Origin of the sequence: Siminovitchia sp. FSL W7-1587, assembly GCF_037963795.1 — a bacterium.
Lineage (GTDB): Bacteria > Bacillota > Bacilli > Bacillales > Bacillaceae_C > Siminovitchia > Siminovitchia thermophila.
In genome coordinates, this window is sequence record NZ_CP150169.1 from 2,933,890 (window position 1) to 2,991,560 (window position 57,671).

At 41.7% G+C, this 57,671-nt stretch carries 48 protein-coding genes and 2 pseudogenes (2 of these 50 only partly in view); 29 read left to right on the forward strand and 21 right to left on the reverse strand.

Features of this window, described 5'->3' with window-relative positions:
- From glpK to NST31_RS13755, 3 genes are all read right to left on the reverse strand, one after another.
- On the reverse strand, positions 1-392 hold the 5' end (the start) of the coding sequence (gene glpK, locus NST31_RS13745; protein ID WP_339161327.1) for a glycerol kinase GlpK. It extends 1,102 nt beyond the left edge of the window; 392 of the gene's 1,494 nt are visible here — the first part of the coding sequence; its start codon is at positions 390-392; its stop codon lies off the left edge, out of view.
- Positions 393-394: 2 nt separating this feature from the next.
- Positions 395-1,501 (reverse strand): ethanolamine utilization protein EutH, encoded by a 1,107-nt coding sequence (locus tag NST31_RS13750; protein WP_077113683.1) that lies wholly within the window; start codon positions 1,499-1,501, stop codon positions 395-397.
- 211 nt (positions 1,502-1,712) lie between these two features.
- Entirely contained in the window at positions 1,713-2,480 is a 768-nt protein-coding gene (locus NST31_RS13755) for a DeoR/GlpR family DNA-binding transcription regulator (RefSeq protein WP_077113684.1), read from the reverse strand.
- Positions 2,481-2,889: 409 nt separating this feature from the next.
- Between NST31_RS13755 and NST31_RS13760 the strand changes: the two genes are divergently transcribed.
- The 4 genes from NST31_RS13760 to NST31_RS13775 all read left to right on the forward strand — a co-directional run bounded on the left by NST31_RS13760 (position 2,890) and on the right by NST31_RS13775 (position 6,829).
- Entirely contained in the window at positions 2,890-3,735 is an 846-nt protein-coding gene (locus NST31_RS13760) for a MurR/RpiR family transcriptional regulator (RefSeq protein ID WP_339161330.1), read from the forward strand.
- Positions 3,736-3,759: 24 nt separating this feature from the next.
- Positions 3,760-4,575 (forward strand): GNAT family N-acetyltransferase, encoded by an 816-nt coding sequence (locus tag NST31_RS13765; RefSeq protein WP_077113686.1) that lies wholly within the window; start codon positions 3,760-3,762, stop codon positions 4,573-4,575.
- Positions 4,565-5,671: an o-succinylbenzoate synthase gene (gene menC / locus NST31_RS13770; RefSeq protein WP_339161332.1), complete on the forward strand. Its 1,107-nt coding sequence runs from the start codon at positions 4,565-4,567 to the stop codon at positions 5,669-5,671. Before NST31_RS13765 ends, menC begins: the two co-directional genes overlap by 11 nt.
- A 78-nt stretch (positions 5,672-5,749) precedes the next feature.
- The gene (locus NST31_RS13775) at positions 5,750-6,829 is read left to right on the forward strand and encodes a hypothetical protein (RefSeq protein ID WP_339161334.1); all 1,080 of its coding nucleotides are present in this window, start codon (positions 5,750-5,752) and stop codon (positions 6,827-6,829) included.
- A 273-nt stretch (positions 6,830-7,102) separates the two neighbouring features.
- Here the strand turns inward: NST31_RS13775 and NST31_RS13780 are convergent, their stop codons facing one another.
- The 4 genes from NST31_RS13780 to hpaB all read right to left on the reverse strand — a co-directional run bounded on the left by NST31_RS13780 (position 7,103) and on the right by hpaB (position 12,990).
- Complete coding sequence (locus tag NST31_RS13780; RefSeq protein WP_339161336.1) at positions 7,103-8,524, reverse strand: LysM peptidoglycan-binding domain-containing protein; 1,422 nt, start codon at positions 8,522-8,524, stop codon at positions 7,103-7,105.
- A gap of 583 nt (positions 8,525-9,107) precedes the next feature.
- On the reverse strand, positions 9,108-9,521 hold the full coding sequence (locus tag NST31_RS13785) for an OsmC family protein (RefSeq protein WP_077113690.1): 414 nt from the start codon (positions 9,519-9,521) through the stop codon (positions 9,108-9,110).
- Between the two features lie 27 nt (positions 9,522-9,548).
- A complete protein-coding gene (locus NST31_RS13790; RefSeq protein WP_339161339.1) occupies positions 9,549-11,087 on the reverse strand; it encodes an AbgT family transporter in 1,539 nt (512 codons plus the stop codon).
- A gap of 451 nt (positions 11,088-11,538) precedes the next feature.
- Positions 11,539-12,990, reverse strand: a complete 1,452-nt coding sequence (hpaB, locus tag NST31_RS13795; RefSeq protein ID WP_339161341.1) for a 4-hydroxyphenylacetate 3-monooxygenase, oxygenase component — start codon at positions 12,988-12,990, stop codon at positions 11,539-11,541.
- Between the two features lie 248 nt (positions 12,991-13,238).
- On the opposite strand from hpaB, the gene NST31_RS13800 reads away from it, so the two are divergent.
- Entirely contained in the window at positions 13,239-13,790 is a 552-nt protein-coding gene (locus NST31_RS13800) for a DUF1572 family protein (RefSeq protein WP_339161344.1), read from the forward strand.
- Positions 13,791-14,179: 389 nt separating this feature from the next.
- On the opposite strand, the gene proS is transcribed toward NST31_RS13800, so the two are convergent.
- The 3 genes and pseudogenes from proS to ilvA form a co-directional block, all read right to left on the reverse strand.
- Positions 14,180-15,619 (reverse strand): proline--tRNA ligase, encoded by a 1,440-nt coding sequence (gene proS / locus NST31_RS13805; protein ID WP_339161346.1) that lies wholly within the window; start codon positions 15,617-15,619, stop codon positions 14,180-14,182.
- Positions 15,620-15,733: 114 nt separating this feature from the next.
- Positions 15,734-15,920 (reverse strand): annotated as a pseudogene (locus NST31_RS13810) (transposase family protein); the annotation flags it as partial.
- A gap of 214 nt (positions 15,921-16,134) precedes the next feature.
- Positions 16,135-17,403 (reverse strand): threonine ammonia-lyase IlvA, encoded by a 1,269-nt coding sequence (ilvA, locus tag NST31_RS13815; protein WP_077113695.1) that lies wholly within the window; start codon positions 17,401-17,403, stop codon positions 16,135-16,137.
- 837 nt (positions 17,404-18,240) lie between these two features.
- Here ilvA and NST31_RS13820 point away from each other — a divergent pair.
- Genes NST31_RS13820 through NST31_RS13840 form a run of 5 tightly spaced genes read left to right on the forward strand, consistent with a single transcriptional unit; the run spans position 18,241 to position 23,169 of the window.
- A complete protein-coding gene (locus tag NST31_RS13820) occupies positions 18,241-19,134 on the forward strand; it encodes a hypothetical protein (protein WP_339161348.1) in 894 nt (297 codons plus the stop codon).
- Between the two features lie 18 nt (positions 19,135-19,152).
- Positions 19,153-19,785, forward strand: a complete 633-nt coding sequence (locus NST31_RS13825) for a DUF4129 domain-containing protein (RefSeq protein ID WP_077113698.1) — start codon at positions 19,153-19,155, stop codon at positions 19,783-19,785.
- A gap of 21 nt (positions 19,786-19,806) precedes the next feature.
- On the forward strand, positions 19,807-20,931 hold the full coding sequence (locus NST31_RS13830) for a DUF4350 domain-containing protein (RefSeq protein WP_339161350.1): 1,125 nt from the start codon (positions 19,807-19,809) through the stop codon (positions 20,929-20,931).
- Complete coding sequence (locus tag NST31_RS13835; protein WP_339161354.1) at positions 20,928-21,857, forward strand: MoxR family ATPase; 930 nt, start codon at positions 20,928-20,930, stop codon at positions 21,855-21,857. The genes NST31_RS13830 and NST31_RS13835 overlap by 4 nt, the downstream gene beginning before the upstream one ends.
- Positions 21,808-23,169 (forward strand): DUF58 domain-containing protein, encoded by a 1,362-nt coding sequence (locus NST31_RS13840; protein ID WP_339161357.1) that lies wholly within the window; start codon positions 21,808-21,810, stop codon positions 23,167-23,169. Before NST31_RS13835 ends, NST31_RS13840 begins: the two co-directional genes overlap by 50 nt.
- 193 nt (positions 23,170-23,362) lie before the next feature.
- On the opposite strand, the gene NST31_RS13845 is transcribed toward NST31_RS13840, so the two are convergent.
- Positions 23,363-24,355 carry a stage II sporulation protein M gene (locus NST31_RS13845; RefSeq protein ID WP_339161361.1) on the reverse strand — a complete coding sequence of 331 codons (993 nt, stop codon included), beginning with the start codon at positions 24,353-24,355 and terminating at the stop codon, positions 23,363-23,365.
- A 74-nt stretch (positions 24,356-24,429) separates the two neighbouring features.
- Here NST31_RS13845 and NST31_RS13850 point away from each other — a divergent pair, with 74 nt between their 5' ends.
- Entirely contained in the window at positions 24,430-25,242 is an 813-nt protein-coding gene (locus tag NST31_RS13850) for an RDD family protein (RefSeq protein WP_339161364.1), read from the forward strand.
- Between the two features lie 417 nt (positions 25,243-25,659).
- On the opposite strand, the gene NST31_RS13855 is transcribed toward NST31_RS13850, so the two are convergent.
- The 3 genes from NST31_RS13855 to NST31_RS13865 form a co-directional block, all read right to left on the reverse strand.
- On the reverse strand, positions 25,660-26,259 hold the full coding sequence (locus NST31_RS13855; RefSeq protein WP_339161367.1) for a GNAT family protein: 600 nt from the start codon (positions 26,257-26,259) through the stop codon (positions 25,660-25,662).
- Between the two features lie 515 nt (positions 26,260-26,774).
- Positions 26,775-27,752, reverse strand: a complete 978-nt coding sequence (locus NST31_RS13860; protein WP_339161370.1) for an HD domain-containing protein — start codon at positions 27,750-27,752, stop codon at positions 26,775-26,777.
- Positions 27,753-28,645: 893 nt separating this feature from the next.
- A complete protein-coding gene (locus NST31_RS13865; protein ID WP_077113706.1) occupies positions 28,646-30,085 on the reverse strand; it encodes an 8-oxoguanine deaminase in 1,440 nt (479 codons plus the stop codon).
- A 962-nt stretch (positions 30,086-31,047) separates the two neighbouring features.
- Between NST31_RS13865 and NST31_RS13870 the strand changes: the two genes are divergently transcribed.
- Together NST31_RS13870 and NST31_RS13875 are read left to right on the forward strand one after the other, a co-directional pair.
- Entirely contained in the window at positions 31,048-32,391 is a 1,344-nt protein-coding gene (locus tag NST31_RS13870; protein ID WP_077113707.1) for a nucleobase:cation symporter-2 family protein, read from the forward strand.
- A gap of 259 nt (positions 32,392-32,650) precedes the next feature.
- Entirely contained in the window at positions 32,651-33,466 is an 816-nt protein-coding gene (locus NST31_RS13875) for a ZIP family metal transporter (RefSeq protein ID WP_077113708.1), read from the forward strand.
- Between the two features lie 100 nt (positions 33,467-33,566).
- Here NST31_RS13875 and uraH read toward each other — a convergent pair whose 3' ends face one another.
- The 3 genes from uraH to uraD form a co-directional block, all read right to left on the reverse strand.
- Positions 33,567-33,920, reverse strand: coding sequence for a hydroxyisourate hydrolase (uraH, locus tag NST31_RS13880; protein ID WP_339161376.1), 354 nt, complete (start codon positions 33,918-33,920; stop codon positions 33,567-33,569).
- A complete protein-coding gene (pucL, locus tag NST31_RS13885; RefSeq protein ID WP_077113710.1) occupies positions 33,917-34,891 on the reverse strand; it encodes a factor-independent urate hydroxylase in 975 nt (324 codons plus the stop codon). The genes uraH and pucL overlap by 4 nt, the downstream gene beginning before the upstream one ends.
- A 104-nt stretch (positions 34,892-34,995) precedes the next feature.
- On the reverse strand, positions 34,996-35,496 hold the full coding sequence (uraD, locus tag NST31_RS13890; protein WP_339161381.1) for a 2-oxo-4-hydroxy-4-carboxy-5-ureidoimidazoline decarboxylase: 501 nt from the start codon (positions 35,494-35,496) through the stop codon (positions 34,996-34,998).
- Between the two features lie 943 nt (positions 35,497-36,439).
- Between uraD and NST31_RS13895 the strand changes: the two genes are divergently transcribed.
- The 8 genes and pseudogenes from NST31_RS13895 (at position 36,440) to NST31_RS13930 (ending at position 45,090) form a co-directional block, all read left to right on the forward strand.
- Positions 36,440-37,750 (forward strand): TRAP transporter large permease subunit, encoded by a 1,311-nt coding sequence (locus NST31_RS13895; protein ID WP_077113715.1) that lies wholly within the window; start codon positions 36,440-36,442, stop codon positions 37,748-37,750.
- A 14-nt stretch (positions 37,751-37,764) separates the two neighbouring features.
- On the forward strand, positions 37,765-38,556 hold the full coding sequence (locus NST31_RS13900) for a serine hydrolase (protein WP_339161383.1): 792 nt from the start codon (positions 37,765-37,767) through the stop codon (positions 38,554-38,556).
- A 14-nt stretch (positions 38,557-38,570) separates the two neighbouring features.
- Positions 38,571-39,869 (forward strand): hypothetical protein, encoded by a 1,299-nt coding sequence (locus NST31_RS13905; protein ID WP_339161386.1) that lies wholly within the window; start codon positions 38,571-38,573, stop codon positions 39,867-39,869.
- On the forward strand, positions 39,866-40,978 hold the full coding sequence (locus NST31_RS13910) for a dipeptide epimerase (protein ID WP_339161387.1): 1,113 nt from the start codon (positions 39,866-39,868) through the stop codon (positions 40,976-40,978). The genes NST31_RS13905 and NST31_RS13910 overlap by 4 nt, the downstream gene beginning before the upstream one ends.
- Positions 40,979-41,024: 46 nt before the next feature.
- On the forward strand, positions 41,025-42,257 hold the full coding sequence (locus NST31_RS13915) for a Zn-dependent hydrolase (RefSeq protein ID WP_077113719.1): 1,233 nt from the start codon (positions 41,025-41,027) through the stop codon (positions 42,255-42,257).
- Positions 42,258-42,350: 93 nt separating this feature from the next.
- A pseudogene (locus NST31_RS13920) lies at positions 42,351-42,624 on the forward strand (pyridine nucleotide-disulfide oxidoreductase); the annotation flags it as partial.
- Positions 42,625-42,872: 248 nt separating this feature from the next.
- Complete coding sequence (locus NST31_RS13925; RefSeq protein WP_339161391.1) at positions 42,873-43,202, forward strand: hypothetical protein; 330 nt, start codon at positions 42,873-42,875, stop codon at positions 43,200-43,202.
- Between the two features lie 613 nt (positions 43,203-43,815).
- Entirely contained in the window at positions 43,816-45,090 is a 1,275-nt protein-coding gene (locus NST31_RS13930) for an MFS transporter (protein WP_339161393.1), read from the forward strand.
- Positions 45,091-45,515: 425 nt separating this feature from the next.
- On the opposite strand, the gene NST31_RS13935 is transcribed toward NST31_RS13930, so the two are convergent.
- Positions 45,516-45,962, reverse strand: a complete 447-nt coding sequence (locus tag NST31_RS13935) for an ASCH domain-containing protein (RefSeq protein ID WP_205178827.1) — start codon at positions 45,960-45,962, stop codon at positions 45,516-45,518.
- Between the two features lie 463 nt (positions 45,963-46,425).
- Here NST31_RS13935 and NST31_RS13940 point away from each other — a divergent pair, with 463 nt between their 5' ends.
- Genes NST31_RS13940 through NST31_RS13950 form a run of 3 tightly spaced genes read left to right on the forward strand, consistent with a single transcriptional unit; the run spans position 46,426 to position 48,840 of the window.
- Positions 46,426-47,448 carry an amidohydrolase family protein gene (locus tag NST31_RS13940; protein ID WP_077113732.1) on the forward strand — a complete coding sequence of 341 codons (1,023 nt, stop codon included), beginning with the start codon at positions 46,426-46,428 and terminating at the stop codon, positions 47,446-47,448.
- 50 nt (positions 47,449-47,498) lie between these two features.
- A complete protein-coding gene (locus tag NST31_RS13945; RefSeq protein ID WP_339161397.1) occupies positions 47,499-48,212 on the forward strand; it encodes an iron-sulfur cluster assembly protein in 714 nt (237 codons plus the stop codon).
- A 55-nt stretch (positions 48,213-48,267) separates the two neighbouring features.
- Positions 48,268-48,840, forward strand: a complete 573-nt coding sequence (locus NST31_RS13950) for a DJ-1/PfpI family protein (RefSeq protein WP_077113734.1) — start codon at positions 48,268-48,270, stop codon at positions 48,838-48,840.
- Positions 48,841-49,041: 201 nt separating this feature from the next.
- Here the strand turns inward: NST31_RS13950 and NST31_RS13955 are convergent, their stop codons facing one another.
- The gene (locus NST31_RS13955) at positions 49,042-50,169 is read right to left on the reverse strand and encodes a sugar diacid recognition domain-containing protein (RefSeq protein ID WP_077113735.1); all 1,128 of its coding nucleotides are present in this window, start codon (positions 50,167-50,169) and stop codon (positions 49,042-49,044) included.
- 131 nt (positions 50,170-50,300) lie between these two features.
- Between NST31_RS13955 and glcD the strand changes: the two genes are divergently transcribed.
- The 3 genes from glcD to NST31_RS13970 all read left to right on the forward strand — a co-directional run bounded on the left by glcD (position 50,301) and on the right by NST31_RS13970 (position 54,073).
- Positions 50,301-51,713, forward strand: coding sequence for a glycolate oxidase subunit GlcD (glcD, locus tag NST31_RS13960; RefSeq protein ID WP_077113736.1), 1,413 nt, complete (start codon positions 50,301-50,303; stop codon positions 51,711-51,713).
- Positions 51,710-53,029 (forward strand): (Fe-S)-binding protein, encoded by a 1,320-nt coding sequence (locus tag NST31_RS13965; protein ID WP_339161399.1) that lies wholly within the window; start codon positions 51,710-51,712, stop codon positions 53,027-53,029. The genes glcD and NST31_RS13965 overlap by 4 nt, the downstream gene beginning before the upstream one ends.
- An 840-nt stretch (positions 53,030-53,869) precedes the next feature.
- Positions 53,870-54,073, forward strand: coding sequence for a cold-shock protein (locus tag NST31_RS13970; protein ID WP_077113739.1), 204 nt, complete (start codon positions 53,870-53,872; stop codon positions 54,071-54,073).
- A 100-nt stretch (positions 54,074-54,173) separates the two neighbouring features.
- On the opposite strand, the gene NST31_RS13975 is transcribed toward NST31_RS13970, so the two are convergent.
- Both NST31_RS13975 and NST31_RS13980 read right to left on the reverse strand, forming a co-directional pair.
- Entirely contained in the window at positions 54,174-55,088 is a 915-nt protein-coding gene (locus tag NST31_RS13975) for an EamA family transporter (RefSeq protein ID WP_339161403.1), read from the reverse strand.
- Between the two features lie 188 nt (positions 55,089-55,276).
- Positions 55,277-55,585: a helix-turn-helix transcriptional regulator gene (locus NST31_RS13980; RefSeq protein WP_205178833.1), complete on the reverse strand. Its 309-nt coding sequence runs from the start codon at positions 55,583-55,585 to the stop codon at positions 55,277-55,279.
- A gap of 343 nt (positions 55,586-55,928) precedes the next feature.
- Here NST31_RS13980 and NST31_RS13985 point away from each other — a divergent pair, with 343 nt between their 5' ends.
- Positions 55,929-56,129: a helix-turn-helix transcriptional regulator gene (locus tag NST31_RS13985; RefSeq protein WP_083717709.1), complete on the forward strand. Its 201-nt coding sequence runs from the start codon at positions 55,929-55,931 to the stop codon at positions 56,127-56,129.
- A 655-nt stretch (positions 56,130-56,784) separates the two neighbouring features.
- Positions 56,785-57,671, forward strand: the 5' portion of a protein-coding gene (locus NST31_RS13990) for an ABC transporter substrate-binding protein (protein WP_339161406.1). 685 nt of this gene lie beyond the right edge of the window; only the first 887 of its 1,572 coding nucleotides appear in the window; its start codon is at positions 56,785-56,787; its stop codon lies beyond the right edge, outside the window.

Here is a 57,671-nt window from a genome sequence, read left to right on the forward strand (position 1 = left end):
TCAACTAAGACACCGGTTTTTTCTTTTATGACTTTTCCCCATTCTTCATTTAATTTGTCTGCTTCTTGAGCCGTTCTTCTATCTTGCCAGACAATGGCATTGTAAACGGGTATGCCGGTATGCCGATCCCAAACAACGACTGTTTCACCTTGGTTATCTAATCCTATTGCTGTGATTTCATTAATCCTTAGATTTCCTTTTTCGAGAGCAGTCCCGATGGATTCTTTTGTTTTCTCCCATATTTCTAACGCATCATGCTCAACCCATCCCGGCTGAGGATAGTATTGCGTATGCTCTACATATCCTTGGGAGTGAATTTCCCAATCATCATTTAAAATTAACGTTGTTGTACCTGTAGTTCCTTGATCAAGTCCAATGAAATACTTTTTCATATTTAAGCACCTCTTTTACCAGATTCATGCTGTTTGTTTTGATTTTCTCTTGTAAACCAGTAAGCTAGTGCAATGGCCAAAATACCCGCGGCTATTTTACTTAATACAACAGCAGTAATCATATCGGGCCGTACTCCGCCGGTAAAACCCAAGTGATCTCCTAATGCCGCGGTTGCCGGCACCAGCCAAGCGGTATTGATGACTTTTCCTCTTACATCCATATCTTTCATCATCTTATAAACAGGGATACTATTGGCCATTGTAATGACAATGCCCGCCGCTCCAACAGCATTCATGCCTAATTTTTGGCCCGCTTTTCCCAAAGGCTTCTCCAAACCTTTCACTACCAAATGTAATATGGGAAAAGTTCCTAATAGGATAATCCCGATAAATCCTACAATTTCAATTCCATCCGATATGGGAGCCATTCCGGGTATAATTACTACGCCGGTTAATGATTCAAACGCGGCAGCCCCTAAACCGATCGTAATTATGATGACAATCAATTTCCCAAAAATAAGCGCACCTTTGATGAATACTTCCGGGATAATCGCTAAGCCTACTATTAAAATAAGAGATAAAATCATGACCGGAATTAAGTTGATAAAAATCATCTTGACATCAAAGCCGGCTATTAATCCACCGATTAATCCACCAAATGGGATCGTTACCATTCCAGCCAATAAGCCTTTAGCAAAAAATGGCCGATCTTCTTGCTCGATCAGTCCCAACCCGACTGGGATCGAAAAGACTAATGTGCATCCAAGCATTGAAGCTACAACCAAACCAGATAATAATCCCGCTTCTTCATTCACAGCCAATTCCATGGCCAATGGGTAGCCGCCCATATCATTTGCCAGAATAGAAGCGAACATTGCCGGATCGGCACCCATTACATCAAAGATTGGAATAATGACCGGTCCCAATACACGCGCAATGACAGGAGTTAAGGTGATAATCCCAACCATTCCAAGGGCTAATGGGCCCATTGAATGAAAACCTTCTTCAAATTTCTCGCCAAGTCCAAATTTATTTCCAATAATCCTGTCAAGTGCACCGAGGAGTAGGCCTATCGCCATAATCCAAATAATCAATTCATCAAAACTCATGTGTATTCCTCCTAACATTCAAAGTAAAACAACATAAGAATAGTGCAGAAAAGGTGGATTTTCATTATGTTTTTGTGTTTTAATAGCGGTTTTATAGTAACTTTATGTGCACTTTCATGTATTATACTCCTTTATGCAAACGATTTCTATGAAAAAGAAGGGAATAATAAAAAAAAATCTACTCTTCTTATCAATAAGAGTAGATTTTTAATCAGTTTTTATATCCTATTACTTTAATGCCTTCCTCTATATATTCTTGTGCGATCTTCTTGTTTAATTTGTCGTTTGTCACAATGGTGTCTACGTCTCGAATAGAGCATACTTTTACTAGCGCTTTTATGCCAAATTTACTATGGTCGGCCACGGCAATGATTTGCTTCCCATTTTCAATCATTATTTTTCTAACCCGTGTTTCTTCCAGATGATAATCTGTAATGCCGGTATCTTTTGTAATGCCACCAACACCAATGATTGTTTTATCCACATTGAACTCTTTCATAAATTGTTCGGAAATAAATCCGGACAGAGCCAGTTCATTCGGCCGTAATATTCCACCGGGTAAAATGACTCGAAATGTTGGAACATTTACCAGTTCTTGTGCGATGGTCAGGCAGTTTGTAATAATGGTAAGGTTTTTTTTGTTCTTTAAGTGGCGGGCAACTTCCAAGGTTGTCGTGCCGAGGTCGATCATTAATGTCTCTCCGTCAGAAATGAGCTCCGCGGTTTTTTTGCCGATCATTATTTTTTCTTTGGCATTTTTGGTAGATCGGGTATTATAAGAAGGTTCCGCGCCAGACTTGCTTTGTAACACCGCTCCGCCGTATACCCGTTTTAACTTGCCTTCCTGCTCAAGAAATTCTAAATCTCTACGAACAGTTTCAATGGATACATTGAATTTTTCACAAAGTTCGGGCACTTTGACGATTTTATTCAACTCTAACATTTCCATAATAATACTATATCGTTCTTGTGCTAACAATTGGATTTCCCCTTTTTAGAACCTCGCTTTTTTGTCTGTTAGAAAAAGAATCATGTATGTGTGAATCAAGATGATGTTTGAAATTATGGTAACCCTTTTTTCAAGTATCGTCAATTTCGCAATAGATTTTAAGATGAAATGATAAAACATGCAAATCTGCGACACCTTTGTGGGGATACGAGATAAAAAGTCTTTAGGAGATTAGGATAACTGAAAAAATACTTCATCAAAAGGAACCATCGGCAAACGGCGGACAGCCACTTTTCCATGGGGAATCCAGTTTCCTGAAATTTTCTGAAAAGTGATTGTGCATATCGAGCAAATGTGATAAGTTTAAATGTAATCATGAAGTACATACTGCATAATTAATTATCGGGAAAGGATTGCCTTCTTTGTAAGGGTGAATGAAATGACATTAACGGAAATGATTCAATCTCACTATGGCCAACTGTCTAAAGGCCAGCAAAAAGTCGCCAAGTATTTTCTGGAACAACCAAGGGAATTTGTCGTTCATTCTGCCAAGGAGATCGGGGAGATAATCGGGCTGAGTGAGACGACCGTGATCCGGTTTTGTTACGCCATCGGTTTGTCAGGGTATTCAGAGCTGCAAAAAACAGTACGCGACCAAATTATTTATGAAAAAAGCAGTTTGTCCCACTACTATTCTTCCAAACGAGAGTTGGCGGATGGGCCCCGTTTTTTTGAGCAGATGATGGAAAAAGACCGCCAACTTATACAGGAAACGATCGGCCGTATAAATGAGGAAGATTTTAACAAGGCTGTTGACCGGCTAGTGCAAGCCGAGAAGGTGTATATATGCGGGCTGAGATCGTCATTTTCACCAGCCAATTGGTTTGCGTTTTCACTCGGCATCGTCAGGGAAAACGTTTATCTCATTCGGAGGGATACAGACGATATCTTGTCCGCCGTTAGTGGAATGAATGCTGATTCCGTTTTCATTGCCGTTTCTTTTCATCGTTACATGAAGGAAACGTTTCATATTGCGGAAATGGCCAAAAGAAAGGGGGCGGCCATCATCGGAGTCACCGATTCTCCGCTTGCCCCGCTTCGGAACGTTGCCGATATTTTGTTGCCGCTTCATTCGACGGAAATGTCCACACTCGATATGACACCCGCCTTAATTTCTTTCATTAATGCCATTGTGGCGGGTGTAACCATCAAGGATAAAAAAGGCTTTGAAAAACGGAAAGAAGAATATGACCAAATACACAGTGACGAGTTATTTTTCAATTAATCTTGGTAAAAAAGAGGGAATCAAATGATCGAAATACGTACACTTCACACTATTCAGGAGTTACAGCTCATACAAAAGCTTGAAAAAAAGGTCTGGGGCATGGAGCCGATCCCAATCCATCAAACGATTACCGCCGTGAGAAATGGCGGACTGATGCTTGGGGCATTCGTTGATGGGGAGCTTGTCGGTTTCAGTTACAGTTTTCCCGGTTATGCCAATGGAAATAGCTTTCTATGCTCACATCTTCTTGGAGTTCACCCCGATTACCAGCATAGGGGAATTGGAAAAGCGTTGAAAGAAGAACAAAAGAAAGCCGCATTAAACAAGGGATATTCACTGTTGACATGGACATATGACCCGTTGGAAAGTAAAAACGCGTATTTAAATTTATCCAAATTGGGCGCCATTTGTTCCACTTATATTGAAAATTGTTATGGTGACATGAACGATTCATTGAACTCCGGCTTGCCGTCAGACCGTTTTAAATTGGAATGGTGGGTTGACCGGCAATTCCGTTTGCCAGACGATGGAAAAGAATGGAGAATTCCTTGGGAATATGCACAAAATGAAATGCCCAAACTGCCGAATATTGAACCTCATTTATCTGAAATAGAGGATTATGATCTCGTTTTTGTCCCGATCCCTGCCGCTTTCCAGCAAATGAAACAGCAAGACAACATGCTCGTCATCAATTGGCGCATGAAAACGAGGACTATTTTTCAAACATTGTTTTCCAAAGGGTATGTGGCCATAGCGCTTGAGAAAGAGCAGGAAGGACCTGTCCATTATTATAAATTGGTTAAAAGAAAATTATTGGAGGCGGAAAAACATGCGAATTAAGGAAGTTACATTGCGTCATATGCAAATGAGGCTGAAGTTTCCATTTACAACAAGCTTTGGGACACTCCAGAACAGAGACTTTATTTTACTTGAAGCAAAAGATGAGAACGGCCGCAGCGGCTGGGGTGAATCAGTTGCTTTTCATTCTCCTTGGTACAGTGAAGAAACAATGAAAACAAACTGGCATATACTGGAGGACTTTTTAATTCCGACTTTATTAGATCAGGAGATCAAACATCCCGACGAAGTTTCAGAACTTTTTTCCAATATCCGCAAAAATAACATGGCCAAATCAACGCTTGAAGGCGCAGTATGGGATTTATACTGTCAAGAACAAGGGATTTCTCTTGCGGCTGCGCTTGGCGGACAAAAATCAAAAATCGAAGTCGGTATCAGCATCGGCATCCAGGATACTGTTTCGGATCTTTTGCGCTTGATCGAAGGGCATGTTGAAGAAGGTTATAAAAGAATGAAAGTGAAAATCAAGCCCGGTTGGGACGTTGATGTCATGAGGGAAGTGAGGAAAGAGTTTCCGGACGTTCCATTAATGGCTGATGCCAATTCAGCCTATACTTTAAAAGATATTGATACGTTAAAAGCGTTGGATAAATTTGAATTAATGATGATTGAACAACCTTTGGCTTCCGATGACATTATCGATCATGCCCGGCTACAAAAAGAAATCGCAACTCCTGTTTGCCTTGATGAAAGTATTCATTCTTATGAAGATGCGAGAAAAGCGATTGAGTTGGGGAGCTGCCGGATCATTAATATTAAAATTGGCCGTGTGGGAGGGCTGAGCGAATCCAAACGCATTCACGATTTGTGCCAAAGCCATGAAATTCCTGTATGGTGTGGCGGCATGCTGGAATCGGGAATCGGACGAGCTCACAATGTGGCATTGACGACATTGTCAAACTTTACATTGCCTGGTGATACAGCCGCTTCTTCCCGTTATTGGGAAACAGACATTATCAAACCGGAAGTGACTGTTAAAGACGGTTATATTTCCGTTCCTGAAAAACCAGGAATTGGGTACGAACCGGATTTGGAAGCGATCGACCGTTTTACAATGGAGAAAAAAACGTTTTCGTAAGGTTCTGAAGGAGAAAAAATGTCTTTTTTCTCCTTATTTATCAAATTGACAAAAGATTCAAAAAAAGGAGAGTAATGGATGAAAAAGAGTATTCATATAGGGGGAGCATTTATCGGGCTCATTGTAGGCGCGGGCTTTGCTTCCGGCCAAGAGATATTGCAGTTTTTTACAAGTTTTGGCTGGCCGGGAATAATCGGGTCGGCAGTAGCCACTTTCTTGTTTGCCTTTTTGGGCATGAATCTTACACAGCTTGGATGCCGGCTGCAAACGAAATCTCATAAGCGGGTCATTTACCACATTTGCGGCAAGTATATTGGTCTTGCTGTTGATATTATCATGACATTCTTCTTGTTTGGAGTTACGGTAGTGATGTTTGCTGGAGCGGGTTCCATTTTCGAGCAGCAATTCGGGGTACCAGGCATTATTGGCAATATAATCCTTTCGTTCATAACTATTATGGTTGTTTGTCTTAATATTGAAAAGGTAATTTCTGCAATGGGTTTGGTTACGCCGTTTTTAATTTTGGCGGTCATCGTTATTGCTATCTATTCCTTGTTAACAATGGACGGAACCTTCGCTCAAATGCAGGAAGTTGCCCATTCTCAAAAACCGGCTGCAACTCATTGGTTGTTAGGGGCTTTTTTATATGTGTCCTATAATATTGCCGCTGGTGCGGCGATGCTTGCCGTGATGGGGGGAGCTGCGACAGATGAGAAGACTGCCGGGATTGGCGGAATGATTGGCGGGATCGGTTTGGGAGCATTAATTTTTTTCATTAATATTGGGATGTTTGCCAAACTTGATACCGTCTCTGGCGCGGATATGCCGATGCTTTATTTGGCTAACGAAATATCCCCGATTTTTGGCGGCATAATGTCGATAGTCTTGTTAGGGATGATTTTTAATACTGCGGTCGGGATGCTTTATTCATTCACGGCACGGATCAGTCCAATCGATACACCAAGATTCAAAACCTTGGTAGTCGCTTGCGGAATCGCCGCATTCGCTGCCAGCTTTGTAGGATTTACGACGCTTGTCGGCACAGTTTACCCCGTCATGGGTTATCTTGGATTTACACTTATTGCGGCAATCATCATCGCGTGGTTTAGATGGAATAAACGTCCCAAAAATCGAGATGTGAATATACTTTCATCCTAATGGAACGTTTTACGAACATTGAAGGGGCTGTGTAAAAAGTCCAACTTAAAGTAAATCCAGTAAATAATGTAAAGCCCAAGAATGTTGATTTTACAGCATTCTTGGGCTTTTTTAAACAATTTCAAGCTGAAATAGTGCTTTTCGGACAGCCCTAGCTAAAGATCATATTGCCGAAACCGCTCTTTTGGTATCACCAGATTTAACTGGCGGTAAGCTAGATAAAGGGGGATCATTTTACAGTAAAAGCCCAACTATTAGTGGACCCAATCTCACTTAATGGAAGTTTCGCTTTATGATTGTAAAATTGGCATCCAACACCGGCCAATTCTGCGGGAAAGCCTGCCCAAGCACCCAATAGGCAATTCCGCGGAGGCCATATTCTTTTACCGTATCGTACTTTGCCTGTACACTGCGGGCATCTTCAAACCACACTTCATGCTGTTGGCCTGTTTCGTCTGTATAACGGAAAAAGGGAGATTGATAGGTTTCGTGATAATGGATAGAGGCACCGTACTTGACCGCAAGGTCGACCGCCTCTTCCGGGGAAACTGTTTTAGCAAATGTTCCTTCTTCCCAAGGTATTTTCCAATCACGTCCATACAGCGGTACGCCCATAAGAATTTTGTGGCGGGGAATCGCCGTAACCGCATAATCAAGAACTTTTCTTACTTCATTAATGGGTGCGATGGCCCATGGCCTTCCGCCAGCCCATCCCCATTCGTAAGTCATAACCACTACAAAGTCGACGATTTCTCCGTGCGCAACATAATCATGTGCCTCATATAGCAGTCCTGGCTGATCCTCCCTGATTTTCGGCGCGACCGCGGTTGAGACCAAGTATCCTTCCGGCCGTAATCGTTCAACCACATTCCTGAGGAAGTGATTGTATCGTTCGCGATCTTCCGGATAGACATATTCAAAGTTAATATTGATCCCCATATATCCTTTTTCTTGAAGCAACGTTTGAATTTGGGTGATCACTTTATTTTGAATGTCCTCGTTTCGGAGGACAAGGGCCGCCCGATCGGAACTAAACGTATTTCCGTCAATGTTCGTAAGGACAAGCAGCGGAGCAACATTTCCGTTCTGAGCCGCTCTTATAATGCGGTCGTCCTTTAAAGGAGAAATCCGGCCATCTTCCAGCACAGTATGACTGAACGGGCTGATATAAGTTAAATAGGGTGAAAGCGTCGAAACAAGGTTTACACCTTTTTGCCCCATATTAGTAATGTAGGCATTTACTTCGATCGCTCTCTTCGGCTTTTCTGGAATACTTAGCCATTGTCCCAGTTGGATCATGTCGGGGGTTTGAATGTGGTTGGCCTGAACAATGGCAGAAACTGTTGTTCCATAGTGTTTTGCAATGGCTGACAAGGTTTCCCCCGGTTGAACAATATGATACCAAACAGGAATGGTTATTATTTGGCCAATATACAAATTCGTTGGTTCAGTCAGATTGTTGGCATTCATGATTTCTTGTAAGGGCACACAAAAACATTTAGCGATTGACCAAAGTGTATCACCGTGTTGAACGACATATTGATGATAGGGTGTCGGAATCACCAATGCTTCACCTGGCACCAACCTGTTTGGATCTTTCAAGCCGTTCACGGCAACAATTTGGTTGATCGTTGCCCCATATTTTCGGGAGATGTTCCAAAGCGTGTCTCCGCTTTTTACAACATGGATTTTCATCTATGGTCACCTCAAATAGGCGAATCAATCTCTTTTACCATATTCAAAGCAAAGATTTTGTGACACTAAAAAAAGGGGTAATATGATTTTTTTTTTAGAAAAAGTGAGGCCGGGCCACAACTAAATCAACTGAATAAAAAACGAACAATAAAGTGAAACTTCATTCAAGGAATGCTTTTCTCCTTGAATGTTAGTTGAACCAATCGGGCATTTAGGTGCCGTTTTTTCCCACTGGCCTTTTTGTATTCACTCAAGATATTGAAGTGGGAGTCTTATGGCACCTTATGTGCGGGATAAAGTGAAACTTCATTCAGTAGGGCTCCAACTGAATGTTAGTTGAACCAATCGGGCATTTAGGTGCCGTTATCTCCCACTTGGCCCTTTTGTATTCACTCAAGATATTGAAGTGGGAGTCTTACGGCACCTTACATGCGGGATAAAGTGAAACTTCATTATTTGCTTATGTCCCAGCCTCCGGTATTCAAAGAGCCGCAAGGGGTTTGCGAATCCATGAACTCAAAACAATGCAACATAAAAAAGGAGCTATAGTAATGTCTATAGGCTCCTCTATGGATAAGGAAAATCATTGTTCCACACCGTTTAATATTAGTTTGTAAAAAATATTCGCTTTTAAAGATGCTGATACAGTACAATATTTTTCTTCGCCTAACCGGATGGCCCGCCACACTTTCTTTGGGGTAATCTCACCATTAATGTTAAATGTCACTTCAATATCCGTAAACTCTTTGGGGGTTTCTTCCGCGCGTAACCCATGTGTGACAATTTCGATATGATTGATCTTATCTAAATAAGGTTTTAAAATCATTGTGACATCAATGCCGATACAGCCGGCGAGTGAGCCCAAGAGCATTTCTGTCGGAGTGGCGCCTTTTTCCCTTCCGCCGTACGCCTTTGTGGCATCCATCCGGATCTCATATCCAGAGTCACCCACTGCGGTAAATGCCCGGCCGCCTGTCCATTTTGTAATTACCCGCATATCAACGATCCTTTCTACTTTAAGTGGTTAGTAAGTTAAACTTGTACCAGGGCCTACTGGGATGCCAATGAAATACCATATGGCAAAGAAAATGGTCCAGCAAATAAGAATAACGATTGAATGTGGCAGCATGAGTGAAACGACTGTACCAATTCCGTTATTTTTCCCGTAGCGCTGTGCGAAAGCCACGACGAGTGGGAAAAAGGGCATTAATGGAGAAATGATATTCGTCGAAGAATCACCAATTCGATAGGCTACCTGAGTGACTTCCGGAGCAATTCCCATTTGCATAAACATCGGAACAAACACGGGAGCCATAATGGCCCATTTCGCGGAATCCGCCGCAATGAACAAGTTGATGAATGCACAAATCAAAATGAATGCAATCAGTAACGGAACGCCGTCTACATGAATGGATTGTAAAAAGGCCGACCCTTTCACGGCCATTAAAGTTCCCAAGTTCGTGTAGTTGAATAACGCAATAAATTGCGCGGCGAAAAAGATCAATACAATAAAACCGGCCATCGTTTCCAACGAGGCGGACATTAAGCTGGCAACGTCTTTGTCGTTCTTAATTGTCTTTATTATCATACCATACACGATACCCGGCACTAAAAAAATCACCATCATCAGGAAGATAATACTGTTCATAAACGGAGACTGGATCAAACTTCCTCCTTCTCCGCGCAAAACCCCATTTTCGGGGACAGTTAATAAAGCAATGACAGCCACAGTCAGTAACACGGAAATATTTGCCCACAACAATCCTTTTTTTTCTTTGTCTGAAAGCGTCTGAACAGATTCATTTTGTTTATCGGGGACAAAGGTTCCCAACCGGGGCTCGACTATTTTTTCCGTTACAAGCGTGCCGATCAATACGATCAAAAAAGTGGAAGCAAACATAAAAAACCAGTTATCTGTCGGGTTAACCGTATAACCTGCATCCAGTATACGAGATGCCTCTGTCGTCATTCCGCTCAGGATGGGATCGTTTGTACCGAGGAAAAGGTTGGCGGAATACCCACCGGCAACACCTGCGAATGCTGCTGATAAACCTGCCAATGGATGGCGCTTAAAGCCAAGAAAAATAATGGCCCCAAGCGGCACGAGCACGACATATCCGACAGATGCAGCCACGTTAGAAAGGACTCCAATCAAAACAACGATGGGAGTAACGAGCTTTTTCGGCGCTTTTGTGACAGTGTTTGTCATCAATGCGCCAATATAACCTGTTTTTTCCGCGACACCTACTCCAAGCATGGCGACTAATACCGGACCAAGAGCCACGAATGAAGTAAAGTTGTTCACAACATTGGAAAACATATATGCTATGCCTTCAGGAACGAGGAGGCTGACTATTTTTACGGTCAAAACCTCCGTTTCCATTGTTTCCTTATTCACACCTTCATAGGTGACACTTGTCTCCATTAAATAAAAAATATGAGATAACATCATGACAGCTATTGTGAGTAACATAAAAATGGTAATGGGATGGGGAAGTTTGTTGCCTTTTTCTTCAATAAAGTTTAAAAGCTTCATTGATTTCTGGTTTTGTCTTGTATCCATTGTATGTTTTCCCTTCTATAGGTTGCAGATAATATCATAGTATACCTATAAGATTTATTAAAATCCAGTATAAGATACCAAGATTTCGCACGTAAATTTTTCATATTCACAAGTAAGCGCATACTACCTTTAGCACGTCTCGCTCTGGAATATTTGATACTTGTTCCAATAATTGAATAGAAATGAACGCTTGTTTATTTCTAAAGATAAAGGAAGAACCCTAACGGGGTTCGAGAATTTCCATATATAAGCGCCGGGAAATTTCGGGTTGGTTTAGCCCAAACTTCAGATGACGGTTGATCACTTCAACTGTTTCGGATTTCAATAAATTTCGGCGCATCCAAAGGCTGTGTATGCGGAAGGTGCTATTGGTTTTAGTGAAAACTACAGAATAATAGGTTATGAACATTAATTTTATGTAATTTATTTACTTTTTCCCAGTCTCAACTATTCAATCTACATGCTCCAAATGTAAAAAATCACTGATGAGCTTCAAACTTTTTTCTTTGGGATAGTCTTGGTACAAGTTGCTGGCCATTTTGACGGGGTCGCCAAAAAAATATCTTTCATACTGAGTTTGTCTTGTACCGAACGAACTCATTGTCAGATCCCAGGCCAAACGGAATATTTTTACCCGGTCGACAGCGGATTTATCTGTTCCTTGAAGGCACTTATGCAAGTAAGTGCTTATGGGGGAAGCAAAGTCATTTTCAGGTGGTAATGTAACCAACCCGCTGGCTCCAATTAATTGGACGATTTCCGCAAATCGGGGGTACAGCTTTGGAAAAATGGTGCCGGCTACTTTTAGTGGTACGAGGCTAGGGCGCATACAACCCCAATCATCCAATTCAGCATCATTTTCCGATTTTGCCAATAGTGATTTCATTGTTTCATATCCGCTAATGATCTCGGAAATTTTTTCCTGTACATGTTGATATTCGCCAACGTTGATCGTTTCGGCCAACATTTGGGCCACCCCAAGGAGAAATTCTGTTTTTTCTATTTGTCTAATGATTACTTGATGGTAGGCTAAAGGGTGGAAGGAGCTTTGCAGCTTGAAGTCGGTAGCTGCCTCCAAATTGTCGTAAAAAAATACGTTTTCCCACGGCACTAATACGTTGTCAAATACAACGATAGAATCCATTTCTTCGTACCTAGAGCTGAGGGGATAGTTAAACGTTGACTTGCCTCCCACAAACGATTCTCTGCAGATAAATTTCAAGCCTTCCGTATTCGAAGGGATAGAAAAAGCAAAGGCCTCATTTGGATCAAAGAAGATTCTGGGAGCCGTATAAACCAGTACCTCATCTGTAAACCCTCCTAGGGTGGCAAGCATACGGGCGCCCTTGATCACAATTCCTTTTTCATTTCTTTCAATTACTTTGGCGGAAAGAGCTTCCTCCGTGAATCCCAAGTTTATTTGCGAGCGGTTTATCTGTGGAGTTATAAAAGCATGAGCAAATGATAAGTCTTCTTTCATGGCTCTTTTGTATAAAGAGATAATATGTTCGGGAAAGCAGTTTTTCATTCCTTTTAAAAAGGCAGCTGAGGAGGCAAAACTCATAATCACCGTATTCATATAATCGGGGCTTCTGCCAAACATCCCATGGGTATGTCGTGCCCAGTGCTCAATCATTTTTCTTCTTCTTATTAAATCGTCTTTTGTTTTTGGATGCAGATAAGAAAGCCCGACAGGCTCATCTTGATCCGGAAAAAGGAACGTCATTTGCTCTTTTAAATCGTCTTTATTTTGTAAATCATAAAGGGATGCGATCGTTCGGACAACTCCTTGAAAGGAGGGATGGTCGGAAATATGTCCTTCCACTTTTTTACCATCGAGCCAAATCTCGGCCCCCATCCTGTTTAATCTGTCGATATACCCTGTTCCATCAATGATTCCCATTTCACCACTCCTCATTCATAGGAAGTTGTGCAATGGTTTCAGTTTATTAGAGATGGAGATTGTTCTATTCCCTTTTTCTTTCAAGAACTTTGTTACAATGTCGGGAACAGTTTAGTACAATGTAAGTAGCTCGGGAGTATTCTGAATATTTTTGGCGGCTGATTGAAAGGCTGTCCACAGCGGTCTCCTAGCGTTAGTGGTGAACGAAGTTGAAGCCGGTATGGACAGCAATTGCAGGAGGGAACAGAATGAATCTCGGATGGGAGTATTTAAGAATTGTAAAAAAGAGGTTTCAACATATAAAACAACTCGGGGATAAGACTATGGAACAATTATCAGAAGAGGACATTCATTGGAGGTTGAATCAAGAATCAAACAACATCGCCATGATTGTAAAACATCTTAGCGGCAACATGATGTCCAGATGGACCAACTTTTTGGAGTCGGATGGGGAGAAGCCATATCGGAAGCGCGAGGAAGAATTCATTGATGACATCCCGACAAAAATGGAACTGGAAAAGGTGTGGGAAAAAGGGTGGGATGCCCTGTTTCATGCCTTAGACCAATTAAAGGAAGAAGAGTTGTTAAAGCAAGTTTTGATTCGCGGTGAAAGCCATACGGCGATGGAAGCGATTGAAAGGCAATTGGCCCATTACGCTTATCATATTGGCCAGATCGTTTATATCGGGAAGCAAATCAAGAATGAAGATTGGAGCAGTTTGAGTATCCCCAGAGGAAAGTCAGAAGAATACTTACAGCAAATGTTTCAAAACATCAACAAAAATAGTCTTGAGGGTTGAGGGAGGGCGCGGAGTTAGAAGCTATTAAAATATTTCACTATGCAAATGCATTATTTTTTGCTAGCGCCCCTGATTGGCATTTACACAATCGCTTCTACTCATTTCATCGCAATTATTATTAAGCAGAGCAACATGAAATACGGCTACGAAGAAGAGTTGATGTGACTTATCGCAGTGCTTTGAACTCACTCAGAAACGAGGAGAGGAAGGGGAGAGTTGGCGGTAAGCGGTAGCGCCAGTTTATTGCGTGGAATATTTTTATGGGCAAATTGTGTGGAAACCCCAACATTTAGTATAGAGCCAAAATTTGATCTAAATTTAAAAATAAATAAGCTTGTAGAGAAAAAACATCATCTTTCTCTACAAGCTGAGAGAGGGTGTTCCCTCCTTTAGTATGCTTTTGCCCAGTATACCAATTCCTCTGCTTCTTTTCCGCAGCATACGCATGTGTCCGCTATTTTTTCCTGTTCAAATGGAATACATCGTGATGTAGCTAATGTGTCTTCTTTAATCTTTTCTTCACAGGCGATATCACCGCACCACATAGCTTTAATAAATCCAGCTTGTTCTTCTAAAATCGTTGCAAACTCATCCATGTTTTTAGCAACATTGGTTTTTTCTTGTAAATGTTTTTCTGCACGATTATATAAATTCATTTGCACTTCTTCAAGCAAAGCAGGTAAGCGCGTTGGTAATTCAGTTAATGTAACAAATTCCTTTTCACCTGTATCACGACGGACAAGCACCACTTGTTCTTTTTCAATGTCTTTTGGTCCCATTTCAATGCGGACTGGGATACCCTTCATTTCATACTCGTTAAATTTCCAGCCAGGCATTTTATCACTCGCATCGATGTCTACTCTTACAAGATCCTTTAATTGGTCACGTAAATGATACGCTTTATCCAACACACCTTCCTTATGTTGCGCAATCGGCACAATCATCGCCTGAGTTGGTGCAATGCGTGGCGGGATTACTAGACCACGGTTATCCCCATGAACCATAATTAAAGCCCCCATAATCCGAGTGGATAACCCCCAAGAGGTTTGATGGACATATTGACTGTCACCATTTTCATCTAAATACGTAATATCAAATGCTTCCGCAAACCCTGTACCAAAATGGTGTGAGGTTCCAGATTGCAAAGCTTTTCCATCATGCATAAGGCTTTCGATTGTCAATGTATATTTAGCACCAGCGAACTTTTCCTTATCCGTCTTTCTTCCTTTAAGGACTGGTATAGCTAAGTACTTCTCCACCACGTCCGCATAGATACTTAGCATCCGCTCTGTCTCTTGGGAAGCTTCTTCATCAGTTGCATGTGCAGTATGCCCTTCCTGCCAATGGAATTCGGAGGAACGTAAGAATGGTCGTGTTGTTTTTTCCCAACGAACAACATTTCCCCACTGATTATAAAGCTTTGGCAAGTCACGGTAAGAATGAATATTTTTAGAGTAATAATCGCAGAACAACACTTCTGAAGTAGGGCGAACGGCAAGACGTTCTACCAACTCTTCGTCCCCACCATGTGTCACCCAAGCTACTTCAGGAGCAAACCCTTCCACATGGTCTTTCTCCTTTTGCAACAGACTCTCTGGAATAAATAACGGAAACGCAACATTCGTGTGACCTGTTTCTTTAAATTTCTTATCTAACACATCGCGTATATTTTCCCATATTGCAAACCCGTACGGCCTAATGATCATCGTTCCGCGAACCTGACCATAATCAACCAACTCTGCTTGCTTAACGACATCGGTATACCACTGTGAAAAATCATCTTCCATTGCAGTAATTTTTTCTACAAACTGCTTGCTTTTCTTACCCAAAACGAAACACCTCATTTAACTATTTTATTTACATACTAATAACAACTCTACCTGCAGTGGAGACCAACTTCGGTCAACCGTATTGAAAATGTGTGTTACCGGAAAAAAATTCGCAAATCGTTTCCCGCACGAACAGACATAGCGACGCTTTTTGTAGAAGAGGTAAGTCAACCGTTCAAACCACTTTAAATGTTTGATCTTTTGAATGCGATAATCATGAACTTTCTTAGTCCTCTCACCACAGCTGGGACACTTGTGTACCTTGACAGCCACTTCTATGAAGCGCAATACGATCTTCCATTTCCTCCACTTTAGTGATCCATACATCTTAAAGACCAGGCATTTTATGACAAATTCACTTGCACGCAACTCCAATCTTTTCTTGTTTCTAGTCAATTCAAGTATAAAAGAATGGGTTGTTTGCGTGGAATATTTTTATGGGCAAATTGTGTGGAAACCCGAACATTTAGTATAGAGCCACACAAAAAAAAGCGCCGCCCGGGCGCTTTTTTTCATCATACTAACAAGTGAAACAATGTGCTGTCTTTATTTACTTCAGTATAAGAAATGCCTCTTTTGTTCATCCGTTCAATCAGGCCCGCGTAATCTTCGCGGCGTTTCAGTTCTATACCGACCAAGCCCGGTCCTCTTTCTTTATTGTTTTTCTTGGTGTATTCAAAAGTGATGATGTCATCATCGGGTCCAAGGACTTCATCCAGAAACTCACGCAAGGCTCCGGCGCGTTGCGGAAAGTTCACGATAAAATAATGCAGCAACCCTTCATACATCAATGACTTCTCCTTAATCTCCTGCATTCTGCCGATGTCATTGTTCCCGCCGCTGATGACACAAACAACCGTTTTTCCTTTAATCTTGTCCTTGTAAAAGTCAAGTGCCGAAATGGGCAGGGCTCCGGCGGGTTCGGCGATAATCGCGTGTTGATTGTATAAATCCAAAATGGTTGTGCACACTTTTCCTTCCGGTATGGAAACAATATCGTCGACATATTTTTGGCAAAGCTCAAAGGTGTGATTGCCGACACATTGTACAGCCGCCCCATCTACAAATTTATCAATGGCCGGAAGCGCGGTAACGGCTTTATTTTCAATCGATGTTTTCATGCTTTGCGCGCCTTCCGGTTCAATCCCGATCATTTGCGTATGCGGAGAAACGTTTTTGATATAAGTGCTTAAACCCGCCATAAACCCGCCGCCGCCGATGCTTCCAAAAACAAAATCCACCGGTTCATGAATGTCATTCATAATTTCAACCGCAACAGTTCCCTGACCGGCAATAATCTGGTGGTCATCAAACGGGTGGATAAAAATCAAGTCTTGTTCTTCCGCAAATTCATGAGCGCTCTTGGAGCTGTCATCAAAAGTGTCGCCCGTTAAAACGACCTCGATGTATTCGCGACCAAACATTTTCACTTGGTCGATCTTCTGCTTTGGGGTTGTTTGCGGCATAAAAATGGTGCCTTTTATTCCCAAGTGGGCACATGCATATGCGACACCCTGGGCATGATTGCCGGCACTTGCACAAACAACGCCTTTTTCACGAGCTTGTTTTTCGATCGTTTTCATTTTATAAAAAGCACCGCGCAGCTTAAATGAACGCACATGCTGCAAATCTTCCCTTTTTATATATACATTGCAGTCATATTTCTCGGATAATCTTTCGTTTTTTTGCAAAGGCGTATGGGCCACTACGTCTTTTAGAAATTGATAAGCAATGAGGATATCTTCCAGATTCACGGTCTTTGTCTTTTCCTTAGTTGTGTTCATGGCGTCATTTCTACCTCCGCTTTCGTATAAACATTTCTATATTATAACATGATACTTATAAAAATAACACATATAATATTCGCAATATTTCGGGAAAGCGGTTACATTTTATCTTTTCTTAAAATATAGGCATTCTGCCGTGACGCAACCGATTATTTAGAGCGTCCCGGGTTTGCAGAGGAGTGAAACCAGCCTCTTTCCCCATTAGATGTTCGCACACCGGGGAAGATTCCTTTTGTGAGGGAACTTCCTTGATTGGTAATGGTTCTCGGACTAGTTGGACAATTGGCATGTACGCACGGGCAACAGTATCCCCCTTTCGGACAGCATCCAAGACAGCTTGAGCCAGGGCTTGCCGGTAAAAAAGTAATTACGATGGGTGAGATAAATTGAATGCCGGCAACGATACTTGCTCCTGAATGGACTGCCGCATTAACATTGGCCTGCATGTTTTTTCATCTGAAGTACATGCTACCTTGTACCCCTTTAAATCATTTTTTTCCACCGTAACATCATGTTGTGGGATGCTGATGTAAGGTACAATTTGTATATCGGCATTTGCGATTCCATATGGTATAATTCTTGCTGAATGTAGGTTGTTATTATGGGATTATTTTCCAGTTCGCTTTATAGATATCCCCAATGTGAGGACGGTTGCATCCGACATAACAGATATGTTCCCTTCATCTTCTCCGGTCACGATATTTGGATTTGCTTTTCGGAAGCCGAGCTGTGAGCGAATCATTTTTTCGCTTTGATTTCTGGTAAAATTAGGGTGCCTATACATATCACATAATGATAAAATAAGCTGATAAGTACATTTTAGGAGGTAGAAAATTGGAATCAAAAATAGATACTCCGAAAGGGTTCGGGCAAATACTGGATTTGACTTTTAGTATCAGTAGGAAGAAGTTTTCGGAATTTATATTGATTATGCTCATATTTCTGGGACCCATTTTTGTGTTGCAAGCGGTGTTGGAACTGGCTTCAGGGGTCGGCTTTTTTCGGGAGGTTCAAGCGGAAGGTGCTTGGTATGACCGCACCTTGGATAGCTTCGATGAAATTTCAACTATGAGGGATGTGGCAATCGGTTTTTCGGCTTTGCTTTCTTTAATATTTGGACCGATAGCTGGAGCGGCCATTATACTTGCTGTAAACCATATGAGAAAAGGAGAAGAATACACCGTAGGATCGGTTATTAAAAGTGCATTTTCACGCTTTTGGCCTATTTTTGGAAGCAATATTTTGTTTTACATGATTGCGGGCGGCCTTTATTTTATTCCGTTGATTAGCATAATATTTTTAGGGGTTTTGGGCGCGGCTATATTTCCTGTTGCCGGCATTATTGTGGCTGTTTTTCTTTTTCTGGTAACCCTCTTTGGGCTCGGCCTGTTTTTGACTCGCTTGAGCTTTTATTTCGGTTCAGTTGTCTTAAAAGAAGAAACACCTGGTATTTCTAGAAGCTGGAAGCTGACGAAAGGCCGCCTTTGGCCAACATTTGGGATTTATGTTGTATTTACTTTGATTTTTACGTGCATCACCATGGCATTGGAATTTTCTTTTGGCCTTATGTTGGGTAATAGTGTTTTATTGGCAATGATCGTCAATGTTGGCACGCTGTTTACCTCGCTCATATTTGCCGTTGGTTATGCTGTCATGTATTTTGACTTGAAAGCACGTCACGATGCAGACGACTTAAAGGAAATGATTGGAGATTATCAGACTACTTAACAAGTCAGGTGATGATTTATGTTAGAAGCGGACGAGGCGGGCAAAAAGCTGAAAGAGATTTTGGGCAAAGATGAATACCAAGCGTATCAAAGTGATCCTTTATCGGAGTGGTGGGGAAAAATCAAGGAGCAGTTTGCAAATTGGCTCGAAGGATTATTCCCTTCTTGGGAAGCTCCTCAGTCCGCTTCAGGCCCGCTTTTTATTGCGGTTGTGGTAATGTTTGTCATCGTTCTTGGTATAACGGCATTTTTTGTTGCACGGACTGTATCGAGATCGCGTAGATTTCGTGATGACCAACCATTTCAATCCAAGAAATATTTGGAGTGGACATGTTTAAAGCATTTGTCTGAAGCCAAAAAGCTGGAAAACATTGGAGAGCTTTCTCCTGCAGTACGTCATCTTTTTTTGGCGCTCCTTCTTTATTCTGATGAACAAGGGTGGCTGAAAGCAAAAATATGGAAGACAAATTGGGAGTACTACGAAGAGATCAAACACACCAATATTTCTTGGGCCGAACGATTTTATGAATTGGCAAAGGTGTTTGACGAAATTGCTTATGGGGAGAAACAAATATCACCTGAAGAATTTAGCCGCTTCCGAAACAAAGTTATGGCATGGCTGGAACAGGTTGAAGAGAAAATGGGCAGTTAGGCTGGAAAGGGGGATGGGGCTTTGGAAAAAAGGAGCTCAAACAACAAATTGTGGTTTTGGGGCGTTATCGCCCTTTTGTTGTTGCTTGTATCCACCTACCTTTTGGACATGAAGGAGCCGAAAAAGTATCGGGATTATGATTCCGAATCGCCTTCTCCCACGGGTTTAAAAGCTTGGTATACATATTTGAAAGATGAAAAAAACGTTGTGCAAAGATGGCGTCATTCACCGGAACACTTGAACGTGGATTCTCCGAATCAAACACTGATCATGGTCCAGCCCGCATTCATACCGGACGGGGCAGAAATGGATGCTTACAAACAATTTATGGAAGCGGGAAATTCCATCATATTATGGTCAATGAACCCGCAAGGAATGTTTGGCTTGTCCACAGAACCTATAGATGGTGACGGTAATGGCAAGGTATCGGATCAAAACAAGAAAGAGCATGGCGCGATGATTTCATATAGGCAGCGGCTCATTGCCGCCCCTGATGATCAGGTGCTTTTAAACGATGAATTCGGCCCAATCGCTTTAAAGCGGCAGGTTGGCGACGGCCAATTGATTGTCTCTCTTTTCCCAAATTGGTTAGAGAATGGCCAGCTGATGGAGGAGGATCATGTATCATTAGTAATCTCCCTGCTTAATGAAGCTGGCGGGGACAAAGTCCTTTTTGACGAATATATCCATCGTGAAAAAGGCTCTGGGGAAGCATTGATTTTATATCCGCAATGGTTTTTATTAATGATGTTTCAATTGGGGATAATGGCGATACTTTGGCTGTGGTACAGAGGCAAACGTTTCGGCCCGGTATTGATTCCGAGGGAAGAGTCTGTTCGTTTCAGTGATGAAAGTATTCGAGCGATCGCGGCTTGGTATATAAGGGGGCAACGGTATCGGGATTCCCTTGCCATACAAGCTGATTTTTTAAAACAGATCTTTAAAGAACGGCGGGGTGTGCCCTTTCAGAATGGCTGGACAGATTTAACACCTTACTTTCTACAACGGGGATGGAAGAAAGAAGAAGCAACTGTTTTTTTGGAAGGGTTGGCTGACGTTTTACAGAAGGAAAGTGTTAGCAAACAAGAATACTTGCTATGGTCCAAGAAAATAGATCGTGTGAGAAAAGAGGTAGAGCGTGGATGAGACAAAAGATACAATCTTTGCTGGAGCAATATGAGGGTGCTATTTTAGGACAACGGTCAAATCTGCGGCTGTTATTGTCGGCTATTTTGGCTGGCGGCCACGTATTGGTCGAGGGGGTTCCCGGAACGGGAAAAACAGCGATGGCAAAGACACTTGCAAAATTGTTGGACGGGAAGTTTGAGCGGATCCAATTCACCCCTGACTTGCTTCCCAGTGATATTACGGGAAGCATGATTTTAAATATGCAGGAAGGAAAATTTGAAACGTTAAAAGGTCCAATCTTTACAAATATTTTACTGGCTGATGAAATTAACCGGACGCCTGCCAAAACACAAGCCGCTCTCTTGGAGGCGATGGAGGAAAAACAGGTGACGATTCAGGGAACAACGTACCCGTTGCCGGATGTGTTTTTTGTCGTGGCCACCCAAAACCCAATTGAATTTGAGGGGACTTACTCACTGCCGGAAGCACAACAAGACCGCTTCTTATTCAAGCTCAATATCAATTTTCCGGAATTTAATGAGGAAATGGAAGTATTAAGGAATGTGTTGGAAAACAAACTGGATGCGAGTTTAATATCTCCTGTCATGGATTTGGCTGACTTTTCGGCCATTCAATCAGAGATTGAAATGGTTACAGTAGGAGATGGCATTTTGGAATATATCATGCACATCGTAAGAAGAACGCGCGAAACTAATGCCATTCGTTTCGGAGCGAGTACGAGGGCGGGCATTTCGATCGGAAAAGCCGCGAGGGCATGGGCATATCTTGCAGGCCGGGATTATGTGACTCCGGATGATATTAAAATGGTGGCAAAGCCCGCATTAAGGCACCGGATCCAATTATCCCCGCACGTTGAACTGGAGGGAGCAGCCGTTGACCAAATTATCGAAGAACTGGTGGGGGCGGTTCCTGTTCCGCGATAGAGGGATTTTGCCGACGAAACGCCTGCTCATTTTATTTGGCGTGTTGTCTATGGGCCTGTTCATGATCGGATTTTTTTCCGAAATTTCTTGGAGAGCAGTCATCATCATCAACATACTGCTTTTCTTGGCAAGTCTTCTTGATTTGCTTTTGTCCCCAAAGAAGGGTGAACTGACTTTTGAAAGGGAGCTTCCGGAGCAAATGGAAAGAGGGCTTCCCAACGAAATACAAGTAAAAGTAAGGAATCGGTCGCAACACTTCGTCTCATACAAATTTATGGACGATCTTCCGCAAACGTTTGAATGTCCTTTTCCTGTTTTTGGCCATATGCAAAAGGAATCTTCAGCATCCATTTCATATGAAACGACCGCTTGGCAGCGGGGAAGATATGAAATTATAAAGCTTTATGTCAGATACAAAAGTGTGTTGGGTCTTTGGGAAAAGCAAACAACCTTTGATTTGCCGAAAACAGTCAAAGTCATTCCAGATTTAACGGAGACAAAACGATATTTGGAGAGCGCTCAACGATATTTACTTTATGAGGGAACGAAAATCCGGAAATTACAAAAAGGAACGGGAGAGTTTTCTCAAATTCGCCGCTATGTTCCCGGTGATGATCCGCGTATGATTAATTGGCGGCAAACGGCTAAGTTGCGTGAAGTGATGACAAATGAATATGCGCCGGAACATGGGAAATATATTATGATATTGATTGATTGCGGGAGAATGATGGGGGCAGAGCTCGCAAAAGGGAGCCGCTTGGAAAGAGTATTGGATGCGGTTGTGGCTGTAACAGCAGCAGCTCTGCAAAAAGGCGACTATGTTTCCGTTCTTGCTTTTTCCAAAGAGATTAAAAAATACGTTCCGCCCGCCAAAGGGATGGAACACCTGCAAACGATTCTGGAAGCCATTTATGATTTGGAAGCAGATCCAGTTGAGCCGAATTATGCCGCTGTTTTTGCCTTTTTGGAAACCGTCCAGAAAAAACGGAGTCTCCTTCTGTTGTTTAGTGATGTAAGGACCTTTCTTCATGAGGAAATGGCACTGAGTTATTTGCAATCGCTCAGAAGAAGGCACCAGTTTTTGATCATGGGGATGGAAGACTTGCCACTCTTGGAAAGGGCCGATGACGAGCCGGTTACGGTACAGGCTGCTATGATAAAAAGCATCGCCCAACAGCAGATCCTTTTTAAAAAGCGCGAAAAAGCAAAATGGGAAAGGCAGGGTCTGCAGTTGATCGAAGCACCCGAAGAAAGCTTGGCGGCAAGTGCAATTTCCGGCTATATCGAGATTATGAATCGCAATGTTTTGTAATTTTTCCGGGGCTGTCCGAAAAGAATATTGCGGCTTGATAACTTAAAAACAAAACCCAAGATTGCTGTAAAAATCAACATTCTTGGGTTTTACATTTTAATGCATATATTCCTAATTTGCCTTTTAAGACAGCCCCAGCTTATATGTGGTCTACTCCCTCTTTTTCTCTTCCCTCAGACAAATATGATCTATATTATCCAGAGTAAGAATGATGAGTCTTGGATGAAGACCGGTGCTTTTCAATCCGCATCTTGCCGATCACAATGTAGAAAATAAGACCTATGACGGTGGCGAAAGCTGTAAAATACTTGGCTTCCAAAGAAATGGCGGCAGGAGTAATAAAACCTTCGATCAATCCGGCAATGACAAATAGTGGAACGGTGCCTAAAAGCAGTTGAACGGACCGTTTTGCTTGTATTTTTAAATGAATCCTTCTTGGAAGTGACCCGGGTACAAAAAGTTTGTATCCCATTAATAATCCCGCGCCTCCGGCAATAAAGATGGCCGTCAGTTCAATCATTCCGTGGGGAACGATATACGCCCAGAATTCATATGTTTTATTTGAATGCCAAAACAAGGCGAAAAGCGCTCCGATCAATATGCCGTTATAAATAAGTACATAGACGGTTAACAGACCGAATGTAATCCCGCCGGCAAAAGCCAATATGGCAACCTGTATATTATTCGTCATGATGCTGGCCGACATCATCGAGGAGAGCACTTTTCCATCGTGACTGCCCAGCTGGTCCGGGTCGACGTTTTGAGCGATATCAGCAGGGATGATGGAATAAAGATTTAAGGGGTCATTCACGACAGAAAAGAAACTCCCGAGTCCGCCTAATGTAAAAAGAACGCAAGCCGCCAGTACAAATTTCCATTGCTCCAATAGGAGCCCGATAAATGTTGTACTGAAAAAATGGCGCATTTGTTTTACACTTGATATTTGATCTTTATATAATAAGTTGTGGGCTTTTGAAACAAGACCGTTCAAATAAAGAGTCACATCTTCTTGTGGAAAATATGTTTGGGCATATGACAGATGATTGGCTGCTTTTTGATAATGTTTGTAAAATTGGTTGATGCCAGCCCCATTAATATCAGGCTTTCTTTTACTTAATTCTGCCATCAATCGTTCAAGTTGTTTCCAATCATCTCGATGATTTTTGACAAATTGCTTTGCGTTCATATGTAGTCTCCATTTTCTTCTGTTATTCTATTATCATAGTCATTTTTTCTTTTGGAATCAAATATTGAAAGCGAGTGTATCTATTGGAACAAGAACAAGTTGGCATTAAAACGCCAGAATATGTCTCTCTGCAATTTAAGCTGGCCGGCCTGGGGAGCAGGGCCACCGCATTTTTAATTGATTCAGCCATATTGATGGTGGCCAATCTGCTGATGTACGTTATCGCATTTGTTATTCTTACTGGAGAAATGGTTCTTTTTGATACCTCCTCTATCAGCTTATTTTTGTTTGGGATCATCATTATCATGATGTTTGTCATCTATTGGGGATATTTCATCGCGTTTGAGTTTTTTTCCGGAGGAAGGACGATCGGAAAAAAACTCATCGGCATCCGTGTCATTCAGGATAACGGCCATAGTCTGACATTGCTTTCAAGCTTTATTCGCAACTTGCTCCGCATCATCGATGCCTTACCCGGCAGCTATTTGGTCGGCATTTTTATGATCTTTTTTCATCCCCAGCATAAAAGGGTCGGTGATCTTGTCGCCGGAACGATTGTTGTTCACGAGCGAAAGGCCCAAAGCAAAAAAAGCCTTTCCCCGGTTGAGAAGGAAATAAGCAGACGAGGCCTTGCGAAACATGATCTCGATCTTGGTGAGTGGGCACTCGATTCTTTGGGTGCAAAAGATTGGAAATTGATAAAAACATACGGAAACCGGCTTTCTGGACTAACGGCACATGAAAGAACTTCACTTACGAAACAAACAGCAGATATTCTCTTTGGAAAACTCGGTATGGATATGAGCGAAAAGGAGCAGGTTGAGTTGGAAAACGCGCTTCTCGTTCTTTATTTGCATATGAAAGATGAGTGGGAGTATGAATTATAATGAGTTCTCTATCTCCCTTTTATCACTCAACAAGAGAGGCAACGCCCAAAAGGAAGTTGCCTTTTTTGGTGCGCCCGGGCTTGGGCATCTTTCGCAGTCCGATTTTACACCAAATCTTTCGCAGTCCGATTTTACACCAAGTCTTTCGGAATTCGAAAAGCCTCAAGTGACACTTTACTGTATTCTCCATTAGCGAAGGTTTGCTGGAAATTGGTACGAAAAAATCGCTCTTTAGGAAGATCAGAGGTCTATGACATGAACTTAAAATCTCAGTATTGGCGCGCAAGAAGTAGAAGTTGAGGAAGATTAGAAGCTTATGACATGAACCCCAACTTAGAGAAAGTTTGGTATTTCATCGGCATATATGTGAAAATACAATCACTGTTGGAACAAGGATAAAATCAAAGGATCATCGGCTTACATTTGTTTGTTGGAAGTGGTTAACATATCTTCTAATCTCTCCTTCGCTGATTTCCACTCACTCTCAATTACGCTGTAATATACTGAGTTACGATAGGTTCCATCTTTACGTATCATATGATTTCTTAAAATGCCTTCCTTCAGTCCACCTATTTTTTCAATCGCTTTTTGTGATCTGACATTTTGCTCGTCCGTTTTAAATTGAACTCGTATTAGTTTTAAAGTTTCAAAGCAATACGTTAATAACAAGTATTTACATTCTGTATTAATATGTGTTCCCCATACAGATGGAGAATACCATGTCCAGCCGATTTCCAAGCTTTTGTTGGGGTGGGAAATATCAAGAAATCGTGTAGAACCAACAATTTGATTGTTTTCACGAAGGAATACAACGAATGGACATTCTTTTCCCGTTTCTTTTTTGTTTAACGCTTCTTCAACCAAAGACTCCATATCATTTAATGAATAAATGTTTCTTGGTAAATGATCCCAAATCATTTTATCCTTGCCGACATCATATAAACCTTGTATATGCTGTCTATCCATTGGAACAATCCGCACTTTCTCGCCCGCAAGTTCATTAAACATATTGTTCATTCCCCATTTCCTCTTTATAACGTACACACACGATGAATTGATTTTCTTTGTTGTGATAAACATTGTAATACTCATTTATTCAAAACGCATCGCTGGCAATGTAAAATTTTTAAGTGGACAACCATGAATGAGCGCAAGCTTGTTTTAAAGATTGATTGCGAGAGCAATAAGAAGTGTGGTGTCAAGAGGAAGTGAATAAAAAATGTGAATAAAAAATGAAAAATTTTTGTTTACAAAGATGTCCTTCAGGATATATACTAATTACACAAATTCCATGGAGGTGCAAGTATATGAACAAAACAACTAAGCAAGGAATTATTTTCGCAGCAGTGCACACCATCTTTTTTCTAAATTTGGCTTTTGATTTTTATTACTTGTTTTAAACCCGCCTCTTTTAAAGCGCTTTCATATACAGTTTTTCTCATCATTAAAAAGGGCTCTCCAAATACTGGAGGGTTCGCTTTTTGCTGCTTACCCTCAATCATTACCCTATATTCAAGCTGAAGATGTTTTACTTACGTGGAAATGATTTTTACATACATTCCTTCTTCCGCTTTTCTCTTCGCCTTTTCGTTCATTTTTTTAATTTTCTTTGATAATGCAGAAGCGCGTATGAGTTGACCGTCACAAAGTACCGATGGGTCAATAAGCCTTATTTTATTTTTACGGTGTAAATCATATGTAAGTTTATCTTCTTTGACATTTACATGACGCTTTATGTTGTTAACAAGATTGTTAACTTCCTTGTCTTGGGTCATTCGTAATAAATCAATGACCTCTTCATCCGTTAAAAGCAGCGTATCGAGATCAATAATCTTTTTTTCCAAAGCTATTTTTATCGTCTTGGCCAGCATATCATAGCCATAAACATTCAGAGGATTCATAAAGAAATCAATGACTTCTTTATAGTAAGTTTGTACAAACCATTCAGCCGCTGTTATACTTTTCAGGTATATTTTCCCGTCGCGCAATCGTAAATGATTTAAGAACATGTTTATTTCTTCGGATGTAATCTCTCCGTATTGGTACATATCTCTCAGTGTATAATCAATTCTGTCCGCACATAATTCGGGAGCGGGCTGCTCAAGTATTGTCCATTTAGAGTGATCCAAAAGGATGCTCTGATAATCAAAACCGTATTGATTAAGAATACGGGGGATTTCAGAATCGGCTATGACTCGATCATAAATTGTTTCGTGGTAATCTTCCGCTTTATTTTCAAACACAAAATCAATTACGTGTGAAAATGCCGTATGCGAAACGTCGTGCAGCAAGCCTGCTACTTGTTCTTCTAAAGAGCCGCCAAGCTTTTGAATCAGAAGCATGACACCTATGGAATGATCATATCTTGTTACATTCCACTTTTCATTCACAAAATAACTGGCTCCTCCTTGGTAAACTCCTTTTAATCTTTGAACGGGACTGCTGAGAATAAGCTCTTTAAGAAGTCCATCTACCGTATATTTTCCATAAATAGGATCTGAGATATTCATTTTCCCGATTCTCCTTGTTAAATAGAATGCGCTGGCTTTTCGCCACCGCGATCCCTCACGAAGTTAGAAATCTCCATCAATACATGGGGTTTTGTTTGGCTCCGTATTTAATCTGATAACGCGGCAAAACAGGAACGTGCGTTCTATTTATATTATGGAATATAGGTTGTCTTTTGTCAAATGCCAATATAGGAATCTGTAAGTGCATACCAATCTCTGAATATAAATGAAAGCAGAACTCTCCATATGCGTGCTTGGACAAGTGATCTATGCTGATATGGAGCCGATGAGAACGGGAGAGGTTAAAATGGAAAAAATCTTTGATCATGTCATGGGGGGAGGCAAAGTTAGGGGGAAATGCGTGTTTGGCCGGCGTTCAAAACAAAGTGAGCCATACACGAACGGCAACATGGCATTGATGCCATAAGCTTTCAGAGAGAAACTCATTTTTGTGGTAAAAGGGGGAAACAGAGTTGGAAAGGAACTTGCGGAAATAGGGAGAAGTCCTTTACATAAATCAAGCATCTATTGGTTGGTTTCATACAGATTCTACACAGCGAAGCTTGCCGAGCAATGCTTATTCATCTCAGTTCATCATGCCCAGCCACGCTGATACAGCCTGGTCATCGAAGGAAAGGGAGAAAACCAGCCAGTCTCTTTGGTGAATCGAGCCAAGTTCTTTTTGACTACATTCCTGCTTGAGTTTTTCTTGGGACGGGGCTGGGACATAAGTTGAAAATTGATTCATATTCGTAAAAATCGTAAGAATAAAACCGCGTGAAATCAAGTTTTTTTTAAACTTGTTTCCATGCGGTTTGTTACATTTTTACAGGGTTTTGTGCGGGCCCCGTTCTCTTTTCATTTATTTCAGACAACCCCTGTCATGGCATTATTTAACGTAAATAATGCCAAGCGTTGGTAACAGCCTCTCTTGCCCTTATCTTTTTATAATCTATTTTTGTATGTTTGGCGGCAGTTTCCAGCATTCTAGCGGCGGCGGCTTGTGCTTGGGTGGAAAGCAAAGCTTCATTTACATTCACTAGCCGGCCATCTTGCACGACTACTTTCCCGCCAACAATAGTCGTATCAACCTGTGATGTCCCCGTGATGATCGGGAGTGAGGCATCATCAAATAGTGCCCCGGCAAATTCAAGTCTACCGGCGTCCACCATAAACATATCGGCTGCCTTTCCCACCTCTAAAGAACCGATACCGTCTTCCCAGCCAAGAACTTTAGAGGAACCTCTTGTAGCCACATGTAAACAATCTTCGGCACTTAGTGCTGTTGCGCCATGCTGAAGCTTATGGAGCAAATTCATGATCTTTAATTCCAGCAGCATGCTTGATGAATCGTTTGAAGCAGAACCATCTACCCCTACCCCTACTTTTACACCCGATTGAAGCATTTTCAAAATCGGAAAGGTTCCTGAAGATAGTTTCATGTTGCTGCTTGGGCAATGAGCGACGCCACAGCCACAAGTTCCTATCTTTTTAATTTCATGATCATTAAACCAAATTCCATGAGCGTACCACACATCATCACCTACCCAACCTGTTTCCTCCATAAATTCCAAAGGACGCAAGCCGAGCTTTTCTTTACAGAAATCTTCCTCATCTTTTGTTTCGGCTAAATGTGTATGCATCCGGACACCGTAGCTTCTTGCCAGATCGGCCGATTCTTTGAGGAGATCCCGGCTTACAGAAAATGGCGAGCAAGGGGCGACCCCCACTTTTACCATTGCAAAACGATGATGGTCATGATACGTTTCAATGACCCTTCTCGTATCCTTGAGAATGATATCCTCATCTTGGACGACTTCATCAGGCGGAAGCCCTCCCCTCGATCTTCCTAAGCTCATGGAACCCCGTGTAGGGTAAAAGCGAATACCCAAATCATGTGCAGCCCTAATTTCTTCATCAATCAGTTCCCCGGAAATCCCATTGGGAAACACATAAAAATGGTCTGAAGAAGTAGTACAGCCACTTTTTAATAATTCTCCCAATCCAACCATCGCACTCAGGTAGACATCTTCTGGCCTTATATGCCGCCAAATATCGTAAAGTGTCATTAACCAATCAAAAAGCTCACAGTCTTGTGCCCACGGAATGTTTCTAGTAAAGGTTTGATATAAATGATGGTGCGTATTGATTAAGCCAGGGTAGATGATTTTCCCTTCGGCATTGATCACGGTGTCCGCTGTTTCATAAGGAATGTTGGTCCCGATTGCCTTTATTTCTTGATCCTCGACAAAAATACTTCCCCCGGGATACCGCTGGCGTTGTTGATCCATAGAAATAATATTTCTTGCATTTTTTATTAATAAACTCGGCATATAAAAAAACCTCCATTAAAAAAATCTTGCTTGGTACAGTTTGGACTATGGTCATTTCACAGCACCGGAACATGATATCTTTTCCTCATCCGCCCCCTTTTTACAAAAAAAACCACACAGCTGCAAAGTGGCAGCTGTGTGGCGAAAATAGAGAAACCTCTAGAAAAATCCACACTTTCATTTTAGGATTCATTGTAAGTTTACTGTAAATTGAAAAATAATATTTGTCAACACTAATGTGTAAACAGCGGCTGATTCATTCCTCCTTTCTTGCTTTGCGATAAACTCTGTGTAAGTATGGGCCGACAAGGTAAAATAGCGTACCGGAAAGAGAGCCGGTCAGATTCCTTAGATTTTAAGCTAAACCTCCATACTAGAGAACTGAAAAAGCTGTCTGATCCCGCATGTTTTTTGGCGATAGCTGAAAACAACAAACAAGAGGATTAAGCATAGGGTGGGAGACGGTTGTAACCTATGTACATTCATTCTGCCTATATCTTGTTGCTTTTGACTAATGACCCGCCCTTTTTGTGAAGATACAATGTAAAAGTAAATAAAAGCACGTTTTGCGAATCTAAAGTGGATTTGTAAGCGTTTTACTTAAGGGGAAATATAATGGGGTGATACATTTATCAGTAAGTGAAGTAAACTTATACATCAGATTTTCGCATGTATGGAAGATCCTTGTCAATGAAACTCTTACGAGAAGAGAATCTGTTTCTTGCTTTGCCCAAGTTCCAGGGAAAGGACAGGGGGAGAATATTGTTGGCTGTGTGGTATTGTAAATTTGATTTACAATGTCTATCCCGATTTTTTCATAACAAATCTGTCACAACTTTTTCTCCACATTAAATTTTCTAAAAATTTAATGTATTACTAAAATTAGGCATCTATTTGTTTGACAGCTTTCGCTCTTGTGATGACAGAAGCCGCTCGACAATGAACATTGAGGAGGAAATCGAATGGGAAATACAAGCTTAATGAAGACAACTACCTTGGGATTTCAACACGTTTGCGTCATGTATGGCGGCGCTGTGGCAGTACCGATCATTGTGGCACATGCTATCGGATTAACGCAACAACAGCTCGTTTATCTTATATCATTTGACTTATTGGCATGTGGAGTCGCCACGTTGATTCAGGTAATCGGCGGGAAGCATATCGGAATCAAATTGCCTGTATTGATGGCTGTCTCTTTTATTGTAGTGGAACCAGCCATTGCAATTGGAAAGATCTATAGTATAACGGGTGTTTTTGGCGCCGTTATCGTCTCTGGCTTAATCATTACACTTTCCGCGCCCTTGATCGGAAAATTGGTTAAGTTTTTCCCGCCTATCGTTTCAGGTTCCGTGATCCTGATTATAGGAATTTCTTTGATGCCGGTTGCGATGAACAATGCGGCAGGAGGAGCAAATTCCCCTACTTTTGGGGAACCGAAGAATTTGATATTGGCGGTGTTTACTTTAATTTGCTTTTTAATTATAAACACTTTGTTCAAGGGATTTATTAAAGTCGTATCGATTTTACTTGCGTTAATTATTGGTACGGTTGCGGCCAGTTTTTTTGGGTTGGTGGATTTTAGCGTGTTCAATGAAGCGAAATGGCTCAATATACCCCGGCCATTTTACTTCGGAGCCCCGACATTCCAGCTTTCGTCCATTATTGCCATGACGATTATTTCTTTTATCATTGCGATTGAAAGTATTGGTGTGTTTTTTGCGCTGGGGGAGTTTACAAATAAGGAAATCGGTGAGAACGATGTGAAAAAAGGGCTCCGCGCAGAAGGTCTTGGCTCTTTTATTAGCGGGTTTTTTAATTCCTTTAACCATTCGACTTTTTCCCAGAATGTCGGACTAGTTCTCCTTACAAAAGTAACACAGCTAAAAGTTCTGATCGCCGCGGGTGGAATCCTGATTTTGTTGGGGCTTGTGCCAAAAGTGGCGGCGCTGACAACGATGATACCTGCTCCCGTATTGGGTGGAGCCATGGTACCGATGTTTGGGATGCTCATTTCAGCAGCCTTAAAAATGATCAGCAGTGAAAACTTGTCCTTGCCTTCCAATCAATTGATTATCGCAGTAGGTGTTGGAATTGGAATAGCGATTAAGGGTGTTCCGGCTTCATTTGAACAATTTCCTGATACGATCCGCTTAATTTTTGGAAACGGGGTAGTAATGGGCTCATTGGTTCTCATTCTATTAAACGTTATTTTAAATGGTATCAATGGTCCCAGGCATACGGACCATGTTCCAAGTAATGCGAATGCCATGAATATGGAACAAAAAGCTGTTAGCGGTGACAGTTGAATCATGTTGGAATGAATTTGCTTTTACATTTGTTTATTTTTGTTAACCTCTACCTTTATATATTTGATGAATCCCCTAACATATATCTGGGGGATTTTTTTTTGGTAAGCTTAGCGATGTGTTTCTATTTTCAATATTTGCCGTATAAAGGGACAAAGCTTGTAATATGCTTGTTAGCAGGGAAACTTTATGAAAAAATGAACTTGTGCCTGCAGTCATTTATTGATCTTAGTATGAGCTTAAAGGGAGTCATTCCATTATGGCAGACTTTTTTATGTATTTTAGTCCAGTTACACAAGCATTGATGGCTACTTTATTTACGTGGGGAATGACAGCGTTTGGTGCTGCCCTCGTTTTTGCTACAAGAACAATAAACCAGCGGCTATTGGATAGCATGTTAGGATTTGCCGGTGGTATCATGATTGCAGCCAGCTACTGGTCTTTATTGGCTCCAGCCATCGACATGTCAAATGGGAATTCCGTCGGGGCTTGGTTTCCTTCGGCAATTGGTTTTTTGATGGGCGGCGTTTTTTTGTGGGGGATTGATACAGTACTGCCTCATCTCCACCCGAATACTTCCTTTGGCAAAGCGGAAGGATATCAGGCGAAAAAAAGAAAAAGAAGTACATTGTTGGTGCTTGCAATCACGTTACACAATATTCCAGAAGGGTTGGCGGTTGGGATTACTTTTGGTGCGCTTGCAAGTGGGGGAACGGAAGCTTCTTTAAGTGATGCTTTAACCTTGGCGCTGGGAATCGGCATTCAAAATTTCCCTGAAGGAGTTGCGGTTTCCATGCCGTTAAGGGCGGAAGGTATGTCGCGAAGAAAAAGCTTCTTTTACGGACAGTTATCAGGTATGGCGGAACCGGTTGCCGCAGTTATCGGGGCATTTGCTGTTGCGATTATTGAACCGTTACTGCCTTATGCGTTAAGTTTTGCAGCTGGAGCAATGATCTTTGTTGTAGCGGAAGAAGTTATTCCGGCTTCTCAAGAGAAGGGTAATAAAGATTTGGCTTCAATGAGCTTAATGGTCGGCTTTGTAGTGATGATGATTCTTGATGTGGCATTAGGATGAACAACCCCTCCCTGGGAAGGGGTCTTTTTTTTCGCGGTCTGCAAAGGCGCGGGAGGTATGCGCCATGATAAGTCCAAACTAACTCCAAACTAACTCCAAACTAACTCCCCCGGTAGGTGCTGTAACCGCCAGGAGCGACCAAAAGCGGAACATGGTAATGGGAATTCATATCAGAAATTCCGAATCTAACAGGGACTTGATCCAGAAACGGGGTTGCCGCTGGAATAACCCCTTTTTTCTTAAAGTAATCAGCCACATAAAATACGAGTTCATACTCCCCCGGGTTGATTTGCTCATCACAGAGCAGGGGAGAATCAACCCTGCCGTCGCTGTTTGTAGTAACGGTTTTGATAAAGGTCCGTTCTGGTTCCAACTTCCAAAGGTCGATGTTTAAACCTTCCGCAGGAATACCGTTCATTAAATCAAGGACATGAGTTGTTAATTTTCCATTCATGCTTTTACACTTTCCTTTGCTTTTTCCAAACCTTCATTGACAAGATCCTGGCGGCTGACCACAAATCCTTGGAAACCATATGGCGGCCTCGGTTCTGTCCAGACAGCGCCTTTGTATCCAGGAATATCTTCAATCACCGCTTCCCAAGTACGATTATTGGATAAAAATTGAACTTCGGCCAGTTGCGGAAAACGTTGAAGAACCCGTAAGCCAATTCGATAAATCAGATCCTGTATTGATTTATTATCTGCTTCATGGAACACCGAAGCGGCTATATCACGGACTTGCTCTGCCGGCACATAAACAGCAGGGTTATCTGCGACGGCATCTTCTTTCTTATTGTACCGATAGAGAATGTCGAGATAAATATATAAAGGCCGATCTTTTGCTTCTGGCAAGGTCGTATACTCATCCCGAATATAGCCGTAAAAGGAACTGCCCGAAACCTTAATCAAATGCAGATCCCGAATGCCGCTTTCCTGTTTGGCAAGTTCATAGCCTGCTTTGCTTCGCTGGACCTTCACCGTCGTAGTGATCAACTCATTTCTTGAATGTCTATATACGAGCGGACTTGTCTCCAAATGCGTGTCACCCGCGACTTGAACTGCCTCGAATGGAATTTCGTCTGCCGTTATTTCAACTGCAGTTATGTGGGAATACACATCAAGAAAGCGCTTGCAAACAAAGTGTAAAAATCCTTCGAAAGTGGAGCCGTGATATTCAGCAGCTTTGCGAAGAATAAAGTTTTTCATAGAGTCAGTTGCGACCACACGGGAATTATCCGCTTTTGTAAATGATTCCAGGAACTCCCCTTCAAGTGCAATCTTTGCATTCATCCCAAAAATGACATTGTTTCGTCCCGTAAACCCCGATTCTGGAATCGCTTTAATTCCATCGAGCGGCTTTTGATAGGTGCGGAACACAAAGACGTCACCTTTCCCATAGTACATTAATCTTTTTTGTGAACTCATTCAAATTCCTCCTCAAGCTTTATATTGTGATCCCTCACTTGCAAAACGTTCTTTTTGCAAAGCGAATGGTAACACCCGATAGGTGGGAAAAACGCGAAAACACTCTAGGAAGCGATAAAGTCTTGTAGCCGGAAATAGGCAATTTGATATACTTGTTCAAGCGCTTCTTTGAATTCAGCTTCTTGAGAATGATCGAGGCGTTCCTTCATTTTTGCTAGAATGGTTTCCTTCGTGTGGTTTCTGACAGCCAAAATAAACGGAAAATGAAATTTGGTTGTATAGGCTTTATTGAGGGATAAAAATTCTTCTCGTTCGTCTTTTGTCAGTTGGTCAAGGCCTGCACCGGTTTGTTCTTTCACAGAAGCTTCAGCCATTTTAACACGGGCAGCTAAATCCGGGTGTGCCCTTAAGAGGGCCAATTTTTCGTCAAATGCCGCTTTATTTACTTCGTTTACCATCGTCTGATGGAGTTCGGATATAGAAGCAAATGGCCGTTTCATCCATACTCGCTCGGCGACCCAGGGGGAATATTCAAAAATCCAGCCAAGCGCCTCGGTAAAATCGATTTGATCCATCCCATTGAGAATTTCGAGACTTAAACGCACAATCGTTCATCCTTTCGTTATTGTAAAGGTTCGACTTTTCAGAGTAATGGGTAAATTATATAGCAAGCTTTCGGGAATTACTATTATTTTATCTTCCATTTATATATAAGGTCATTAGTGTCGAAAGACAAATTCCCAAATATGGATTGTGCATAAAGCACAATATTGCTTTGGTGTGCCGCTATTATGTTGTGGGGTAAGTTGTGTGCAAGTCCATTTAGCCTGGCCTCCGGTTCCAGATTTTGTCTCTCTTCCCAAATCCGGCTTGACGGTGGTCTTACATTCCAACTTTTATAAGGTAAAAATGACTAATGAAAGTTCCATTCTGATAAAAAACCAAAAGGAAGTTGTTCAAATGTTTACTTGACAGGAGAATGATTAAAACAAGCTATCTTTTTTCAGAAAAATGATGACGAATTTTCACATATCCACCTTATTTTCTTCTGACAGTCGGTTCTTCTACCCAATTCCTCTCCTTCGTTTTCTAGTCGCAAAGGCAGGATTGCTTCTTATCCGGAACGCCCATGACCACAACTTCTGAAACTCCCGTTAGAATCTAACGCCTGGAAGGGAAAAAATGTAAAAAAGCAAGTTTATTCGATTTCTTTGGAATCAAAGTGACGGCAAAGTGTGGGAAAACGACAATTGCCGCAAGTATGAACGAGAAAACGAGAACAGAATGATTATAAAAACGATCACAGTGGGAAGATTAAATGAGTGTTTTAAATAAATAAACAACTCCTTTTCATTTTATTGAGCTTTATTTAGCTTAAGAGGCGTTCATGGTGTGACAACGTCTGTGTGTCTTATGTGCACTGATTGAAGTTTCATTTTTATGTAAGCCCTTTAAAAATGTATTGACTTTTATAGTTGAATAAACTAGAATCTGAAAATAAAGAGACAACGTCTTTATATATGTCTTTTAATTAAAGGAGGGGAACCTATGTTTGAGGGGCCAACATTGTGGGGGCTTTTGCCCTTGATTATTTTTGTCGTATTGGCGTTTAGAAAATGGCACCCGGTCGTTGCCATTGCCATAGCAACAATTGTTGGAGCGGTAATGGGCGGGCACGGCATTACATCTATTGCTACACAAACAAAAGAAGGGTTAGGTTCTTTCCTTGCCTATGTCGGATTAATTATCCTGGCGGGAGCAGGGCTTGGGAAAATTGCGGAAAGAACGGGTGTGGCAGAAAATATTGTCCGCTTTGTCATGCACCGGGTCGGGGTCAATACACCGAACAAAGCAATTATTGGAACGATGGCATCATCTGCCTTATTAACCGGTTCCCTCGGAACACTGGCTGGTGCCAATGCGGTCATCGCACCTGTCGTAATTCCGATTGTTGCATCAGCCGGTCTTTCGTCCAGCGCGGTGGCAATCATTTTTCAAGGGGCTGGTGTGACGGGCTTATGGCTCGGGCCATTTACTCCACCCATGGTCACTTTTATGGAAATCACCGGCTTGTCATACGGACAGATCGTTTTATATGCAGGTCTGCCATTAGCAGTTGTTATGTGGCTCGTTACTTTTATTTTTGTGAAAAAGACTTTACCGCAGACATTGCAACAGTTTCCTTACTCAGATGAAGATATTATGCTTTCCAAAAACAGTCAATCAGAGCAACCAGGCAACGAAAAAGTTAAGAAACAGGCAACTTTCGTCTTTTTGGTGACACTGTTTGCCTTAATTGTGTACGGCATCCTTACGGAAGGCGGGTCAACGTTTGCCATTGCCGTAATCGTTATCACTGCCGTAGTGACTGGATTGGCTGGGCGTTTGACACCGAATGAAATAGCGGAACATTTCTTTGAGGGGGCAAAGCCGTTAATTTGGCTGTTCTTCCAGTTTGTCTTGTTTTCACCGTTTATTTTTTATATAGAGCAACTTGGCGGGTTTGAAGCGTTGAAAAATCTGCTCATGCCGTTTATTGAAAAAGGCGGAGACATTACGCTTGTCGCTTTGACCACGATTACGGGTATTGCAGGCATTCCTGGAGCGGCGGTTGCGCAAGTTGTTGTTCTTGATGAAATGTTCAAGGGACTTTTCACTTCTGCCGGTATTCCGATCAGTATCTATATCATGGTCCTTCTTGTCGGCTCGCAAATGACCGAAATGCTATATCCGATCGGAGATACCCTTGGCGCAATGGGAATTGCCCGCTCGAAAGACTTGAAGAGCATGGTCATATTCGGAATCGTGGGGACAGCCGTGATCGTTGCGTTTGTCATTTTGCGGACTATTATTATATAAGGTGAGTGAATGGGATGGATTTTTCATCATATAAACGCCACATTGAAACATTGGCTCAAGAGGCCAGTGGAAAAACCGCCGTTTATATCTGCACACCTGATGGGGAAATAAAAATCAATGAAGCGGAAAGAATGCAGGCGGCAAGTGTCATAAAAGTACCAATCGTCATGGCCGGTCTCCATGCTTTTGATCAAGGTATGCTCGATCTTGACAAAAAAGTCGTTGTTCAAGATAAAGTGGCGGGCACGGGTGTACTGAATTATTTATCTGGTAATATGGAATTAAGTATTTTAAACATGATGACCCTTGCTTTGATTGTATCTGACAATACAGCTTCTAACTTGTTGATCCATGAAATTGGACGAGAAAACATTAACGCTTTTTGTCAAAAGGCTGGGGCAGGCCAAACAGTTCTTGGTCGTTATTTTATGGATCACGAGGCGATGGAGCGCGGGATCGACAATTACACCTCGGCCGGAGATATGATCCGGTTTTTCCGGTTAATCGGCCACGAAAACAAACTATTGTCAAATGAAAGCAGAAAAATCATTTATCAAATGTTAGAAAATCAGCAATTTAGGGAGAAGCTCGCAGCTTACCAGGCCATGTTTCATGACAAGGTATCAATCGCCAACAAGACGGGAGAGTTAAACGGCATTCAGCATGATGTCGGGATGTTTACCTTTGAAAATAGACAGGTGTATGCTGCGATATTATCTTCCAACTGGATCAACAATTATCAGGGCCGGGAATTTATTTCGCAGATCGGCAAACTGACGATTGAATACATGACGGCCACTGAATAAAAAGGGAGAGTCTTATGAATATCCGAGTCGCGGCTTTTGGTACGAAGGAAACAGTAAAAGGGTTGGAGAATTACAGCAAGTTGTTTTCTAATATTTCTATCGTTCCGTTCACGTATCAACAGCCAAAAGAATGTGTAGATTTGGTGGAAGAAGCCTATACGTGCGACGTGTTCTTGTTTGCCGGCCCTGTGCCTTATCTGTATGCCAAAAATGCCTTGGAACAAATGAATGTCCCTTATACCCACGTGCCGTTTGATGAATTGATGGTTTCCCATACATTCTTTTTATTGGCGACGGAATATCAAATGGCGATTCGCAGGCTTTCCATTGATATTATGAACCCGGCGCATGTGACAGAAGTATTGAACGATCTTGGGATGGAGCAAAAAGATATTTTTATCCATGATATTCATGAAATTCCGGGTTTGGACATTGCGGAAATTGTCAAGCGCCATCAACAGCTTTGGGATCAAGAGGCGATTGACTTTGTATTAACAAGTATCGATGCAGTCGCCCAAGCATTGAAAGAGCTGAACATTCCTTGTCTGAAAATGCCGATTCCGATGAAAAACTTTTTGCATGGCTTGCAAGAAGCTAAAACGCTCGGACAAATAAAGCTGAGTGAAACGTCCCGGATCGTGATGGGGCTCGTGAAAATTAAAAATTTGGACCGCGTATCGGACAGTCTGGGAGATTTTCAATTTGAGCAATTGTTATTGGCTTTTCATCAAATACTGCTGAATTACACTCATAAAATGGACTTCTCTTTATATAAGGGCCATTATCATCAGTTCATCATTTTTGGGACAAAAGGCAGCTTCGACAAGCTGATTTCGGATAATCATTTGTCCTGTTTTGTAAAAGAAATAGAAAAGAAATTAAACATTACAGTTGCCGTCGGATTTGGTTCCGGACTGACAGCAAGGCAGGCGGAACATAATGCCCAAAGTGCGTTACAACGCGCATTGGAAGAAGATGAAAGTATTTGCTATTTATACAACGAGTCAGGAGCTTATATTTATTTGCTGAACGAGGAAGAGGATGTCAACAAAGAATCATTGATGAACGCATTGCTTACTTGTGGGCTGACGCTTGAAACAGCGTCCAGATTTGCCGACTTTTTATTGCTTCGTCAATTCCGCCCCTTCACTTCCCAGGAGTACGCTGAGTACGCGAACGTAACAACGAGAACCGCTGCGCGTCTCATTAAAAAAATGACAGACACTGGCGTGCTTGAATCGGTTGGCGAAAGAAAGATTCACGATATGGGAAGGCCAAGGGCAATTTATCAAATAAAGGAGAATTTCAATTGAGTCATCACATCAAAGAGGTTAATACGTACATTGTTGAAGTGCCATTAGTAAATGAGTGGAAAATATCGCTTTACTCTTCTAAAGTGAGACAACATGCCATTGTGGAAGTAGTCACTGAAGATGGAGTTAAAGGGTACGGAGAAGCATCTCCTTCTCCTGCGTTCATGGGCGAAACGGCGGAAACAATTAAGCTGGTGAATGATCAATATTTGGCTCCTGTTATCACTGGACTGCCGCTCCAATCGTTGAGTCAAATCCATAGGAATATGGATCAGACGATTTATGGCCAAAGTGCCGCAAAATCTGCGATTGATATCGCCATCCACGATGCTTGGGGAAAAATGGAAAATAAACCTGTATACGATCTTGTTGGCGGGCTTTACCGGGAAGAAATTCCTTTGACTTATGTGATTGGAATGAAAAGTGACGAAGAAGCCTATGAAGAGGCTGTAAAAGTAATGAATCTCGGGTTCCAAACAATCAAAATCAAAGTTGGAAAGGACCCTGTCAGGGATATACGTGTAGTCCAATCAATCAGACAAGCCATTAAAGACAACAAGAAAGATGTTCGCATCCGTCTGGACGGGAACCAGGGATATCATGTAGCGGACGCGATCAAAGTAATCAGAGAACTGGAAGAGACAGGTGACTTGGAATCAGTTGAACAGCCAATTGAAAAGTGGAATATATTCGGATTGAAAGAAATAAGAAGTGCAGTCAAAACGCCTATCATGGCGGATGAGCTGGTATTCTCCATTCATGATATGACTAATATGATCAAAATCGGCTGTGCCGATATTGTCAACTTGAAAATTTGTAAAGTCGGGGGAATCCACCAAGCTAAAAAAATTGCCGGAATGGCGGAAGCAGCAGGAATGACTTGCACAATCGGCAGCAACCTGGAGCTGGGCATCGGGATCGCAGCCAGCATGCATGTCGCAGCCAGCACTCCGGTTATAGTAAATCCGAGTGATTTTATATGTGGTGCTTATCTGCATGAACATGATATCGTCCAAACCCCTATGTGGGATTTAGTGGAAGACGGTAAAATCAGAGTCAGTAACGCAGCCGGACTTGGCGTTCATTTGGCGGAAGACCTAATCAAATAAAATGTTCGGCAGTTCTCTTTAAATCACGAATGAGAAAGGTGTTACAATGAGAATCAATATAGATCGGCTTATGAGTGATATAGAACGTTATGGAACATATGGTTTAGATCCAAAGGGCGGGTTGACCCGCCCCAGTTTCAGCGAGCCGGATTATCAAGTGAGAGAATTATTTATGAAAGAACTAAAGGAGATGGGGCTCGCGGTATATGTCGACCCGATCGCAAATATATGGGGACGCTGGAGCGGTGAAGATACCTCTAAAAAATCCATCGTAATCGGGTCCCATCTCGATACTGTTCCAAATGGCGGCATGTTTGACGGTGCTTTGGGCGTCTTGGTGGCAAAAGAAATCATGAAAACGATCATCGAGCATGAGGTTCCATTAAAGCACACATTGGAAATTGTCTCCTTTACAGCAGAGGAGCCCAACGACTTTAACCTTTCTACGATGGGAAGCAGAACTTTTACCGGCAAACTGACAAAAGAAGATCTAATGACAGTTACCGATTCAAAAGGGACGAAATTGAAAGATGCTGTTGAAAAAGCTGGCGGTTCATTGGAACGTCTCCCTATTGAAAAAGACGATATCGCGGCATTCGTGGAGCTTCATATTGAGCAGGGGAAACGGCTCGAATCAGCAGAACTTCCAGTAGGGGTTGTCGATCGGATCGTTGGAATCTACAGGGATAAAGTCACGATTATTGGCGAATCGAATCACTCGGGCACAACGATGATGAACGACCGGTTTGATGCTTTGACCGCAGCTTCCGAGATGACACTCGCGGTAGAAACAATTTTGAGAAATCATGGCACTGATGCAGTGGCCACAATCGGCAAATTGGATGTTTTTCCGAATGCGGCGAATATTATACCCGGAAAAGTAGATATGGTGCTTGAAATCCGTTCCGGAACGGCAGCGGAACGGATAGAGTTGAAAAAAATGATCTATCAAAAATGGGATGAAGTGATAGACAGACGGAAAGTGAGCATCAACGTTGTCAATATACTCGATCAACAAGAATGCCAATTTGATGAACAAATCGTTCAGTGGATTCAAGAGTCTGCCAAGGATCTTCAAATCCCTTACACAACATTTTCATCCATGGCCGGCCATGATGCCACGCATATGGCGGACGTGGCAAAAACAGCCATGATTTTTGTAAAAAGCATCAATGGCAAAAGCCACTGTCCCGAAGAATTCAGCAAAAAAGAAGACATTGAACAGGCTGCAAATGTGATGCTGAACGCCGTACTAAACATAGATCAAAAACTATCGTAGCAGGAAGGTTAAGTGGAAGTTATAGAAAGCTTTCCTTTAATGACTTGAGCGCCAATTTGTGAAGGGGAGGCTGATCACCCTCCAAAAAAACAATACAAAGCCAAGCATGTTATTTTGGCTACGGGAGCGTTGGTCACATTGGCTGAGAAAATCGGTGTAGATACGGAGTAAGGAAGAGAACCGAGAATCAAAACAGTCGTACAAGTAGATTTGGCAGGTAAACAATCATCGACGGGATCTGGACTGCAGGAACCGTTGCCGACGTCAGTGTCCATACAATCGTCTCGGCAGGTGACGGTACCAAAGTTGCCAACAATGTCATCTCTGAATGGAAGAGAAGCACTATGTCACTCATGATGTGCTCAAAGGTTATATAATAGATTGGAAGAAAAAAGAGGATGTCCCATTAAACTGGCTCCTCTTTTTTGGTGGTTTGGCTTTTGAATAAAAAGATTTTTCAAAAATAAGGGTAGGAGATTGTTTAAATTTGATATATGATGTTGGTAAATTAGAAAATGAGTCGTTTTCATTCGTCATGATTGATAAGTGACCGTTTGCACAAAGTACAGGAAGTAGCTATAGTCAAAGAACAGACAAGGGAAGTGGGGCAGAAAATTGGGACAAGAAATAGGCCATAATGTCATTTATCAGGCTATTATGGAAGTTTCAAATCAGTTAACCCAGACAGAGAAAAGACTTACCGACAGGATGATGGGTATAGAGAAGCGCCTTGATAAGGTGGAGGGCCGTCTCGATAATCTGGAAAATCGTCTCGCTAATTTGGAAGACCGTTTCGGTAGTCTAGAAGTGCGTCTCGCTAATTTGGAAGATCGTTTCGGTAGTCTAGAAGTGCGTCTCGCTAATCTGGAAGACCGTTTCGGTAGTCTAGAAGTGCGTCTCGCTAATTTGGAAGATCGTTTCGGTAGTCTAGAAGTGACTCGCTAATTTGGAAGATCGTTTCGGTAGTCTAGAAGTGACTCGCTAATTTGGAAGACCGTTTCGGTAGTCTAGAAGTGCGTCACGCTAATTTGGAAGACCGTTTCGGTAGTCTAGAAGTGCGTCTCGCTAATTTGGAAGATCGTTTCGGTAGTCTAGAAGTGACTCGCTAATTTGGAAGACCGTTTCGGTAATCTAGAAGTGCGTCTCGCTAATCTGGAAGATCGTTTCGGTAGTCTAGAAGTGCGTCTCGCTAAATCTGGAAGACCGTTTCGCTAATCTGGAAGATCGCTTCGCCATTCTCGAAACCCGCCAAGGTAACTTGGAAGCCCAATTAAAGTCTATGGAGCAAAACCTGACAGACCACATTAAGCACCTGGAAACAAAGTTTACGATTGTGCTGGAAGAATTGGTAGAAACAAAAGCAGATGTGAGAAGAATACAAAGAGCAAAATGAAGAGCGGCGACACAACGCCACTCTTATTTATTCGCGAGATTGGGTTATTCATCACTATTAGTTAAATGATCTCCTATTTGTTAAGACCTCATTAAGTGTTTTTCAATCATTGGGACACTTCAACATATGAATGTAATAGAAAGAACCTGAAAAGGAGGAATAACAATGCCACACAAAGCTGAGCAATCCGCTTATATTGAGTCCTCTGAAAAGCAAATGGAATTATATCGCAGGACGTTAATCATTGTAGTCATTTCACAAATTTTCGGGGGCGCGGGACTCGCCGCAGGGATAACTGTTGGAGCATTGCTTGCGCAGGAAATGCTCGGCTCGAACAGTTTTGCCGGAGTTCCGGTTGCTTTGTTTACATTGGGTTCTGCTGGATCGGCATTTATTGTAGGACGTATTTCTCAACGTTTTGGCCGCCGCATTGGACTGGCGGGGGGGTTCCTTGCTGGAGCGCTCGGGGCTGCGGGTGTAGTGATCGCCGCTATCACGAGTCATGTTTATCTGCTGTTTGCTTCACTATTGATTTACGGCGCCGGAACCGCTACAAATTTACAAGCGCGTTACGCGGGTACAGACTTGGCCGGTTCGACACAGCGTGCTACAGCCGTGAGTATTGCCATGGTGGCTACGACTTTGGGTGCTGTGGCGGGTCCCAATTTGGTCAATGTCATGGGAGATTTTGCTGAAGCAATCGGCATCCCATCCTTGGCCGGTCCGTTTATCTTGGCCTCCTTTGCATATTTTCTAGCAGGACTGATCCTTCTTTTCTTCCTTCGCCCTGATCCCCTCTTTGTAGCAAGAGCCATTACTAGTGAACGAGTGGAAGCGAATCAGATAAAGGAGAAGGCCCTTGAAAAAACAAATAGCAAGGGGATCGCGGTAGGCTTTACAGTAATGGTTTTATCTCAATTTGTGATGGTTGCCATTATGACAATGACACCTGTACATATGGAAAATCACGGACATGATTTATCCAGGGTGGGATTAGTCATTGGCATCCATGTCGGTGCCATGTATCTGCCATCTTTGATTACCGGTATCCTTGTCGATAAATTTGGGCGCGGCACAATGGCTGTCGCCTCGGGAATCACATTACTTTTTGCGGGAGCATTACCGGCTATCGCCCCGAGCGATTCCTTGGTTACGCTTATTTTGTCCTTGGCACTGCTGGGGCTTGGATGGAACTTTGGCCTTATTAGTGGAACAGCCCTCATCGTTGATGCAACAAGTTTGGCTATCCGGGCCAAGACACAAGGCGCAGTTGATGTGTTTATTGCTCTTTCAGGAGCGCTTGGCGGGGGAATTTCGGGCATTATTGCAGCGCAAACAAGCTATACCATGTTGTCAATTGCGGGCGGGATGATTTCTTTACTCATTATCCCGATGGTGGTTTGGAGCAGAAGCGGTTTGAAAAGTGTTGCCGGAAGTTGAAGAATCCAGTCATATAATATCTAGAAATAAGAAGATAAAGCCTTGGTTTCCGACGCCATCTAAAAAGAAATCCCGGCTGCAAGAGTGCTTTCTTCTGAGGTAAGGCTTGAAGATTTTTCATCAAGTTTCTTTGTATATTAAATAAGTACTTTTTTTAGAAATAAGATCAAAGCCGAAAACGGCACAAGTATGAGATCGAATCTGGTCGCCTGATAAAAAAATACCTGACGGGCGACCGAACGACTTGCTTTACGAAGGGAGACGTTCCGTGGTCAGTGGACATGACCAGCGGTCGTCTCCTTTCAATTTTTCGTGCAAGCATGAAAAAAAGATGATGCTCTTCAACAAAAACAGACGCTGTCCTTTTAGAAGCCATCAGTTTTTCATATGGACATCTCCCTATTGTTTTACAACGAACGGATCATTTATTGTTTTACATCAACTAGCTGAAACCGTTCGCACACTAGCAGCATATCGTCTGAAAACTCAAGCCCCATTCGGCTTAATTCTTCTGAAAAATATTTGACATGGGTATGCTTCCAATATGCATATGTCCCGTCCCCCTCACCTTCCGCGGCAGCGAAATCTTCGGGAACATTTTTTATCGGCATGATGTCAACTTCAACTGTCTGAATGATGGCCACCGGCTCATCACGACTGTTGAGAATAATGCTGTAATCACCAACAGATGGTACCGGTTCATTTTCAAACTCATAAGAAACAAAGCTTGAACAAGTTGCGGTTTTTACGCCATCTATGACCAGCTGGGCCAGGTGGTCCGCATCAGCCCCAAATTGCCAGGCGCTGACAGATGCGGGCTTCTCCTGTCCCTTCCAATAATCATTCCAATATGTTTTGGCAGCTTGGTTCATCGTTTTTTCTCCTTTGCTTTTACTATGTACCTAAGACTAGTATACAAGGAAATAAACGGTTGACAGAACATTTTCTTCAATCTTGTTTTCACAAGTATTGTGTTATGCAGGGGCGCTATTCAACCCTCAAAACACTCTATTTAAATAAAGTGCTTCCGTTTTGTCGTGGTTTGATAAAGTAACCAGCATTTTCGGTATTCGGCTATTTTCGCCCTTGCCGCCATAGGTTTTCTTTTTCCCTTCGGAGATATTGAACAAATAAAGAATTGTTTTTTGTTCATTCATACCAAAAAAGGAGAAGCTATTGGATGGTTTTTTGTTTGTTCATATATTCAAAATGTTTAAAAATTTTGTTAAGATCAAATAAAGTAATGAAAAGAGTCTGACAACTGCATACGCCTTGCATCTAATGAAATAGCTGACATTCTCCATGATGGAAAAAATGTAACAAGGAGGAATGAAGTTGATTAAAGTACCGAACGGGGAAGAAATTTTCGTAATTGATGCTCATATCGCCTTATGGGACGCAAGGAAAGAAAATCGATTAAACATTCATGGGGAGCAATTCATTAATTGCTTCTATGATTATCACAAAAACTTGAGCCCAAAAGAATTCTTGTGGCCAAGGGAAGAATTCGACACATATTCCCCGGAAAAGTTGGTAGAAGATGTATTTGTTAGAGGGTATGCGGACATGGCCATTTTCCAGCCGGTTTTATTAAGCGAGTTTTATAAGAATGGTTTTGGCGATTACGATGTGAATGAAGAGTTATCCAGGCAGTTCCCGGGCCGTTTCATTTGTAATGGAGGCTTTGATCCTCGGCATGGGGACAGGGGGTTAAAGGAGTTGGAAGAAAATAAGGAAAAGTATGGTTGGCAAGGAGTAAAATTATATACAGCAGATTGGTATGGAAATTCCAAGGGATACAAGCTTTCAGATGATTGGTCCAAAAGATACTTGGAAAAATGTCAAGAGATGGGAATTAAAAATATCCACATCCATAAAGGACCAACCATCACCCCGCTGAACCGTGATGCCTTTGACGTGGCAGATGTGGACGATGCGGCAAGCTGTTTCCCTGAATTGAACTTTATCGTAGAACACGTCGGGCTTCCCAGATTGGATGATTTTTGCTGGATTGCTACACAAGAAAAAAATGTTTATGCCGGATTGTCTGTTGCCATTGCTTTAATTCACACACGACCGCGGTATTTTGCTGAAATAATTAGCGAACTATTGTATTGGCTTGATGAAGATCGGATTATCTTCGGAAGTGACTATGCCATTTGGGAACCAAAATGGCTCATTGAAAAGTTCTTGGAATTAGAGCTTCCGGAAGATATTCAAGAAGAGACTGGTGTTACGTTTGATCTTGATGTGAAAAAGAAAATTTTAGCTGAAAATGTTGCAAGATTATATAACATTAATATTGAAGAACAAAAGGAAAAATTAAAAAACAGCCCATTGCCAGTACAGATGGTTTGATGAGTTCTTGTATTTTGCACAACGAATGGTTTGGGAGGGGTTGCATAGCGATGACAAAAGAGGAAGAAGTTTACCAAATGCTTGAAAAAGTATATGATCCCGAACTGGACGAGCCACTCACCGACTTGAATTTCATCGACCGCGTTGAAATAAACGGCCCATCCGTTCATGTTGTTTTCCGCTTGCCCACTTATTGGTGCTCTCCAAATTTTGCCTATATCATGGCTGAAGATATAAGAAAATATGTTTCAGAACTCGATTGGGTGACAACTGTACAAGTTAGTTTGCTGGACCATTGTGCTTCAGACGAAATAAATAAAGGTGTGACAAATCGGCGGTCATTCAATGAGGTTTTTAGTGGATTATCTGACGGGGATCTCGAGGATTTGCGCCGGACATTCGATATTAAGGCCTATTACGCCAGGCAGGAAAAGCTGTTAAAGCATCTTCTTAACAGGGGAATGACTGAGGAAGAGATAATAGGTGTGTCGATTCAAACATTAAAAAATTTACCATTGTCAGAGAAAGGCAGGCTGCTTCGAAATAAGTATTTGGAAAAAAAGAAGGCATTACATCACTCCAGCCTCCTAGCTGTTACAACTCCGGAGGAAGAGCCGTTAACGAAAAAAGTGTTTAAGGATTATCTGCGAGGGGCTAAAAGAACACGTATGAGCATGGAATTTAATGCTCACTATTGCCGGGGATTGTTGGAGGAGAGATACAATTTGCCTCCTTCCGAAGAAGTCGACTTGGTTAAGGAATAAACGGATCTTTATCTGATCCGGTTCATTAAAAAATAAAAAAGGAATGGTGAGAAGAATGAGCAAAAAGGTATTGATCCTTACTGGAGATGCTGTAGAGGCTTTAGAAGTATTTTATCCTTATTATCGCTGTATTGAAGAAAACATTGACTGTACAATCGCTTCTCCCACAAAGAAAAAGCTTCAGACAGTTATCCATGATTTTCTTCCCGAGATGGAGACATTTACTGAAAAGTGGGGATATAAGATCGAATCCCATGCTTCTGTAGATGAAATTGATCCAAATGATTATGACGGTCTTATCATACCGGGCGGACGTGCTCCGGAATATATTCGAATGAACCCGAAGGTTCAGGAAATAACGGCTCATTTCTTACAAGAAAAAAAGCCTGTTGGGGTCATCTGTCATGGCCAGCTCGTCTTAACGACAGTCAGGGAGTATATTAAGGACAGAGAGATGACGGCATACTCAGCCTGCAGGCCGGAAGTGGAGGCATCGGGGGCCATCTATATGGAAAAGATGCTGCATGTGGACGGTAATATAGTTTCAGGACATGCCTGGCCGGACTTGCCAGGTTTCATGAGAGAATTTTTTAAGCTATTGAAAGCGAAAAAAGAAATCTCTGTTTAAGGCTTGACAAGGATCGAGGAAACTCGGTCCTCATTACTTTTTATCCCGCATCTAAGGTGCCGTATACACCACTTCAAGACCTGAGTTGATACAAAAAGTCCAAGTGGGAGAAAACGGCACCTAAATGCCCGATTCGTTCAACTAACATTCAGTAGGAGATGGAAGAAAACGCCTACTGAATGAAGTTTCACTTTATGATGGTCAGAAATTCGGATTTAACAGCATCGAGGCGATATATAATATCACGACTCCTTCCGTTGTTTTGGGATTAATTCCTATAAGTTCCTCAATCTTATTTAAACGGTAATGCAGAGTGTTGATGTGTATGTTCATCGCTTCGGCTGTATTTTTAATGGACTGATTATTTTTTATATATTGTTGCAGGGTATAAATTAAATGCTTTTCCTCTTTCATTTTGTAAATGGTTTGTTTTAAAAATTCGGTTTGTATTTCTGCTGATATATCTTCTAGTATGATTTCAAGAATTAAATCATCGTAAAATACGATGCCCTTGCTTTTTTGAGCAACTTTTAACGCTTTTTGGGCCTCTTTATATGTTTTCTTGATATGATGTTTGCATATATTTTTACCAACACCGATGGACAAGGATTGAAGGTGTCTTCTCTCGAAAGAGTCTTTAAACCTTTTTAATTGATAGTGGAATGCGCTTTTACTATAGGCAGGACCGGCTTTTTTCAAAACCAGAAAATTTTCTTGTCCCCAGCGGATTATAAAGGAATTATTTTCACCAAAGATGGAATGAAACAGTACAATGACATCTTTTTGCAATTTGCTCATTTCATAGTTGGATACCTTTTTGATATCCAAATGTATGAGGGCGCAAATAAGCGGGGAAGCAACCGGAATTCCCAGCATCATGCCGTTTTCCAAAAACTCATTATCAATGGAGACGACGTTCAACCATTCATGAATATAGGATTCGATACCTCTTATTTCCCATTCATGTCTTTCGGTATAAAAAGCTTCTTGTATGATAAGCTCTGTCATTCTTCTAATTAACTCAGCATATGGCTCTACTTTTTTTGGATTGCCGGTAATGCCGACAACGCCAATCACTTGATGGTTAAACATGATGGGCATATTGATACCGGCTTTTACCCCCTTCAAGGTCATAGCCTTTTCTTTATCGATATAGAGCTTTTTCTTTGTGTTAATGACGATCTCGGCACCTTCGTGAAAAGAACCGACTCTGCTTTTCTCTGTAGACGATATAATGAATCCGTTTATACCCATTAGTATAATATCCTCTTTCATGACTTGGCGTACTTCAGAAGTGATTCTGGAAGCCAGTTTTGGTGATAATTCCACTTGTATTCACTCCTTTGGATAAACACACAAGAAAAAGCGTATGATTTGCCTTTTAATTATATCATCATACATAGATTGCGAGAAGAATATCTTCTATAATGTATTGAAAATTAAAAAACAGGGGGCTTGTCATGCTTACCTCTCAGATAAAGGAACACTTGATCAATATAACGGGGGCGGAGAACTTTGTCGATTCCCAAGTTGAAAGACTCGTATATTCATATGACGCTACACCAGACTACCAATCAATGCCCGATGCTGTTGTGTCGCCAAGGAGTTCTGAAGAAGTGGCTAAAATACTAGCTTTATGCAATGAATACAAAATCCCCGTCATCCCCAGAGGATCAGGAACAAATCTATGCGCCGGTACTTGTCCTGTTAAAGGAGGCATCGTCATCCTTTTCAATCATATGAATCAGATTTTGGAGATTGATGAGGAAAACTTGACAGTCACCTGCCAGCCGGGAGTCATTACTTTGGATCTGATACGGGAGGTGGAAAAAAAAGGATTATTCTATCCGCCTGACCCTAGCTCCATGAAAATATCAACCATTGGAGGAAATTTGAATGAAAATTCCGGGGGATTAAGAGGCCTTAAATATGGTGTTACCCGGGACTATGTGTTGGGGCTGGAGGTTGCTCTTCCAAACGGTGAAATAGTCCGAACAGGCGGCAAGCTTGCCAAAGATGTTGCCGGCTATGATTTGACAAGATTGTTTATTGGTTCGGAAGGGACATTAGGGATTATAACTGAAGCTACCTTAAAGCTTATTCCGATTCCTAAAACGAAAAAGACCATGCTTGTCCATTACCAAGATTTAGAAGATGCGGCACGGTCCGTTTCGAAAATTATCGCAAACAAAGTGATACCTGCAACTTTGGAGTTTTTGGATCAACCTACATTAAAAGTGGTGGAGGATTATTCACGAATCGGTCTTCCGACAGACGTAAAATGCGTATTGCTGATTGAACAGGACGGGGAAGGACACAGTGTTGAAAAAGATATGATAAAAATAGAGGAAATATGCAAAAGTGAGAATGCATATTCCATTCAAATCGCCCAAACAGAAAATGAAGCTGAAGCCTTACGGACGGCCAGAAGAAATGCCTTATCCGCACTCGCGAGAATGAAGCCAACGACCATATTGGAGGACGCGACTGTTCCGCGGTCGGAAATAGCTAAAATGGTGATGGCCATTAATGAAATAGCCAATAAGCATCAAATAAACATATGTACTTTTGGTCATGCCGGGGATGGAAATCTGCATCCAACTTGTCCGACAGATGTACGGGACAAGGATGAAATGCAAAGGGTGGAAAATGCGTTCGATGAAATATTTGATAAAGCGATTGAGTTGGGCGGGACAATTACTGGAGAACACGGAGTAGGGATTGTGAAGGCTCCTTATTTGGAATGGAAGCTTGGGGAATCAGGCGTCAATGTAATGAAATCGATCAAAGATGCCTTGGATCCCAATCATATTATGAATCCCGGTAAAATGTTTGCAAAAGATACTCGAAAACGGGTGGTAGTATCGAGATGACGACAATGACGGAAATGGAAAATATTCAAAGGGGTTTTCAAGAGCGAATGGACGAGAAAGAGCTGCTCAACTGTATGAGATGCGGCTTTTGTTTGCCATCTTGCCCAACATATATTGTTTCAGGATATAAGGAAAGCCAATCGCCAAGAGGAAGAATCGCCTTAATGAAGGCGGTTTACGATGGTTTAATAGAACCGGATGATGAATTTGAAAGAGCTTTGAATCTGTGTTTAGGATGCAGAGCTTGTGAACCCGTATGTCCAGCGGGGGTGAACTATGGATTTTTATTGGAGGAAGCTCGAGACATCATCAACCAAAATAAAAAGCGTTCCCTGTCAAGCCAACTCATTCATCAAGCGGTTTTCAAACACCTTTTTCCGAACCAGAACAACATAGAAAATATCACAAGTCTCATTGGATTTTATCAACGCTCCGGCCTGCAAAAAGCGGTTCGTAAAATTGGCTTTTTAAACCTTTTTCCCAACCATTTAAGAGAAATGGAAAGAGTACTGCCTGAAGTTCCAAAGAAAACAAACATGACAAAGCGCATAATGCGAGTAAAGCCTGACAGTATAAAAAAAGCAACAGTCGCGTTTTTTACCGGCTGCCTAATGGATACAGTTTTTCGGGAAACAAATGATGCGACAATCAAGCTATTGCAAAAAGCAGGGTGTGAAGTCGTTATCCCTCAGACACAAGTATGCTGCGGGGCGTTGCACGGACATAGCGGCGAAAAAGAGCTGGCGAAAAAAATGGCCAAACAGAACATTGAAGCTTTTGAAAAAGAGCATGTTGATTATATCGTTACCAATGCCGGAGGTTGCGGTGCTTTCTTGTCCGATTATGACCATTTGCTAAAAGATGAACCTGGCTGGGAAGGACGGGTAAAAGAAGTCGCGAAAAAGATCAAAGACATATCAAGCTTCCTTTATGAAGTTTCTTTTCATAAAGAAAACCGTCTGGTTTTAGATGAACAGATCATCACTTTTCAGGATTCCTGCCATTTACGGAATGTCATGCATGTCAATGAAGCGCCCCGGAAATTATTGAAATCCATCAAGGGGGCCAAGTTCCGTGAAATGGAAAATGCTGATAGCTGTTGCGGATCAGCCGGCATCTATAACATTGTAGAACCCGAATCATCAATGAATATTCTTAATCAAAAAATGACTGTTATAAAAGAGACGAATGCAACAACCATTGTAACGGCCAATCCAGGCTGTCTACTGCAAATGAAGCTTGGAATAGAAAGAGAGAACCTGCGCGGAGTTCGAGCAGTTCATATAGTGGATTTACTACAGGAAGCCTTGATGTAAATGAAAAACCGAGTTGAAGAAGTCCCCCGGCTGAAGCCGGGGGTATAGATATCAAACAAAAGGGGAGTGGAGTATCGTTTCCTCTTACTTTTGATAATGTCCTGGACCCGCTTTTTTGATCGGACACCACGGGCAGTTTTGGCCAGTTTTTTATTATCGCCGTTATATTCTTTCGTTTCGGAATTGAGATAAGGAAATGTTTTGTAATCCCCGGTTGCCCATATTTATAATCCCTTTTTACCAATGTTTTATCTGATTGGTCACCCGTTTTTTCAGACTCTAACTCTATTTGCTTTTCCAACTGGTTTATGTGCCGCGCCTTCCGTACAAAAGGACAAGCAGGAGCAGTCCAAGAGAAAGATCACTTCTTCATTAGGGAACGCTCCGGGAAGCCAAATCAAACTTTTCAACAGGGGAACATCGGGAAAATTCAGCTCATTCTACTTGGTTTGGTGAAAGAGGTGACTACATTTGGAAAAAATGTCCCTTACTCCGTCTCTTCTTCATTTTTTTCCGACAAGACTTACTTACTGTTTTGGTGAATTTGCTTGCTTATTCGTATCGTTTCCTTTACCTATTTTTGGAAGGATACTTGTTCATCGCTCACAAGGACCTGTCTGTAGGCCAAATACCTTATTAACAAGATCTTCAAGGTTTCGAAAAAATAGGCTTTTTTCACCTGGATTAGGAAAATGCATCGTCCAGAAACTTGCTATTTTATGATTTGTCTGGTATTCTAGAGAAGAGTTATTTTTGCTCTCTCAGATTTTGTTTTTCGTCTAAGGTATTAGAGCAAGGATAGTAACATATGTGCGAACAAGCGCACCAGGAGGAAATGTTTTGGAACAAGGTAAAGTTAAGTGGTTTAATGCAGAGAAAGGTTTCGGTTTCATCGAAAGAGAAGAAGGAGACGATGTATTCGTACATTTCTCAGCTATCCAAAGTGAAGGGTTCAAATCTTTAGACGAGGGTCAAAGTGTCACTTTTGAAGTTGAACAAGGCCAGCGCGGCCCACAAGCTACAAACGTACAAAAAGTTTACTAAAAGGTTGGAAACAGGCCCCTACTTGGGCCTGTTTTTTTTGTCCACCCGGTTCGGGCTATAAACTTGTTGATGAAAGTTGGCTGCAGGCTGGGCATTTCGACTACTCCCCAAGCCCCTCCGCGATCCCTAGTAAAATAATTCCCAGCATGACAATGGCGATCATGACATAATGACGCTTGCTCAACACCTCATTGAGAAACATCCGCGATAAAACCACCGAGAATATGCCATGGGCTGCAATCAGCGGGGCGGCGATGATGGCATTGCCTGCCAGCGCGAAAACATAGAAGAATTGTCCGATTGTTTCTAAGATGGCAGCCAATCCTTTATCATGCTCTTTAAGTATCACAAATGGCTCTTTTTTAATAATTTTGACATATAAATAGGAAAGTAGGCCGACAATAAAGAATGTGAATTCATAGGCAAGTAAAGCCGAATCTTCACTGATCAGTTTTAATTCATCCAAATACATGCCATCTACGAATGTGCCTAAGCCATCGAAAATACTGTAGAGAATAGGGAAAGTGATGGCCAATATGCCGATTTGGTATTTTTTGGGGATGACCGCATTGCTGGCCCGCAAGCTTTCTATTTCACCCTGTTTTTCCAAAATTGCCAGTCCGATCACTCCGGCTGTTACGGTGACGATTCCAAGAATGTTGATTAAGCTCATTTCCCGTGGAAAGAAAATAAATAATAAAATTGCGCTGACAGCTCCTGAAGAGTTTTGCACAGGTGCGGCAATAGACAATTCAATATATCTCAATCCGACGTACCCGATTGTCATCGACAAAATATACAGTGCCGAAACCGGAAAATACCGAATCATATCAAAAGGGTCAAAGGCGATCCCTTTGATTAGCATATAGGAAACAGCATGAATCCCCATGACAAAACCAACCATTGTAACAATTTTAAGATGACTGTATTTGTCGCTGCTATCGGAACCTTTTTTATAATACAGATTTGCGGCGCCCCAAGAAATGGCTGTTAAGATAGAAAAAATAAACCACATGTCGTTCGTCCCTCTTTATTTTCGTAAAAACCTCTTCTATATTATCATAAAGTCAGCCACGCACAACCCCCAAAATATGTTGACGTGAAAAGAGGGTTGTGACTTTGATAAGACAGTTACATACTGTATTTAAAAATAAAAATCCGAAGTTTACTCAGTAACCTTCGGATTTTTGTTTGGGCTTCTGTCTACTCCGTTTTAAATGTTTGAATAAACTGGCTTAGTAATTTTCGTTGCATCGGTGTCAGAGCATTCATGGTTTCAATAAACTCTTTATATTCTGCGGTTTGTTCGTTTGCGCTATCAGAAAAAAATTCTGAAAGACTAATGTTTAATACCTTACAAATTCTTTCAAGGGCATCTAGGGATGGTTTACTGACACCTTTTTCTATTTTAGAGATTTGGGAAGGGTCTAGGTTTGTCTTTTCTGCGAGCAGGCGTCCGGACATATTCGCTTGTTCTCGGAGACTTTTTATACGTTTTCCTACGTTAATCATGATATTCACCAACTTGGATGGAATTTTATTCAATGAACGCAAAACAAACTGGAAATTCATTAAAACTTTCCGTTGACATATTGAATTTAATTCAATATAATATGACGTAACATGAATTAAAGGGCTATTAAAAGAGAGGGGTGTAAAAACGGCTCAAAACGTGTATACATCAATATGAAACATACATAGTCGTCAAGTGACTCATCCGTTATTATTTGAATATTGCAAACAAAAATAACTAACCGCTTTGAATTTCAAACTATTTTTTATGATGTATTACATCATAAGTAGATTGTACCAACAAATAGGAAGGTCAACAAGAACAACTCAAACTATAAAGGTGATGTACTTGTCAAGATTTCAGATTAAACAATTAAGAGAAGAAAAAAATATGACCCAAGCTAAATTAGCCGAGATTATCAATATTCGCCAGGAATCTCTTAGCAGAATTGAATTGGGGCGAATTAATCCATCGATTGCAACCCTTGAAAAAATTTCTGATGTCTTGGAAGTACCGATTAGTCGGCTGTTTAAGAAAAATTGAGCCGTAAAATTGTTGTACATGTATCATTGTGATTTTTTAAAGAGTATTTCTCTTATATTTTTCATATTTCAATAATAATATCCCTGACCCGGCTTTGCTCGTTGAAGCTGTAGTCGTTTTCTTTTTGATCACCTTACTCTAGGGGCAGTCATTCTGGGGACAGATGCTGCCCCGGAGGATGTAGAAAAGTTAGAATGGAGCGGGTTTGGACCTGCCTTCGTTCCGTATTTAATTAACCATCGGGTGTATAAAAGAGATTTGAAGATCCCTGGTTAAGGAGCTATTGGTTTTGAAAGCGCTCTTAATGCATTGACCCAGCCATTTTGTCATCTTGGCTTTCAAAATACTTCCATTATCATTGTGTTTTTCTTTGTAATTCTTGCCGCCAGGAGATAGAGGGGCATGGTCGATCATGGGACCCCCTCTCATTCTGTTGTTCGCAGTTCAGTTATAGTATTGGCTTAGGGACATGGATGGTGAATCGTTATGTACGGATATTACAGAAGCGATTATGTTCCATCAAAAGTGAGGAATACGAAATCGTAATGTCACGATTGATCGGGATTCCGGCACCGGAGGACAATGTGAACGTGATAACCCCATGACATAAAAGGAAAAACATTACATTGCCATTTGAGAAAAGAGGGGAATACGTATGAAGAAGAGTAATGTTCTAGTATTGGTTATGCTTTTGGTTATTTCTTTATTTGGTTGTTCATCTGGAAAAGATGCAACTACCAAACAGTCTGACAACGGCGGAAAAGTAACAGGAGGGGAGCTGCAGGTTGCTTATAATGCTCAGCCGCCGACCATGGATCCGTTATTAACCTCTGCTGTCGCAACAAGAGATATTACAAGACATGTTTTTGAGTCACTGGTTACTTTTAATCAAAAATTTGAAGTTGAACCAATGCTGGCTGAGTCATATGAGGTGAGTGATGATGGAAAAACGATCACGTTTCAATTAAGAAAAGGCATAAAGTTCCACAATGGGGATGAGATGACTGTTGAAGACGTAGTTTCTTCCATGAATCGTTGGAAAGATACGACCCCGATGGGAAAAGCTTATTTCTCAAAGGCGACTTTTAAAGAAAGCGGCGAAAACGCCGTCGTATTGGAAATGCCTGAACGGCTTTCAACAGCTCTTGCCATGCTCGCTGATCCGGGACAATCCGCGGTTATTGTGCCTAAGGAAGTCAATGAAGGGGCAACAGAGAAAGGTTTATCTGAATTTATTGGAACCGGCCCTTTTCAGTTTAAAGAATGGAAAACGGATCAATACATCCATTTGGAAAAATTTGAAGATTACCAATCATTAGAAAAGGAAAGTGGTGGCTTGGCTGGTAAAAAAGAAGCGCTCGTCGATGATATTTATTTTCAATTTATCACAGACGCTTCCACAAGATTGGCTGGCATCCAGACAGGAGAATATGATGTGGCCAATGCGATCCCATTTGATAATGGGGAACAGCTGGAAGCTAATGCGGATGTGACCATCTATGTTGATCACAATGGTTTCAATGGGATTGTATTTAATAAGAA

Bases quoted from the DNA above. Each gene is read 5' to 3' on its own strand.
- NST31_RS13785 (WP_077113690.1), bottom strand. From the start codon at position 9,521: ATGCGGGTAATTACAAAATGGACAGGCGGCCGGGCATTTACCGCAGTG.
- NST31_RS13935 (WP_205178827.1), bottom strand. From the start codon at position 45,962: ATGAACCAAGCTGCCAAAACATATTGGAATGATTATTGGAAGGGACAG.
- NST31_RS13780 (WP_339161336.1), bottom strand. From the start codon at position 8,524: ATGAAAATCCATGTTGTAAAAAGCGGAGACACGCTTTGGAACATCTCC.
- NST31_RS13855 (WP_339161367.1), bottom strand. From the start codon at position 26,259: ATGAACAATATGTTTAATGAACTTGCGGGCGAGAAAGTGCGGATTGTT.
- NST31_RS13865 (WP_077113706.1), bottom strand. From the start codon at position 30,085: ATGCCGAGTTTATTAATAAAAAATGCAAGAAATATTATTTCTATGGAT.
- NST31_RS13775 (WP_339161334.1), top strand. From the start codon at position 5,750: ATGAAAAAGAGTATTCATATAGGGGGAGCATTTATCGGGCTCATTGTA.
- NST31_RS13825 (WP_077113698.1), top strand. From the start codon at position 19,153: ATGTTAGAAGCGGACGAGGCGGGCAAAAAGCTGAAAGAGATTTTGGGC.
- NST31_RS13985 (WP_083717709.1), top strand. From the start codon at position 55,929: ATGTACTTGTCAAGATTTCAGATTAAACAATTAAGAGAAGAAAAAAAT.
- NST31_RS13800 (WP_339161344.1), top strand. From the start codon at position 13,239: ATGAATCTCGGATGGGAGTATTTAAGAATTGTAAAAAAGAGGTTTCAA.
- NST31_RS13860 (WP_339161370.1), bottom strand. From the start codon at position 27,752: ATGAATATCTCAGATCCTATTTATGGAAAATATACGGTAGATGGACTT.
- glcD (WP_077113736.1), top strand. From the start codon at position 50,301: ATGCTTACCTCTCAGATAAAGGAACACTTGATCAATATAACGGGGGCG.
- NST31_RS13790 (WP_339161339.1), bottom strand. From the start codon at position 11,087: ATGGATACAAGACAAAACCAGAAATCAATGAAGCTTTTAAACTTTATT.
- NST31_RS13875 (WP_077113708.1), top strand. From the start codon at position 32,651: ATGGCAGACTTTTTTATGTATTTTAGTCCAGTTACACAAGCATTGATG.
- NST31_RS13945 (WP_339161397.1), top strand. From the start codon at position 47,499: ATGACAAAAGAGGAAGAAGTTTACCAAATGCTTGAAAAAGTATATGAT.
- uraH (WP_339161376.1), bottom strand. From the start codon at position 33,920: ATGAATGGAAAATTAACAACTCATGTCCTTGATTTAATGAACGGTATT.
- NST31_RS13760 (WP_339161330.1), top strand. From the start codon at position 2,890: ATGACATTAACGGAAATGATTCAATCTCACTATGGCCAACTGTCTAAA.
- NST31_RS13835 (WP_339161354.1), top strand. From the start codon at position 20,928: ATGAGACAAAAGATACAATCTTTGCTGGAGCAATATGAGGGTGCTATT.
- NST31_RS13765 (WP_077113686.1), top strand. From the start codon at position 3,760: ATGATCGAAATACGTACACTTCACACTATTCAGGAGTTACAGCTCATA.
- NST31_RS13930 (WP_339161393.1), top strand. From the start codon at position 43,816: ATGCCACACAAAGCTGAGCAATCCGCTTATATTGAGTCCTCTGAAAAG.
- NST31_RS13895 (WP_077113715.1), top strand. From the start codon at position 36,440: ATGTTTGAGGGGCCAACATTGTGGGGGCTTTTGCCCTTGATTATTTTT.
- hpaB (WP_339161341.1), bottom strand. From the start codon at position 12,990: ATGGGAATCATTGATGGAACAGGGTATATCGACAGATTAAACAGGATG.
- menC (WP_339161332.1), top strand. From the start codon at position 4,565: ATGCGAATTAAGGAAGTTACATTGCGTCATATGCAAATGAGGCTGAAG.
- pucL (WP_077113710.1), bottom strand. From the start codon at position 34,891: ATGAGTTCACAAAAAAGATTAATGTACTATGGGAAAGGTGACGTCTTT.
- NST31_RS13975 (WP_339161403.1), bottom strand. From the start codon at position 55,088: ATGTGGTTTATTTTTTCTATCTTAACAGCCATTTCTTGGGGCGCCGCA.
- ilvA (WP_077113695.1), bottom strand. From the start codon at position 17,403: ATGAACACAACTAAGGAAAAGACAAAGACCGTGAATCTGGAAGATATC.
- NST31_RS13950 (WP_077113734.1), top strand. From the start codon at position 48,268: ATGAGCAAAAAGGTATTGATCCTTACTGGAGATGCTGTAGAGGCTTTA.
- NST31_RS13915 (WP_077113719.1), top strand. From the start codon at position 41,025: ATGAGAATCAATATAGATCGGCTTATGAGTGATATAGAACGTTATGGA.
- NST31_RS13965 (WP_339161399.1), top strand. From the start codon at position 51,710: ATGACGACAATGACGGAAATGGAAAATATTCAAAGGGGTTTTCAAGAG.
- NST31_RS13750 (WP_077113683.1), bottom strand. From the start codon at position 1,501: ATGAGTTTTGATGAATTGATTATTTGGATTATGGCGATAGGCCTACTC.
- NST31_RS13900 (WP_339161383.1), top strand. From the start codon at position 37,765: ATGGATTTTTCATCATATAAACGCCACATTGAAACATTGGCTCAAGAG.
- NST31_RS13905 (WP_339161386.1), top strand. From the start codon at position 38,571: ATGAATATCCGAGTCGCGGCTTTTGGTACGAAGGAAACAGTAAAAGGG.
- NST31_RS13870 (WP_077113707.1), top strand. From the start codon at position 31,048: ATGGGAAATACAAGCTTAATGAAGACAACTACCTTGGGATTTCAACAC.
- NST31_RS13980 (WP_205178833.1), bottom strand. From the start codon at position 55,585: ATGATTAACGTAGGAAAACGTATAAAAAGTCTCCGAGAACAAGCGAAT.
- NST31_RS13845 (WP_339161361.1), bottom strand. From the start codon at position 24,355: ATGAACGCAAAGCAATTTGTCAAAAATCATCGAGATGATTGGAAACAA.